Origin of the sequence: Saccharospirillum sp., from assembly GCF_040881935.1 — a bacterium.
GTDB lineage: Bacteria > Pseudomonadota > Gammaproteobacteria > Pseudomonadales > Natronospirillaceae > Saccharospirillum.
In genome coordinates this window covers 1-49,899 of the sequence record NZ_JBBECH010000096.1, presented here as the reverse complement: position 1 = coordinate 49,899, position 49,899 = coordinate 1, and the positions used below count along the sequence as shown (strand labels likewise).

Genomic DNA, 49,899 nt, shown 5'->3' with positions numbered 1-49,899 from the left:
TTATGGGTTAAGCCGCATTGGCTCCAATAGCATCCAAACCGGTTTTGGGCGGGGAATCGATAAATGCCTGCAAACGCTTCAGCGGAATGTGATCGCTGGTATCCCGGCCATACCAACAGTCAGCAATGTGGCCTTTTTCGTTAATCAGAAAGTCAGCGGGTACCAGTTTCACGTTCGGATTTTTGGACGGGTATCCACCGGTTTTAATGCCCATGAAAATGCGGGGTAACTTGAACAACAGTGCCTTAACCAGCGCGAAGCTCGAATGCTCAACGCCGTAACTGTTGTAAATCTCAAGATCCGGATCGGCCACCATCCTGAACGGTCGCGAGTGACGGCCCACAAAATGACGGACCTCCTCGTCCGTAGAACTGAACACCGCAATGACTTCCACATTCTGCTTCTGCCAGGCTTTGTACCGATGGGTCAGCTCATACACCCGAAAGTTACAGAATGGACAGGCTGCATCCCGAAAGAAACACAAGATCACTTTTTTGCCCTTGAGCTGGCTCAGTTGGATGGGATTACCGTAAATGTCGTTCTTGTGGAAGTCGATAATGGCTCTGGGTGCCTGAATTCTCATGGGGGGTCCTCGTGAAATATCTGCACAGACGCTCTACGTATACTCCACTTCCCGGGATATGGATTCACAAACGGCCATATCAAATGAAAAAAACTATATTGAACCATTGACCAGACTTGCCAAATGGCCGGATCACCCAATTGCAAGCGAATGTTCGGCTCTTGTACATCCGGGCTGTTTCGGCCAGGGAAGGCTCTTTACTATCGCCCAATACTCACCGCCATAATAGTCTGGTTATTCCCAAACCGATTCAGTAGTCTGATCACTGGCATTTCCTCAAGGACTCCTCATGTCACTGGATCAGGGCATCGTCTTCGCCGTTCTGCTCGCCACACTTGGGCTCTTTATCTGGAATCGGTGGCGCTATGATTTAGTGGCGCTGGCGGCTTTGTTGACGGTGACGATTGCCGGATTGATTCCGCCAGAAACCGCTTTTTCCGGCCTGGGTCACCCGGCTGTGGTTACCGTGGCAGCCGTGCTGGTGATCAGCCGGGGGTTGCTCAATGCCGGTGTGGTAGATGCCATTGCTCGCAAGTTGACTCAGGTTGGTGACAAACCCTGGGTGCAGGTGGCAACGCTGACCGGAATCGTTGCTCTGTGTTCGGGGTTCATGAATAACGTGGGTGCACTGGCGCTGTTTATGCCGGTGGCCATCTGGATGGCTCGCCAGAATGGACGGTCACCTTCGTACCTATTAATGCCGCTGGCATTCGGTTCGCTGCTTGGCGGCACCCTGACGATGATCGGTACGCCGCCGAATATTATCATCGCCACCTATCGCAGAGAGATCGACGGTAGCGCCTTTGGCATGTTCGATTTTCTGCCGGTTGGGCTCGCGGTCACGGTCGTTGGGGTGCTGTTTATCGCCTTGATTGGCTGGCGGCTGACGCCCAAACGTGAAGAGTCGACCAGTGACGAATTGTTTGAAGTCAGCGCCTACCTGACTGAATTAACCGTGCCAGAGAAGAACGATTTTGTAGGCCGGTCGTTGCACGATTTAATCGAAACCGTCCGGGACGAAGCCGATGTGCTGGTGGTCGGTCTCGTTCGCGATGAGCAACAGACGGAAATGCCCTCCATCTATAAGGTATTGAACGCCGACGACATCTTACTGATCGAGGCTGACTCCGACAGCCTAAAAACACTGATCGACAGCACCGGGCTAGCTCTGGTTAGCGAAACACCCTCTGAAGACAACTCCTCCGATGAAGCCGAGCCGCAAGCGGCCCAAAAAACGGCACCCGCCCTGTCAACATCAGAGGAGGATAACAACAGCTCAACCATCAAAAAGCCAAACAAGCACGGCGAGCTAACGCTCAGCGAAGCGATTGTCACATCGGGCTCACCGCTGAACGGCAAATCAGCGTCGGCGTTGGGGCTGCGTGAACGCCACAGTGTGAATATTCTAGCGGTGGCACGTCAGGGCCAGCGCTTGCGCCAGCGTTTGGGTGAGATCCGGTTCGCGGCTGGGGATATTTTACTGGTTCAGGCTCATGAAAAGGTCATTCAGGGTGCCTTGAATGAGCTAGGGTGCCTGCCTCTCGCCTCTCGCGGTTTGCGTCTGGCTAAACCCAACAAGGTATTAATGGCCAGTGGCCTGTTTGCCATCGCATTGGGGTGCATTGCCTTTGAACTGCTACCTGCAGCCGTCGCCTTGGTGACGGCTGCGCTGGCCATGGTACTGACTCGGCTGGTGCCTCCGGGGGAAATTTACGACAGCATTGATCTGCCCATTATTATATTACTGGCCGCGATGATCCCGATTGGGGAAGCGCTGGATACCACCGGTGGCTCACAGCTGATCGCCGATGGGTTGCTGGTAGTGGGTCAGTCCATGCCAGCGGCCGCCACTCTACTGGTATTGATGCTGGCGGTCATGCTGTTATCAAACATTATCAACAACGCCGCCGCGGCCGTGCTTGCTGCTCCAGTCGCCATCAAGCTCGCCGCAGGCATGAACGTGTCACCCGATCCGATGCTGATGGCTGTCGCAATTGCGGCTTCCTGCGCCTTTCTAACACCCATTGGTCATCAATCCAACATGCTGGTGATGGCACCGGGCGGTTACAAGTTTGGGGATTACTGGCGGCTGGGGCTACCCATGTCGGTGCTGGTAGTCGCTATTTCGATTCCGGTAATTCTGCTGGTGTGGCCATTCTAGACCGGATTCAGCACGCTGCTGGCAACCCGAGCCCGCATTATCACACTGGCTGGAAAATCACCTCGTCGCTGTTTAGCGGTGTGCTTAAGGCTCTGGATGTCCGTCTCCGTTCGAAGACACTTTAACTGACTGATATTTTATAATACCCCCTCAAACTTGTCTGCAATTGGAGACACCCATAACGGTGTTGATCAGGAATGAGTTCGCGCAAAAATTCTGTAACTCCCTGCTTTATATTAATATTAAAATCTGGCACACCCTCTGCCACACCTCTTTTGAACGCGCTGGTACTTGCCAGCGCCGCCGCTGGCCCCATAATAGCGTTAACTTTTTCAGAGGTGTTGTTATGCAGCGCATTATGCTTTTCCTCGGGACGAACCTGGCCATCATCGTGGTACTGGGCGTCTTTATAAACGTTATTCTGCCCGCTTTTGGGGTTCAGCTCGGCAATACAGGCTTCTATCTGGTACTCGCCTTTGCCTTTGGTATGGGTGGCAGCTTTATCTCGCTGATGCTTTCAAAGTGGATGGCCAAGCGTGCTACCGGCGCCCAGGTGATTGAAAAACCGCGCAATGCCGAAGAACAATGGCTGATGGAGACCGTGGCGCGTCTGGCCAAGCAAGCCAACATCGGCATGCCCGAGGTGGCTGTGTTCCCGGCGCCTGAAGCCAATGCCTTTGCCACCGGTGCCAGTAAGAACAACTCGCTGGTGGCTGTATCGGTCGGGTTAATGCGCACCATGAACCGGGATGAAGCCGAAGCCGTGCTGGCGCACGAGATTTCGCACATCGCCAACGGCGATATGGTGACCATGGCGCTGGTTCAGGGCGTGCTGAACACCTTTGTGATTTTCTTTGCGCGCATCGTGGCGCAAATCATCAACAACGCTATCGCCCGGGGCAACGACAATGGCCAGGGCTTGGGGTTCTTCAGCTACTTTGCCGTGGTGATGGTGATGGAAATGGTCTTTGGCGTGCTTGCCAGCATTATCGCTATGTGGTTCTCGCGTCAGAGGGAATACCGGGCCGACGCCGGTTCAGCCTCTCTGGTTGGTGCGCCGAAGATGATTGCGGCGTTGGAGCGGTTGAAAACCGGCCAGGATTCCCAATTGGACGGCCAATTGATAGCTTTCGGCATCAAAGGCAAGCGCAAAGAGCTGTTTGCCTCACACCCCAGCCTGGATGACCGCATCGCGGCCCTGCGCCAGGCTGCCTGATAGTTCGGAGTTCGCCTGGGAGAACTAGCGGCGGGTGGCGGTAACGGAGCCGGGCATCCTTCCGGATAATCTTTTACACTGCCCCTTTCTGCCCAAATCCGGGAATAATGAAAGGGATCGGCTGTGTCTTTTCGCGTTATTGCAGTGTTTATCGTAGCTATTACCGGAAGTATTACTTCGCCGGTTCACGCCAATGATCAGGACCGGCCCGGCCGGGACTGGCAGCAGCTATCAATCACCGGGTTCGACATCGTCTATCCGGATGGCCTTGAAACCGAAGCGCGTTATGTGGCCGACCGGCTAGCCACTTACTGGCCGGCACTTGCTGAATCGATGCCCATGCACCGGCCGCCCCGCCGTATTCCTATTGTGCTCTCCGCTGCAACGCTAACCGCCAACGGTTATGTGCGCAGTGACCCCATTCAATCGGTTTTTTACAATCAACCAGCACCACTGGGCGGTCTGGAATGGCTTGATATGCTGACGGTGCATGAGGGGCGCCATCTGGTGCAGTATGCCCAACCGCTGGATACCACCACCGGACGGGTCGCCCAGATACTGGCGGGTGAGAACGGCCCCATGGCCATCGTGCTGCTGTTCTACCCGAACTGGTTGCTCGAGGGTGATGCCGTCGCCGAGGAAACCCGGCTCACCCAGGGTGGCCGGGGCCGCGTCGCCGCGTTCGATTTATGGCTGCGCACCCACGAACTGACCGGGCAACGTTATTCCTACGACCGGGCGATGCTCGGCACCGGCTTTGAACAATACCCCCGGGTCAGCCCCTACGATTTCGGCTATCTGATGACCAGTTATCTGCGTCGCGAACACGGCTCGCTGATTCTGGACCAGGCACTCGGCGGAGTAGCCGAGCCCGGTGCAGGCTTCACCTTCGATGGTCGCATTCACGCCCTGACCGGGAAAAATCTGAGCCAGACCTATCACACCGTCTGGGATGAACTGCACCAGCGCTGGCAAAGCACCGTCGATGCGCTCGACATCACTCCGGTTACGCCGCTGTGGGAACCAGAGGCAGATCACTGGCAAAGCCTGTATCCGGTCGCCATCGACGAAGACTCGGTACTGGCGGTGGAGATGGATGTGAAAACGGGTAGCCACCTGATGGTTCTGTCGCAGGGTAAAAAATACCGTGTGGCTACGCTGCCCGCAGCCGTCGCAGCGGGCTACACCGGAACTGCCAAACAAAAAACCGTCAGCTATGCCAATCAACGTTTTTGCTGGGCAGAGGGTCGGGAGCATCCGCGCTTTAATCGCGAGGTAACACGTGACCTGTTTTGTTACGACATTGAGCAGCAGAAGCGGTACCCGTTAACCGACCTGGGCGATATCACCTCGGCTGGCCAGGCTAAAACCGGCCACCTGCTCGCGCACCGTTTTAGTATGGACCGCAGCAGTCAGCTGGACTGGCTGAGCCCGGATGGCCAGAGCCTGCGCCAAATCACCCTGCCAAAACGCAGCCTGGCGTTTGATATGTCGGCCAACGACGAGGGTGACTGGGTGTTTGCACTGCTGACTGAGGCTGGCACCCAACTGATGCAGTGGTCCAGTCAGACGGGTCAGTTACGCGCCCTGACCGAGCCGGTTCAGGGTGAAACCTGGCGCTCCCCTGTGCAGGCCAACGACTGGGTACTGTACACCAGCGATCGCGGCGGCATCGACAGCCTCTGGGCCCTGGATCCGAACAGCGGCGCGCGCTATCGCATCAGCCGGCGACCTTTCGGAAACTACTTTATCGTATGGGATGAAGGCCAGCAGCGCTTGCTCAGCACCGATTACCAGGCCAATGGCCACGCGCTAATTGAGCACCCCTGGAGTGGCGATTCACCACCGCAAGCGCACTGGGTTGCCGAAGCTGACGTCGCACCACAGGAACCTGACATCGCCCCACTGGCGCAGCCGGTAGAATCCCTTCAAGTTGACGCAGGCCCAGCCAAACGGTTTCGCCAAGCACCCGGCGACTGGCTGCCTAACAGCTGGCTGCTAAGCGCCGATAACCAGGCCATCTCCCTTAACCTGTACAACACCAACCTGATGAATACCCTGAGCACTACCATCCGCCTGGGCTATAACCGGGAGGCAGACACCCCCACCGGTTCTCTGGCCCTCGACTGGCGTCGCTATTGGCCGGTCGTTTCTTTTTCAGTAAACCAGCAACCCGACAGCGACCTGACCCGGATCGATACCGAAACCCGGCTGGCGCTTTCCATACCGTTACAGCAAACCCGGGGCGTTGCCCGGGTGGGCCTGGAACCAAGCCTGGGCATCACGCACAATTCGAATGCCTCAGCCGAGGCCAGCTTCATTGAAGCCGGGCTCTCAGGCTACTGGACTCACCAGGCGGCACCACGTGATCTGCAGGCTCCCATTGCCATGGCACCGGCCGCTCTGCTCGACACCCAACTGGACACCGGTGGCCACCAGCTCGCTCTGAGCAACTCTGTGCAAATCCCTGGCCTTGCCGACAATCATCACTTCAGCATCTCGGGCCAGTGGCAACGGCGCGACGCAGACTTTACCGGCAGCAGCCGCATACCAGCCTCCATTGTTTTTGACCCAGCCCCGGTAACGCGTGACATGGCCACCAGCCGCGCCAACTACCAGTTTAGTCTCGGGCCTGTGGATGCAGCCCTCGGCCGATTACTCTACCTGCGCAGCCTCACACTGGCGTTCGACGCCCAGGTACAATACCGTGACGAAGAACAGCGAAGCGCCTACGGTGTTCAACTGAGTGCACCTTCCAATGTTCTGCGCAATAGCAGGTTGCGACTGGTGCCAACCGCATCAGTGTACTACCAACCGGAACAAGCCGACTGGGTACCAACCATAAGTCTGACGCTGGGCGGGTAGTGTCACGAATCAGCCGTAATACCCCAACGCAGCAGCGCTGCAAAGCAGATCGCTTCGGACTACACTGGTAATCAAGTCCGACCAAGAACTGACCAAATAAAAACAGAGGTCGTCTGTTCCAGCCAGAACAGGCCGACCTGACAGGCCACTCGACCAGACGACAAGGCAGTGTAATTACTATGATTCAACCCGACCGGGAACTCGTCGACCGTTTACAGCAAGCACTGGAAGCCCGACCCTTCGATCATTTGGGCGTATTGGAAACCGACGCTGGCTGGCTCATCCGGGTATATCAACCCGATGCCGAGCAACTGGAAGCCCGTGATTTGGCAACGGGTAAGTCCCTCGGTCGTTTCAGTCGCTGGCCCGACAGTGATGTCTTTGAACTGACCCTTACGCAAAAAAAACGACCCACCTATCAGTTACATATTCAGGGTAAAGGCGGCCATGAATGGGACGCTATCGACGCTTACCAGTGTGTTGAACGCACCTTTGAAGACATGCCCTGCGATTCAGCGACCCTTTATAAGACCATGGGCGCCCAGTTGTGTTCGACCAAACTGAACGGCACCGAGGTTTCCGGCGTTCGCTTTGCCGTTTATGCCCCCAATGCGCGTAGCGTCAGTGTGATTGGGGGTTTCAACAACTGGGATGGCCGACGCCACCCGATGACCAGCCATCACGATGGCATCTGGCGGTTATTTGTACCGCACATTCAGGCTGGCGATGCCTACAAATTCGAATTAAAAGACGCGCGCGAACACCTGCTTCCGCACAAATGCGACCCTTATGCCTTTGGCATTACCCAATATCCGGATTTTAACTCCATCGTCATCGATCATCGCGCCTACCAATGGCAGGATCAGGCCTGGCAGAAACGACCGGCCAGCGACCCGCGGCATGAGCCAATGAGCATTTATGAACTGCACGCCGGTTCCTGGAAAACCCGGGATGGCCAGCCGCTTAACTACCACGATCTGGCCGACGAGCTGATTCCCTACCTGCTCGACATGGAATTCACTCATCTTGAACTGATGCCGGTCTCCGAATACCCCTACGATGGCAGCTGGGGCTACCAGCCAATCGGGCTGTTTGCACCGACCAGCCGCTTCGGCACCCCGGATGAATTCAAATATCTGATCGACCAGTGCCACCAAAACGGCATTGCCGTCATCGTCGACTGGGTACCAGCCCACTTTCCGGCCGACGAACATGGTCTGGCCCGCTTTGACGGCACGCCGCTCTATGAGTATGCCGACCCCCAGCGCGGCTGGCATCCGGACTGGGATTCCTACATTTACGATTTTGGCCGTTACACCGTCTGTGATTTTCTGGTGTCGTCCGCTCTGATCTGGCTGGAAGAGTTTCACGTCGACGGCCTGCGGGTCGATGCGGTCGCCTCGATGCTGTACCTCGACTATTCACGCGAAGAAGGCGAATGGACCCCTAACGTCGATGGCGGCAACCACAACTACGAAGCCATCGCCTTCGTGCGTCGGTTTAACGAAACCGTCTATGGCCGCTTCCCGAACTGCTACACCATCGCCGAGGAATCCACCGCCTTCGATGGTGTCTCCCGACCGGTGTTTGCTGGCGGTCTGGGCTTTGGGTTCAAATGGAACATGGGCTGGATGCACGACACGCTGAGCTACATGAAACAGGACCCGGTGTATCGCAAATACCACCACGACACCCTAACGTTCTCCGGTGTCTACGCCTTCAACGAAAACTTTGTACTGCCGCTGTCGCACGATGAAGTGGTGCACGGCAAAGGCACAGTGATGACCCGGATGCCGGGTGACGAATGGCAACAAGCCGCCAATCTGCGCGCCTATTACAGCTACATGTTTGCCCACCCCGGCAAAAAGCTGAATTTTATGGGCAACGAATTTGGCCAGACTCTGGAGTGGAACTACCGCGCCCAGCTCGACTGGGGTCTGCTGCAATACCCACGTCACCGTGGCATCCAGGCGCTGTTCCGGGATCTGAACAAGCTCTACCGCACTGAGCCAGCCTTGTATGAAAGCGACTGTGAAGCCGAAGGCTTCGGCTGGATCAACTCCGGCGATGCCGAAGCCAGCGTCCTCAGTCTGTTCCGCAGTTCACTGGATGGTGAAGGCCTGATGCTGATGGTGGTCAACTTCACCCCCATGCCCCGCGAAGACTATGTACTAGGTGCGCCAATACCCGGCACGTACGAAGTAGTGCTGAACAGCGATTCCGAATACTACGGCGGCAGCAACTTCCCGACCGCCACCCGGCTGTCTACCGAACCCGGCCAGGCCGATGGCCAGGCGCAGCACCTGCGGCTGACCGTGCCACCCCTGGGTGCGATGTTTTTGAAACTGAAGTCTGAGTGACACTGAGCCACAAACAGAGACTCTGAGCGAGTGATTTCAGTCTGCGGCCCATTGGCGCATACTCTAGTCGCCCATTCTCCACGAGGTCTTTCATGCCGAGCTCAGAACCCGCAACAGACTTGCGGCTTGAACCCGGGCATCCCCATCCACTGGGTGCCCATTTACGAGACAGCGGCTGTAATTTTGCGGTCTTCAGCCCCCAGGCAAACCGACTGCAGCTGTGCCTCTTTGACGACCGGGATCAGCCGATGGGAGAGGAGTTACTGTTGCATCGCACGGGTGATGTATGGCACGGCTATCTCCCCGCTCTGCCACCACGAACACGCTACGGCTTTCGTGCCGATGGCGATTTCAAACCCAGCCGGGGCGCCCTGTTCAACCCAAATAAACTATTGCTAGACCCTTACGCCGTGGCTCTGTCGAGTCCGTTTGAACCCCACCGCAGCCTCTATGCCCACGATGCCAGCGATCTAACCTGCCTGAAGCCCTGCCCTTTGGACAGCGCCGCGCACGTACCCAAAGGCCTGACACCGATACCAGATGACTTCGACTGGCAAGACAGCCGGGCACCGCAAACGCCCTGGCCAGATACCGTCATCTATGAAGCCCATGTCAAAGGCTTCAGCCAGTTAAATCCGGATGTGCCCGAGAATTTGCGCGGCACCTACCTCGGCTTCGCCCACGAAGCAAGCGTGGCACACCTGCAATCGCTGGGCGTAACTGCGGTGCAACTGATGCCCTGTTTCGCCTTTATGAGCGAGCCACGCCTACCCAACCTGGGGCTGACCAATTATTGGGGCTACAACCCGGTGTCTTTTTTCGCACCCGACCCGCGCTACGCCATCGACGATGCCGTCATCGAATTCAAAACGCTGGTGCGTGCGCTGCACCAGGCTGGTATCGAAGTAATTATGGATGTGGTGTACAACCACACTGCCGAGTCCGATTTGCTTGGCCCCTGTCTTAGCCAAAAAGGACTCCACGGCCCCTGGTTTTACCGGCATAAACACGAAGATTTCAGTCATTTCATCGACAACACCGGCTGCGGCAACAGCGTCAATCTGCACGAAGAAATCACCCTGCAACTGGTGATGGACAGTCTGCGCCACTGGTTGCAAACCTACCGGGTTGACGGCTTCCGCTTTGATCTGGCGGCGGCGCTCGGCCGTGAGGAATGGGATTTCTCCAGCCGGGCGGCGTTTTTTATGGCCTGCAATCAGGACCCGGTAATTCGCCATTCGAAACTGATTGCCGAACCCTGGGACATCGGCCGGGGGGGTTATCAATTAGGCCAGTTCCCTAACAACTGGTACGAATGCAACGATCGCTTTCGCGACACCCTGAGACGCTTCTGGCGTGCGGACATGGGTGTTATGCCGGAACTGGCCAATGTTCTGATGGGTTCGCGTGACGTGCTCAACAAAAGCACTCACTCAAGCTCGACCAGTTTGAACTATGTGACCTACCACGATGGTTTCACCCTGCACGACCTGGTGTCCTACAACGATCGACACAACGCAGCCAACCAGGAACGCAACCTCGACGGTCATGGTAACAACCTGAGCTTTAACTGGGGCAAAGAAGGCGAAACCGGAGACGACAACATTGCCCGTCATCGCCAACAGATCAAGCGCAATATGCTGGCGACACTGCTGTTATCACAGGGCGCTGTGCATCTGCTCGGCGGTGACGAACTGAACCGCACCCAGCAGGGAAACAATAACGCCTACTGCCAGGACAACGACATCAGCTGGGTTCACTGGGATCAAAAAGACGGACCTTTTCAGCGCTTTATTGCCCAGTGCATCGACATTCGACGGTCGAGCACTCTGTTTCGCAACCTGGTGTTTGATGCGCCAGCGCATTCCGATGCTCCCGTTACCACCGACGCCGTCCACTGGTACCGCAACGATGGCTACGCCATGGAAATTCGCGACTGGCAGAACCCCCACACCCGTTGCCTGGGCATCCTGTTGTCGACCGACATACGCAATCCGGCAATCAACCTGCATCAGTGTGAAGAATACTATCTGGTGATGCTGAACAGCGGTGGCCACGCCTGCACCTTTACGCTACCGGCCAACCCGCACTCGGGCTGGAAGGTAGAGTTCGATACCGCGCAAAACGACGGCTTAAGACCGGAACAAACTGAACGCATCAAACGCGACTATGAGCTGAAACCCCACTCGCTGGTGCTGCTCAGCCGCTGCGATCCATACACTTAACAGACCAGCGCGGGCAACCCGTGAACCAGACAAAAAAAGGGCCCCTTAGAGGGCCAAATGTCGAGGAGTACTCAGAGAACCAGACGGGTTCTCCGTCACCCAATCCATCGAACAGTCGGATGCCTTACCGGTGATGACCTCCACCGGCGAGAGGACTGGGAGAAATGCCTCAGGCGGGTTATTACATCAGGGAGCGAGACGTTCCGGATTTCGGCCGGGACGAGGCATCGTGATCACGTCGATCGTAAGCCTGGTCAAACCATTGCGCTTGCTGTTCAGACAAGGGCATCCACTCGGCATCGGGCCAGCGAATCCGGTAATACGACAGATCGGGCACATAGCTGGCATCCTCATCACTCACTGCGCCCCAGCACAGAACCGTTTGCTGAGCCTGTTGCGAAACAATAACACCCATGTTCGCTCGATACCCAGGGTGCGTATTAATGTATTCAAAGACGGTAGAAATGGCAGAATGCGTCACAGTGAATCCCTCCCTGCTCTAACCTTTTGCTGTTGTTTTACTTCTTGGCTAACAGCCGTATGTCGGCTGACGGGAGCCACTATAAGCCGATAAACCGGGAGGAAAAGCACAACCTTCAAAGTAGCCATCCGCGCTACCCTCGGTGTCATATAGCGCGACTATTGGGGCAAGGATGGCCTGTGGTTTCTTTCGATTATGAGCCAAGAGTCCGTTTCGGCCACCGGGTGAGTCTATCCGGGGTCGGCGTAGACCCGTCCATGGGGCCTAGACCACAGCATCCATGCTGTGGACTTCCCCGGATAGACTCACCCGGCAGCCTACACTTACGCCGCCAAACTTAAGTCAAACCCCTTTGAGCGTCACACAATGTTCAATTGACCCATCAGGGAGCTTACACTTAAAGAATTGGGCACAGGCTACATGCTGAGTGGTGGCTGCCGGGCAGCACGAACGACAAGCACCCAACTCAGAGCAACCACAGTCCACTGGCAGGCTATTAAACCTCCCAGAACTACCCTCTGGCCTGATAATCCCGATAAGCCTCCAGGGATTCCGGATTTGCCAGAGCGGTCAGATTGGCGGGCTCTTCGCCGCGCAGTATCTGGGTGACGGCGAGTTCGACTTTTTTGCCGGAACGGGTGTAGGGGATGGCTGGCACCTGGACGATGTCGGCAGGAACGTGACGCGGGGTGGTGTTCTCGCGAATGCGCTGGCGAATGCGGCCGGTCAGTGCCTTGTCCAGTTGCTGACCTTCAGGCAATTGCACGAACAGAATGACCTTGACGTCACCGTCGACGGCCTGCCCGACCACCAGAGAGTCTGCTATTTCCGTCAGTGTCTCAACCTGACGATAGATTTCTGCCGTGCCAATACGTACCCCACCGGGGTTCAGAGTGGTGTCGCTGCGCCCGTGAATCACCGCCTGGTCAGCGTCGTCAAATTCGATAAAATCACCGTGCGCCCAGACACCATCAAAGCGTTCAAAGTACGCAGCGCGGTATCGCGCGTCGTCGGGGTCATTCCAAAAACCTATGGGCATGCACGGCGCGGGCTGAGCACACACCAGCTCGCCCCGCTGATTAATGACCCTCTCCCCCGCCTCGTTCCAGGCCTGTACATCCATGCCCAGGTTTGCACCCTGGATCTTACCGCGCACGACCGGCGACCAGGGGTTCCCGCCAACGAAGCAGGACACGATATCGGTACCGCCTGAGATGGACTGCAACATCACATCCGGTTTCAACGCTGAATAAACCCAGTCGTAGTCTTCCGGGGCCAGCGGTGATCCGGTCGAAAAGACCGTCGTCAGGGGGCTCAGGTTGTGGGTTTTGCCGGGTTCCAGGCTTTGTTTTCGACAGGCAGACAGGTACTTGGCACTGGTGCCAAAGTGGGTAATGCCCAACTTATCCGCCAGCTGCCACAGTACATCGGACCGGGGATACATGGGGTTGCCGTCGAACAGCACCAGAGTCGCGCCGGTTAACAGACCCGAAGCGAGCCAGTTCCACATCATCCAGCCGGTAGTGGTGAAGTAGAAAAACACTGAGTCCTGCGAAATATCGCCATGCAGCCGCAGCTCTTTGGCATGTTGCAATAGCGTGCCTCCGGCCCCGTGTACAATGCACTTGGGCTTGCCGGTGGTCCCCGAGGAATAGAGTATATACAGGGGATGATCAAATGGCAGTTCCAGCGCCGGTGCCTCAGGCCAATCACGACTGACCAGATCTGCCCACTGCCAGGCGCCGTCGATAATGTCCGCACTGGGCAGCGTATCTACCTGGATCCACTGTTTTACCGTTGGCAGAGCCGTCTGCAGGCTTTTGACGACACACGTACGCTCAACGGCCTTGCCGCCATAGCCATAACCGTTTCCGGCGATCACCACCTTGGGTTCGACCTGACCAAAGCGGTCAAGTACGCCCTCATAACCAAAGTCGGGCGACGCCGAGGTCCAGACTGCGCCAATACGGCTCGCAGCCAGCATCCCAATAATCGCTTCTGGGGTATTACCGAGGTAAGCCGCCACCCGGTCACCAGGTTCTACGCCGCACTCATGTTTCAGAAAACCAGCCATACGGGTCACAACCTGGCGCAATTCGGCATAGCTATAACGGTGCTCTGGACGGGATTCAGAGACCGCGACCAGGGCGGTATCCGCATCGCGGCCGGCATGCAGCAGATTTGTGCTGAAATTCAGACGGGCCTCGGGAAACCAGCGCGCGCCAGGCATTTTCGGCAGATCGAGTACAGTCTTCCCCAGAGTCCCCTGCACACCGGTAAAATCCCACAGTTCGCGCCAGAACGTGGTCAGGTTCTGTACCGACCACTGCTGCAACGCCTGGTAGTCATCGAATTCTATCGCGTATTTGCGTTTTAGCTGGGCGGCAAAGGCCCCCATTTGAGATTGGGACTTTTGTTTGGCCGAAGGCGTAAATAGCACAGTCATAGCTTGGCTCTGTCTGTTGTTTTAATAAGCCATGAGCCTACCGTTTTTACTACCTTTGGCAATGCTCACGGAGAACAGCCCGGATCGGTGTGCTGTTCTGCTGGGCTTCCACCTGGATTTACAGCGGACTCATGACACTCCACCGATGCTGACCCTACCGTCCACGCACAAAAAAACCGCCCGAGGGCGGTTTTTGGGGTCTTTTCCGTGGTTTACAGCGGGGCTTAGGAAGCCTCGTCGACCACTTCGCCGTCTACTGGACGGTCTACCAGTTCAACAATCGCCATAGGCGCGTTATCACCGGCACGGAAGCCACATTTCAGCACACGCAGGTAACCACCCGGGCGAGCCTGATAGCGAGGACCCAATTCATTAAATAACTTACCTACAGCAACCGGAGAGCGCGTACGATCAAACGCCAGACGACGGTTGGCCACGGAGTCTTCCTTGGCCAGTGTAATCAGGGGCTCTGCGAAACGACGCAGCTCTTTTGCCTTCGGCAAGGTCGTTTTGATCACTTCGTGCTCAAACAAAGAATTGCACATGTTTTGGAACATGGCCTTGCGGTGAGCACTGGTACGGTTAAAGTGACGACCAATTTTACGATGACGCATTGTTACATTCCTTACCAGCCGGACATAAGGTTACGAAAGAACCTTATCGTCATTCTTCAAACTTGCAGGTGGCCAGTTCTCGAGGACCATGCCCAGAGAAAGACCCTTGGATGCCAGAACGTCTTTGATTTCAGTCAAAGATTTCTTGCCGAGGTTCGGTGTCTTCAGCAGTTCTACTTCAGTGCGCTGGATCAGGTCACCGATGTAGTAAATGTTCTCTGCTTTCAAACAGTTAGCCGAACGCACTGTCAGTTCCAGATCGTCGACCGGACGCAGCAGGATAGGATCGATTTTGTCTTCTTCCTTTTCCGGCTCGCTTTCAGCGTGGTGATCCAGGTCTACAAAGGCCGCTACCTGCTGTTGCAGAATAGTGGCTGCACGACGGATCGCTTCTTCAGGATCCAGAGTGCCTTTTGTTTCCAGTTCAATCACCAGCTTATCCAGGTCTGTACGCTGCTCTACACGCGCCGCATCGACGTTGTAGGCAACCCGAACGACCGGGCTGTAGGTAGCATCCAACTGCAGTCTACCGATGGGTTTACTCTCGTCTTCACCACTGCTGCGGGATTCCGCAGGGACATAACCACGGCCAGTGGTTACACGCAGCGTCATGCTCACATCCGCATTGCTGCCCATATGGGCAATGATGTGATCCGGATTGGCGACTTCAACGCCGTGATCCAACTGAATATCGCCCGCAGTCAGGTTACCCGCGCCTTTCTTCTTCAGCGTCAGGGTCACTTCTTCGCGGTCGAACAGTTTGACAGCGACGTCTTTCAGGTTGAGCAGGATTTCCTGTACGTCTTCCTGCACGCCCTCGATGGTGCTGTACTCATGCAATACACCGTCGATTTCAACGTCGGTGATTGCGGCGCCAGGCATGGACGACAGCAGGATACGACGCAGCGCGTTGCCCAGAGTGTGACCAAAACCACGCTCAAGCGGCTCGAGCGTGATCTTGGCCCGATTGGCGCTGATTTCCTGCACATCGATATGACGTGGCGTCAAAAAGTCGTTGGCTGAACGCTGCATAGATGCCCCTATTTGCAGTGAGATTACTTGGAGTACAATTCCACGATCAGGTTTTCGTTGATTTCCTGACTCAGGTCAGCACGTTCGGGTTTGGACACGAACTTGCCTTCCATCTTCTTGGCATCAACTTCAACCCAGGAGACGGGCGAACGCTGAGCAGAGATATCCAGCGAGCTTTGAATGCGCAGCTGGGTCTTGCTCTTTTCGCGAATCGCCACGACGTCACCCGGCTGTACCTGGTAGGACGCAATGTTGACGGTTTCACCGTTAACCAGAATGGCTTTGTGAGCGACCAGTTGACGGGATTCGGAGCGAGTTGCGCCAAAGCCCATGCGGTACACTACGTTATCCAGACGGGTTTCAAGAAGTTGCAGCAGGTTTTCACCGGTTGCACCCTTCAGACGGGCAGCCGCTTTGTAGTAGTTACGGAACTGCTTTTCCAGAACACCATACATGCGACGGACTTTCTGCTTCTCGCGCAGCTGTACGCCATAATCTGACAAACGACCGCGACGTGCACCGTGTACACCAGGAATTGTTTCTGCTTTGCACTTGGAGTCGAGTGAACGAACTCCGCTCTTCAGGAACAGATCTGTGCCTTCACGACGAGACAGCTTACACTTAGGACCAATATAACGTGCCATTAAACTCTGTCTCCTTTATTACACGCGGCGCTTCTTGGGCGGGCGGCAACCGTTGTGAGGGATGGGTGTCACATCGGTAATGTTGCTGATTCGATAGCCACACGCGTTCAATGCTCGTACCGCAGATTCGCGACCTGGACCGGGGCCTTTCACCTCGACATCCAAGTTCTTCAGACCATATTCCTGTGCTGCAACACCGGCTCGCTCAGCGGCGACCTGGGCTGCAAAAGGAGTGCTCTTACGAGATCCACGGAAACCGGAGCCACCGGAAGTTGCCCAGCTCAGGGCGTTTCCTTGGCGGTCCGTAATGGTCACAATGGTGTTGTTAAAGGACGCGTGGATGTGCGCAATGCCATCAGCGACCTGCTTTTTCACCTTTTTGCGCGACCGGTTCGTACCTGGCTTTGCCATCTTCGATTTCCTATGCAAAAACTGTTATCAATACTCTGGTCAAAAGACCTGATTCAAGCGACCTTCAAACGATGTTAGCGTCTAATAGGCTTCTTCGGACCTTTACGAGTGCGGGCGTTCGTCTTCGTACGCTGGCCACGCAAAGGCAGGTTACGACGGTGGCGGATACCACGGTAGCAACCCAGATCCATCAACCGCTTGATGTTCATCTGAATTTCACGACGCAAGTCACCTTCTACAGTGTACTTGCCGACTTCTGTACGGATCTCATCCAGCTTCTCGTCAGACAAATCCTTCACTTTAGCCGTAGGTTCAACCCCAACCGATGTACAGATGGCATAAGCAGTGGTGCGACCAATACCATAGATATAGGTCAGCGAGATCACCGCATGCTTGTTGTCAGGAATATTGACGCCTGCTATACGGGCCATTCAACTTACTCCGTTATCAAACGTTTAATAGAGCCGGTGTGGCTCTATTAATGAACCCCCAATTTAGGGGCGCGAGATGATAGCGCCTGGGCTTTACAAAATCAACCTGTATTACCCGGGCACTAACCAACCGATTGCAATTAACCCTGGCGCTGCTTGTGCTTGGGATCCGTGCAGATCACACGAACAGCACCGTTACGGCGGATAATCTTGCAGTTACGGCACATTTTCTTGACTGACGCACGTACTTTCATGCTTCACTCCAATAACTGGTAATCACTCAGTCTCTTCAGTTGTTGCCAATCGACTTCAGATTGGCTTTTTTCATCACTGAGGAATACTGGTGGGACATCAAGTGACTTTGCACCTGAGCCATAAAGTCCATCACAACCACCACCACGATCAACAGCGACGTGCCACCAAAGTAAAACGGTACGTTGGCAGCTATCACCAGGGCCTGGGGCAGCAAGGACACAGCGGTAATGTACATCGCACCAAAGAAGGTCAGCCGTGCAGAGACCCCGTCAATATAACGGGAGGTCTGCTCACCTGGGCGTATCCCCGGTATAAAGGCACCGGAACGCTTCAGGTTTTCAGCCACATCCTTCGGATTGAAGGTTACTGCTGTGTAGAAATAGCAGAAGAAGACGACTGCGAATGCGAACAGCAGAATGTACAGCGGCTGGCCCGGGCTGAGCAGCAGAGCAATATCCTGCATCCAACCCATACCGTCGCCACTGCCAAACCAGTTACCCAGCGAAGCCGGGAACAGCAAGAGACTGGACGCAAAGATGGGCGGAATCACACCGGCCATGTTGATCTTCAGTGGCAAATGACTGCTTTGTGCCTGGAACACCTTACGACCTTGCTGACGCTTGGCGTAATTGATGGTGATCCGGCGCTGGCCTCGCTCAATAAAGACAATGAACGCGACCACAGCCACCGCTACCAGACCGATCAACAACAGAGCAATAATGCTGAGTTCACCCTGACGGGCACTCTCAAAGCTCTGGCCGATTGCACCGGGCAAGCCCGCTACAATACCCGCGAAAATCAGCATGGAGATACCATTACCAATACCGCGTTCGGTGATCTGTTCACCCAGCCACATCATGAACATAGTGCCGCAAGTCAGTGTGACTACAGCAACAAAGTAAAATGACGGACCAGTATCGAACGCTATGTTCTGGCTGGCCAGACCCGCCGAGAGGGCGAAAGACTGGATAATAGCCAGCACCAGCGTGCCGTATCGGGTGTACTGGCTCATCTTGCGACGACCAGCTTCACCTTCCTTCTTGAGCTGTTCCAGATGGGGACTCACGACCGTCAGGAGCTGCATGATAATCGACGCGGAAATATACGGCATAATGCCAAGTGCGAAGATACTCATACGTTCCAGTGCGCCACCGGAGAACATGTTAAACATGCTCAGGATGGTGTCACGGTTACGCTCGAACAATGCAGACAGACTGTCCGGGTTAATACCCGGAACTGGAATGTGTGCACCGATACGGTAGACCAGGAGCGCTAACAGGAGGAAGCGAAGGCGAGTCCAAAGCTCGCCCAGCCCCCCTTGCGACCCGGCCGGTAGTCCTTGTCTGGTCATGGAGAATTATTCCTCTACCTTTCCGCCCGCAGCTTCAATGGCTGCCTTTGCACCCTTGGTGACCTTCAGACCCTTGACCGTAACGGCCTGACTGATTTCACCGGACAGGATGACACGCGCCCGCTTGATTTTTTCACCGATGATATCGGCTTTTTTCAAGGCGGCGAGATCTACTACCTCGACACCGGCCTTAACAAGTTCGTGCAGACGAATCTCAGCGACAAATGGTGCCTGACGAGAGGTAAAACCAAATTTCGGCAAGCGACGCTGCAAAGGCATCTGGCCGCCTTCGAAACCTGGCTTGACAGAACCGCCTGAACGAGACTTCTGACCCTTGTGACCCCGGCCACCGGTCTTACCCAGACCAGAGCCGATACCACGGCCAACCCGCTTGGGAGCGGTGGTAGAACCCTCTGCAGGGCTCAATGTATTAAGAAACATATTACTCACCCTCAACTACGCGAACCATATAGTTCACTTTGTTGATCATGCCGCGAACGGACGCTGTATCTTCCAGTTCACGGACCTGGCCCACCTTCTTCAAACCCAGACCCTGAACGCACAACTTGTGCTTGGGCTGAGTCGCGATGGGGCTGCGGAACAGCTGAACCTTAAGTGTCTTAGCTTTAGCCATGTCCGTTACTCCGTAATGTATTCGACGGACTTGCCACGCTTGGCAGCCACATCTTCAGGAGAACGCATCTTGGCCAAACCGTTAACGGTTGCACGTACGACGTTAACCGGGTTGGTTGAGCCGTAGCACTTGGCCAATACGTTTTGTACACCGGCGACTTCCAGAACAGCACGCATCGCGCCGCCTGCAATCACACCGGTACCGTCTGAAGCAGGCTGCATGTATACCTTGGAAGCGCCGTGACGGGCGTTTACCGGATACTGCAGCGTACCTTCAGTCAACTGGACCTGGATCATGTTACGGCGAGCCGCGTCCATCGCCTTCTGGATCGCGACAGGCACTTCACGCGCCTTGCCACGGCCAAAGCCGACTTTGCCATTGCCATCGCCAACAACTGTCAGAGCAGTAAAACCGAAAATCCGGCCACCTTTCACCACTTTGGCTACTCGGTTTACCTGAACCAATTTTTCCTGCAGATCGCCGCCAGCTTGAGCTTGATCGTTATTTGCCATCATTCGCACCTTAGAATTTCAGGCCACCTTCACGGGCAGCGTCTGCCAAAGCCTTAACGCGGCCATGGTATTTAAAACCAGACCGGTCAAAAGCCACCTGTTCGATACCGGCTGCCTTGGCCCGCTCTGCGATCAGAGCGCCTACCTTGACGGCGGCATCTACGTTACTCGTCGCGTCTTTACGCAGCGATTCGTCCAGCGTAGACGCTGATGCAACCACTACGCTGCCATTTGGAGCGATGACTTGCGCGTATATATGCTGGTTCGACCGGTTTACACACAGACGGTGCACGCCTAATTCGCGGATCTTGATGCGGCTGCGGCGAGCACGGCGTAAACGTGATACTTTCTTTTCGTTCATGACCTATGCCCTTATTTTTTCTTGGCTTCTTTACGACGGACGTGTTCATCCGCGTACCGAACACCTTTGCCTTTGTACGGTTCCGGCGGACGGAACGCACGGATCTCTGCGGCGACCTGACCCAGCTGCTGCTTATCGGCGCTTTTTAGCACGATTTCAGTATTGCTCGGGGTCTCGGCCGACACACCTGCAGGCAGGGTGTAATCGATCGGATGGGAGAAGCCCAGTGTCAAATTGACGGAACTGCCGGATGCTTTCGCACGATAACCGACACCGTTCAGCTGCAGGCGCTTTTCAAAACCGGTGGTGACACCGACTACCATGTTATTAACCAGTGCACGCATGGTGCCTGACATGGCGTGCGCGATCTTGCCACCATCACGGGGGGCAAAGGTCAGCGTATTGCCGTCCTGCTTTATTTCTACAGAACCGTGCAGATTGGTTTCAAGAGCCGCATTGGCGCCCTTGACAGAAATCTTGTCGCTAGCGAGCTTGACTTCCACACCTGTCGGAACCGTAATAGGAGCGTTAGCTATTCGAGACATCGTTCAACTCCTTTAGAAGACTTCGCAGATGATTTCGCCGCCCACACCCGCAGCACGGGCCGCGCGGTCGGTCATAACGCCTTTGGATGTTGAAACGATGGCGATACCCAGCCCACCCGATACCTTGGGCAGCTCGTCGCAGGCGCGGTATTGACGCAACCCTGGACGTGAAACGCGCTTGATCGATTCAATCACCGGCTTGCCTTCAAAGTAACGCAAGGTGATGTGCATTACCTTTTTACCTTCGCCCTCAACAGCGAAGTCATCCACGAACCCTTCGTTCTTCAGCACGGTCGCAACAGCGATTTTTTGCTTTGAAGACGGCAGGGTAACAATGGCGTGACTGGACTGCTGAGCATTGCGGATACGTGTAAACATATCCGCAAGTGTGTCTTGCATGCTCATTCAATATTACCTCTAAGTGTACAGCGAGTGCGGTAACCGGGGCGACACGCCCCGGTCCGGACCACTTTGCTTACCAACTTGACTTTTTCAAACCCGGAACATTACCCAACATGACTTGTTCACGCAGCTTGATACGTGACAGACCGAACTTGCGGTAAACCGCATGTGGACGGCCGGTCAACTGACAGCGGCGCTGCAGTCTAACAGGACTTGCGTCTCTTGGCAGCTTTTGCAGCGATTGCTGTGCTTCCCAAACCTGCTCATCAGTACTGCCGGAGTCTTTGATGATAGCTTTGAGCTTGGCACGCTTCTCAGCATACTTGGCGATGGTCTTGATGCGCTTGGCTTCACGCGCTTTCATACTTACTTTAGCCATGACCTTTCCCCTTAACCTTTGAATGGGAAGGCCAGCGCCTTCAGCAATGCGCGACCTTCGTCATTGGTGCGAGCGGTTGTGGTCACCGTAATGTCCATACCGCGCAGCTTATCGACCTTATCGTATTCGATCTCAGGGAAGATAATCTGCTCTTTCACACCCATGCTGTAGTTGCCACGGCCGTCGAATGACTTGGGGTTGATACCCCGAAAGTCACGCATACGCGGCAGTGAAATGTCGATCAGACGATCCATAAATTCCCACATACGCTCACCGCGCAGTGTAACTTTACAGCCAATCGGCCAGTCTTCACGAACTTTGAAACCCGCGATGGACTTGCGCGCCTTGGTGACCATGACCTTCTGGCCAGCGATCGCTTCAAGGTTTGCAACAGCGTTATCCATCTGCTTTTTGTCGCCGATGGCTTCGCCCACGCCCATGTTCAAGGTGATCTTGGTGACGCGCGGGATTTCCATGACGTTCTTGTACCCGAACTCTTCTTGGAGTGCAGGGACAGCGTCAGTTTTGTAGAGCTCTTTGAGTCTAGACATGTCGTATCCCGCCCTTATACACCAATTTCTTTCTTCGTGGACTTGAAGATGCGGACCTTGGCACCGTCTTCTTTGATCAAAAAGCCAACACGGTCGCCCTTGTTGGTTTCTGAATTGAAGATCGCTACGTTGGACGCCGCTATCGGAGCCTCTTTCTCAACGACCCCGCCCTGGACACCCAGGTTCGGGTTCGGCTTCTGGTGCTTCTTCATCAGATTCACACCAGAGACCACAAAACGCGGGCCTTTCTTGGCGTCGCTGATCACCTTGGTGATCTTGCCGCGCTTGCCTTTGTCCTTCCCGGCAATTACGACAACGTCGTCGCCACTTTTAAACTTGTTCATTCGCTACTCCACTTCCTGCTACCGTCCAGTTACGTAAGCCCGAAGGCTTACAGAACTTCCGGCGCCAGGGAAATGATCTTCATAAATTTCTCAGTGCGCAGTTCACGGGTCACCGGACCAAAGATCCGGGTGCCGATCGGGGCGTGCTGAGTGTTAAGTAACACCGCAGAGTTGGTGTCAAAACGGATCACTGATCCATCCGGGCGACGTACGCCCTTGCGCGTGCGCACAACAACAGCGTTCATTACCTGACCTTTTTTGACCTTGCCGCGAGGAATTGCTTCCTTCACGGAGACCTTGATCAAGTCACCAATGCCGGCATAGCGGCGGTGTGACCCGCCCAATACCTTGATGCACTGGACGCGCTTGGCACCGCTGTTATCCGCAACGTCTAAAACGGTTTCTGTTTGAATCATCTCTCAAACTCCCAGGCGCTGTTAAACGGTAGTTGCACGTTCTTCAACGCGAACCAGACGCCAAGCCTTAGACTTGGACAAAGGACGGCATTCTTCGATGGTAACGAAGTCGCCGATCTGGCACTCATTGCTTTCATCGTGCGCATGTATCTTGGTAGAGCGTTTTACGATTTTCCCGTAAATCGGGTGAGTAACCGTACGCTCTATCTTTACGGTAACGGTCTTTTCAGCTTTGTTGCTGACGACCTGACCGGTAACGGTACGGGCTGTTTGTTCAGACATATCAAGCACCTGCTTTCTGAGTCAATACTGTTTTGACACGAGCGATGTCCTTGCGGACTTGCTTCAGCAGATGCGTCTGAGTCAACTGACCCGTCGCTTTTTGCATGCGATATTTGAACTGATCGCGAAGCAACTCCAACAGGGTGTTATTCAGCTCGTCTACGGACTTTTCACGAAGATCACTAGCGTTCATTACATCACCTGCCGTTTAACAACAATGGTTGGAATCGGCAATTTTGCGGCTGCAAGGCGGAATGCCTCCAAAGCCACATCCTCACTAACACCTTCCATTTCGTACAAGACTTTACCGGGTTGGATCTGAGCTACCCAGTACTCTACGTTACCCTTACCTTTACCCATCCGAACTTCCAACGGTTTCTTGGAAATGGGCTTGTCCGGGAAAACGCGGATCCAGATCTTGCCGCCACGTTTAATATGACGAGTCATTGCGCGACGTGCAGCTTCGATTTGACGAGCTGTAATGCGTCCGCGACCTGTTGCCTTCAGCGCGTACTCGCCGAAGCTCACTTTGCTACCGCGCAATGCCAGACCGCGGTTACGGCCCTTCTGCATTTTGCGGAACTTTGTACGTTTAGGTTGCAGCATCTACGTACTCCTTACCGTGAAGCCTTTTTCTTGGGCGCCTTGGCTTGAGCACGAACTTGCTCGATACCACCCAGGATTTCGCCTTTGAAAATCCACACTTTGATACCGATCACACCATAAGTGGTGTGTGCCTCGGCCGTAGCGTAGTCGATGTCAGCACGCAGCGTGTGCAAGGGAACGCGACCTTCAAGATACCACTCGGTCCGCGCAATCTCAGCACCACCCAAACGGCCACTGACCTGAATCCGAACACCTTTTGCGCCGTTACGCATCGCATTCTGCATCACACGCTTCATAGCGCGGCGGAACATGACACGACGCTCTAGCTGACCAGCAACAGACTGGGCAACCAGTTTGGAGTCGAGATCAGGCTTGCGGATCTCTTCGATGTTAATGTGCACCGGAATCCCCATCATGGCGGATACTTCCTGACGCAGCACTTCTACATCTTCACCTTTCTTGCCGATGACAATGCCAGGGCGAGCGGTGTGGATGGTGATCTTAGCGTTCTGTGCAGGACGCTCAATCACGATTTTACTTACTGACGCTTTTTCCAGTTTCTTCTCCAGGTAGCTGCGAACTTTAATATCGTTCAGCAGCTTCTTGGAGTAATCCTTGGAGTCGGCATACCAGACCGAACTATGGTCTTTAGTGATGCCGAGCCGGATCCCGGTGGGATGTACTTTCTGGCCCATCTGTCATTCTCCCCTTATTTCTCGGCAACCTTGACCGTAATGTGGCTCGTACGCTTAAAGATACGATCAGCACGGCCTTTAGCACGCGGACGGATACGCTTCATGGTCATACCTTCATCTACAAAGATGGAGGCGACTGAAAGCTCATCTACGTCTGCACCGTCATTGTGTTCTGCATTCGCAATGGCCGATTCCAGAACCTTCTTGACGATTGCAGCACCTTTTTGAGGGCTGAATGTCAGCAGATCCAGGGCTTCCGCCACTGACTTTCCGCGAATCATGTCTGCTACAAGACGACCTTTCTGAGCAGACAAGCGAGCACCGCGTAATACAGCTTGTGTTTCCATCATGTCTACCCTCTATTACCGCTTAGCCTTCTTGTCCGCAACATGACCCTTATAGGTACGAGTCAGCGCGAATTCACCCAACTTATGACCCACCATGTCCTCTGTGACATAAACAGGTACATGTTGACGGCCATTATGGACTGCAAAGGTCAACCCGACGAATTCCGGGAAGATTGTGGAGCGACGCGACCAGGTTTTCAGGGGCCGTTTGTCACCGTTTTCCAGTGCAGCCTCTACCTTCTTCATCAAGTGAAGGTCGACGAATGGACCCTTCTTAAGTGAACGTGGCACAGCCTTTTCCTCTTATTTCAGTTACTTCGAAGAACGACGACGAACGATGTACTTGTCCGTGCGCTTGTTCTTACGAGTTTTGTATCCCTTGGTGGGAACACCCCAAGGCGTGACCGGATGACGTCCACCCGAGGTTTTACCTTCACCACCACCGTGCGGGTGATCGACCGGGTTCATGACAACACCACGAACCGTCGGACGGACACCACGCCAGCGAGTAGCACCGGCTTTACCCAATACACGCAGGCTATGTTCAGAGTTGCTCACTTCACCCAGGGTGGCGCGGCAATCTGACAGAACTTTACGCATTTCACCGGAGCGCAGACGCAAGGTAGCATAAGTGCCTTCGCGCGCGACCAGCTGAGCTGAGTTACCTGCAGAGCGGACCATCTGGCCACCCTTGCCGGGCTTCATCTCAATGTTGTGAATAGTCGAACCCAGAGGAATACTGCGCAGTGGCATGGTGTTGCCCACTTTAATTGGCGCGTGTTCTCCGGATACGATCTGATCACCTGCCGTCAAACCGGCCGGCGCCAGAATGTAACGACGTTCACCGTCTGCGTACAGAACCAGAGCGATGTTCGCAGTCCGGTTCGGATCGTACTCCAAACGCTCAACTTTGGCATTGATGCCATCTTTGTTGCGTTTGAAATCGACCTTGCGGTAATGCGACTTGTGACCACCACCAATATGACGCGTAGTGATACGACCCATATTGTTACGGCCACCGCTCTTGGACTGCTTCTCAACCAGGGGCGCGTAAGGCGCACCGGTATGCAGTTCGGCGTTGAAAGTCTTGATAACATGACGACGTCCAGCTGACGTCGGCTTTGCTTTAACAATAGCCATTGTTCGCAACCCCTACCTTATTCTGCCGCCAGGAAATCAATTTCTTGGCCTTCAGCCAGACGAACATAGGCTTTTTTAACGTCGTTACGCTTACCAACGCCGCGCTGAGTGCGCTTAACCTTGCCCTTCTGGATCAGAGTGTGAACAGACTGAACTTTTACTTCGAACAGTTGTTCAACGGCCTTCTTGATTTCCGGCTTAGTTGCATCCTTGGCCACACGAAATACGTATTGGCCAGTGCCTTCCGCTACGATGGTCGCTTTCTCGGAGATATGCGGACCGTAAACGACCTGATAGATGCGTTCCTGGTTCATGCCAAAACCTCCTCAAGCTTCTTGAGCGCGGCAACAGTAATGACCACTTTTTCGTAGGCCACCAGGCTTACCGGATTGATGCCAGCAACATCACTGACTTCAACGTGCGGTACGTTGCGAGCAGACAAGTACAGGTTTGAATCAACGTCGTCAGACACGATCAAAGCATTGCTCACATCCAGCTCTTTCATTTTGGACAGGAATGCTTTGGTCTTTGGCTGTTCAATGCCCAGACCTTCAACCACGATCAGACGGTCCTGACGAACCAGTTCTGACAGGATTGATTTCATCGCACCACGGTACATTTTACGGTTTACTTTCTGCGACCAGTCCTGCGGACGGGCTGCGAAGGTCTTACCGCCGCCAACCCAAATGGGTGAGCGAATGGTACCGGCACGAGCACGGCCTGTGCCTTTTTGACGCCAGGGCTTTTTACCACCACCAGCTACATCAGAGCGGCTCTTCTGAGCGCGGCTGCCTTGACGGCCACCGGCTAGGAAGGCATTAACGACCTGATGAACCAGAGCTTCATTGAATTCTTTACCGAACGTCGCGTCGGAAACTTCAACCTTGGCGCTGGCTTGTCCTGCAATATTAATATCCATTGCTTACCTCTTAGCCTTTAACCGCGGGTTGAACAACAACGTGAGAACCTGTTGCACCGGGCAATGCACCCTTGATCAACAACAAGTTACGCTCTGCGTCGACGCGAACGATCTCAAGTGACTGCACAGTAGAGCGCTCAGCACCCATGTGGCCAGACATCTTCTTGCCTTTCCACACACGACCTGGCGTCTGGCACTGGCCGATAGAGCCCGGTGCGCGGTGAGACAGTGAGTTACCGTGAGTTGCGTCTTGCATGCTGAAGTTGTGGCGCTTGATCGCACCAGCGAAGCCTTTACCCTTGGAGGTTCCGGTCACATCCACACGCTGGCCTGCTTCGAACAGGACAACGGTCAATTCTTCGCCAGCCTTCAATTCGACTGCTTCTTTCAGAGTGAATTCACGAGTGAACACACCGGCTTCAACACTGGCTTTCGCGAAGTGTCCTGCCTGAGACTTGGTGACGCGATTAGCACGACGAGTACCAGCGGTAAGCTGGACTGCATAGTAGCCATCGGTTTCCACGCTCTTTACTTGCGAGACCCGGTTGGGCTCGACTTCTACGACGGTCACTGGAATGGAAACGCCGTCTTCTGTGAAGACACGAGTCATGCCAGTCTTACGACCAATCAGACCAATTGACATTTCTTTCTTTCCTCTATGTACGGGGCTAAAACCCGCTATGGCCGCCCAGTTACTGCGCCTGTAACCACGTTAGGATTAACTGCAGCTTGGGCTGTTACATTAGAGACTCAGCGATTAGCCGAGGCTAATCTGTACGTCCACACCTGCCGCCAAGTCCAACTTCATCAACGCATCTACAGTCTTTTCAGTTGGCTCAACGATATCCAGCATGCGCTTATGAGTACGAATTTCGTACTGATCGCGCGCATCCTTGTTCACGTGCGGAGAGACCAGCACGGTGTAGCGTTCTCTGCGAGTCGGCAGCGGGATCGGGCCCCGTACCTGTGCGCCAGTGCGCTTAGCCGTATCGACGATCTCCTGAGTCGAAGCATCGATCAGGCGATGATCGAACGCTTTCAAGCGTATTCTGATCTTTTGGTTCTGCATGTGACCAAAGCTCCAAGATTGTTAAACAGCAATATACCCCCGGAAAATCAGGGGAGGCGTATTGTATGTATCTTGAGCAGGGCTGTCAACGACGATTAGGAAAGGAGTTCTAGGCGTGGATTTTCATTAAAAATCAGGGAGTTAAAGCAAAAGAGGCGCCCTTGGGCGCCTCTTTTTTAGCTGCTAGCTATAAGCTGCGAGCGATGAGCCGTTACTAACAGCTCACAACTCTCAGCTCAAAGCTCGTCTTTACTTGATGATCTTCGCTACAACACCCGCACCAACGGTACGGCCGCCTTCACGAATCGCGAAACGCAGACCTTCGTCCATCGCGATCGGGGCGATCAGAGTGACGTCCATCTTGACGTTATCGCCTGGCATCACCATCTCTACGCCTTCCGGCAGTTCACAGGCACCGGTTACGTCGGTGGTGCGGAAGTAGAACTGCGGACGGTAGCCCTTGAAGAACGGCGTGTGACGACCACCTTCGTCTTTGCTCAGAACATACACTTCGGCTTCGAAGGTGGTGTGCGGCGTGATTGAACCCGGCTTGGCCAGTACCTGACCACGCTCAATGTCGTCACGCTTGGTGCCACGCAGCAGCGCGCCAATGTTCTCACCGGCACGACCTTCGTCGAGCAGCTTGCGGAACATTTCAACACCGGTCACAACCGTCTTGGTGGTGTCGTGAATACCAATCACTTCCACTTCTTCACCTGACTTGACGATGCCACGCTCAACACGACCGGTTACAACGGTACCGCGGCCGGAGATTGAGAACACGTCTTCGATCGGCATCAGGAACGGCTGGTCAATCGCACGCTCCGGCTCCGGAATGTAGCTATCCAGCGCCTCAACCAGCTTCTTAACAGCGGTTGTGCCCATCTCGTTGTCGTCTTTGCCTTCCAGCGCCATCAGCGCAGAGCCGGTGATGATCGGCGTGTCGTCGCCCGGGAAGTCATACATGGACAGCAAATCACGCACTTCCATCTCAACCAGTTCCAGCAACTCTTCGTCGTCGACCATATCGGCCTTGTTCAGGAACACAACGATGAAGGGTACGCCAACCTGACGCGACAGCAGGATGTGCTCACGCGTTTGCGGCATCGGGCCGTCAGCGGCTGAACACACCAGAATAGCGCCGTCCATCTGAGCCGCACCGGTGATCATGTTCTTCACATAGTCAGCGTGGCCCGGGCAGTCTACGTGTGCATAGTGGCGTGCCGGTGAATCGTATTCAACGTGAGAGGTGGCGATGGTGATACCACGCTCGCGCTCTTCCGGAGCGTTGTCGATGCCGTCAAACGCGACAGAGGCGCCTGTGCCCCACACTTCGTGACAGACGCGCGTCAGCGCCGCAGTCAAAGTAGTTTTACCGTGGTCAACGTGACCGATGGTGCCGACGTTTACGTGCGGCTTGGTACGTTCAAAAGTAGCCTTAGACATGGTGTCTTTCCTCTAAGTTAAGCTCAAAAAGATCAAGACTTCTTGATAATTTCTTCAACGATGTTCATCGGGGCTTCTTTGTAGCCTGAGAATTCCATCACGTAAGAGGCACGGCCCTGAGACATGGAACGCAGGTCCGTAGCGTATCCGAACATTTCGGACAGTGGCACCTCAGCATTGATGATCTTGCCCGACGGGCTGTCTTCCATGCCTGAAACTGTGCCGCGACGACGGTTAAGGTCGCCCATAACGTCACCCATGTAGTCTTCCGGCGTTACCACCTCAACACTCATCATGGGCTCAAGCAAGGCGGGGCTCGCTTTTTCCTTCAACTTCTTGACCGCCATTGAGGCAGCCACTTTAAAGGCCATCTCGTTGGAGTCAACGTCGTGGTAGGAACCGTCATGCAGAGTGGCCTTCATGCCGAGCAGTGGGTAGCCCGCCAGAATGCCGTTCTTCATCTGTTCCTGGATACCCTTCTCAACCGCGGGAATGTATTCCTTCGGAACGGAACCACCGACGATTTCGTTAACGAAAACCAGCTTCTCGGCGTTCTCGTCGTCAGCCGGTTCAAACTTGATCACAACGTGACCATATTGACCGCGACCACCCGACTGCTTGGCAAACTTGGAGTCGATATCACAAGCGTTACGAATGCGCTCACGATAGGCAACCTGAGGTGCACCCACGTTTGCTTCGACTTTAAATTCACGCTTCATCCGGTCAACCAGAACGTCCAGGTGCAACTCACCCTGACCGCCAATAATGGTCTGGCCGGTTTCTTCGTCAGTACGAACGGTAAATGAAGGATCTTCCTGAGCCAGTTTGCCCAGAGCGATACCCATTTTTTCCTGGTCGGCTTTCGACTTCGGCTCAACGGCGACGTGAATCACCGGATCCGGGAAGTCCATGCGCTCCAGGGTAATCGGGTTGGCCGGGTCACACAGAGTGTCACCAGTGGTCACATCCTTCATACCGATCAGGGCGCCAATGTCGCCAGCCAGCAGCTCTTTAATCTCTTCACGGTTGTTGGCGTGCATCTGCACCATCCGGCCTACGCGTTCGCGCTTGCCCTTAACCGCGTTCAATACCTGATCACCGCTCTTGACCACGCCGCCGTATACACGAATAAACGTTAGCGTACCAACGAACGGGTCTGTGGCGATCTTAAACGCCAGAGCGTTGAACGGCGCATCGTCATCAACCTTAACCGCCTTCATGGTCTCGCCGTCATCAAGCCTACCTTCGATGGCACGAACCTGAGTCGGCGATGGCATGTATTCGATAACGCTGTCCAGTACCGCCTGAACGCCTTTGTTTTTAAAGGCAGAACCGCAGTGAGTCAGAACGATTTCACCTGCCAGTGTGCGCAGTCGCAGACCGGTCTTGATGTCGTCTTCCTCTAGAGTCTCAGACTCCATGTACTTTTCCATCAGCTCATCGTTGGCTTCAGCGGCAGCCTCAACCATCTGAACGCGGAACTCTTCGGCTTTTTCCTGCAGATTCGCCGGAATGTCTTCCAGCTCGAAAGTCATGCCCTGGTCTTCTTCATTCCAGATAATGGCCTTCATCTTGATCAGGTCAATCACGCCAGCGAAGTCGTCTTCAGCACCGATCGGAATCTGGATCGGCACCGGGTTAGCACCCAGACGCTCTTTCAACTGTTTGACAACGCGATAGAAATCAGCGCCGGCACGGTCCATCTTGTTGACGAACACCATGCGCGGAACTTCGTAACGGTTGGCCTGACGCCAAACGGTCTCAGTCTGCGGCTGTACGCCTGAAGAACCACACAGTACGACGACAGCGCCGTCGAGTACCCGCAATGAACGCTCAACTTCAATGGTGAAGTCAACGTGTCCCGGGGTGTCGATGATGTTGATGCGGTGCTCATCGAACTGCTTGGCCATGCCTTGCCAGAAACAGGTGGTAGCGGCAGAGGTAATGGTAATACCTCGCTCTTGCTCCTGCTCCATCCAGTCCATGGTGGCGGCGCCATCATGAACTTCACCGAGCTTGTGCGACAAGCCGGTGTAGAAAAGTACGCGCTCTGTAGTCGTCGTTTTACCGGCGTCTACGTGCGCGACGATACCAATATTACGGTACCGGTTAAGCGGAGTTTTACGAGCCACAACTCTTTCTCCTTAACAGAAAATGTTTGCTCTAAAGCTTAGAAACGGTAATGAGAGAATGCTTTGTTAGCTTCGGCCATACGGTGCACATCTTCACGCTTCTTGATCGCAGCACCTTTACCTTCGGACGCATCCATCAACTCACCGGCCAGGCGCTGACCCATGGATTTCTCACCACGTTTACGGGCAGCATCAACCAACCAGCGCATAGCCAAGGCTTCACGGCGAGACGGACGCACTTCGACGGGCACCTGATACGTGGCACCACCGACACGGCGGGATTTCACTTCGACCATCGGCGCAATAGAATCCAGAGCCGTTTCGAACATGGCGATGGGATCCTGATCGGACTTCTTCTCTTTGACGATGTCCAGGGCACCATAGACGATACGCTCGGCAACAGACTTCTTGCCGTCGTACATGACATGGTTCATAAATTTGGCCAGTTGCGTGTTCCCAAATTTGGGATCTGGCAGTACTTCACGCTTTGCAGCAACGCGTCTTCTTGGCATTGATAAGCCCTCAAATAGGTCTTCAGGCAATTCTGGGATGAGCAGTCGTCCGACTCTTTCGATGACGCTTCGACAACAGCACCCAGCCTTACTCTTATCCTGAGACTGAATGAATCAAATGAAATTAGCCCTTAGGCCGCTTGGTACCGTACTTGGAACGAGCCTGCTTACGGTTGGCAACGCCGGAGGTATCCAGTGAGCCACGAACGGTGTGGTAACGAACACCTGGCAAGTCTTTAACACGACCGCCACGGATCAGTACAACCGAGTGCTCTTGCAGGTTGTGACCTTCACCGCCGATGTAGGATGACACCTCGAAACCGTTAGTCAGTCGTACACGACAGACTTTACGCAGAGCCGAGTTCGGCTTCTTCGGGGTAGTTGTGTACACACGGGTGCATACACCACGACGTTGCGGGCAGCCTTCCAGGGCCCGAACATCGCTTGCGACCGCTTTGCGCTTACGCGGCTTACGGACGAGCTGGTTAATTGTAGCCATTAAAGCCTCTCTAAAAGTTCACTTCTCATTACACGACAGCACCCGGATGGCGAGCCAACCGGGTCCTGTAGGGAGCGCGCATTTTAGTGATCGCGCAATTCTTAGTCAACGTAAGCGTATGCTTACTTGTTGAGCGCCTGACTGAGCGCCGCTTCGACGTCGGATGCACTGATCGATGGTTTCTCACCGGTGCGTTCCAGACGTTTGCGGCGACGTTCGGCGTGATAGGCCAAGCCTGTGCCTGCCGGAATCAGTCGACCAACGACCACATTTTCCTTCAGACCGCGCAAATAATCACGCTTGCCAGTGACCGCACCTTCGGTCAGCACCCGGGTGGTTTCCTGGAAGGACGCCGCCGAGATAAAGGATTCTGTCGCCAGAGAAGCCTTGGTGATGCCCAGCAAGACACGCTCGAAACGAGCCACTTCCTGGTCAGCAGTGCCAGCTTTCTCATTCGCCTCAAGCAACTGGTTGTATTCAACCTGGTCGCCCTTGATGAAGTGTGTGTCACCGTTATCCAGCACCATGGCCTTGCGCAGCATCTGACGAACAATCACTTCGATGTGCTTGTCGTTAATGGTTACGCCCTGCAAACGGTATACTTCCTGGATTTCGTCAACGATGTAACGCGCCAGCGCCTCGACACCCCGGACCCGCAGAATATCGTGCGGGTTCATCGGTCCGTCGGAGATCACTTCACCCTTTTCAACCTGCTCACCTTCGAAGACGTTCAACTGGCGCCACTTGGGAATCAGCTCTTCGTAGCCATCCGAGCCGTCAGTTGGGGTGATCACCAAACGCTTCTTGCCCTTGGTTTCCTTGCCAAAGCCGACGGTACCTGAAATTTCAGCCAGAATAGCGGCTTCTTTCGGTTTGCGGGCTTCGAACAAGTCGGCCACACGCGGCAGACCCCCGGTGATGTCGCGGTTACCCGAAGTTTCCTGCGGAATACGGGCAATAACGTCACCGACCTTGATCACATCACCATCCGACAGGCTCAGGAAGGAGCCGTCCGGCAGGAAGTACTGCACCGGCTGATTGGTGTTACCAATCATGATCTCATTGCCTTCCGGATCCAGCAGTTTGACCAGCGGGCGAATTTCCTTACCGGCCGCATTACGCTGGCCCTGAGGAATAACCTCGATGGTGCCGACACCGGTCAATTCATCAATCTTACGATTGGTGGTGATGCCTTCGTCCATACCGATAAAGGCAATTTTACCGTTCGACTCACCGATGATCGGGTGAGTGTGCGGATCCCACTTCGCCACGATCTGGCCAGCTTCAACGGCAGCACCGTCATCAACGCTGATCACAGCACCGTAAGGCAGCTTGTACTTCTCGCGCTCACGGCCGTGTTCGTCGGACACCGCCAGTACACCGGACCGGCTTACAGCGACCAGGTCGCCATCGGCACGGGTAACGGTCTTCAGGTTGCGTAACGATACCTTGCCACCGTGCTTGACCTGAACGCTGTCAGCCGCAGTGGCACGGGATGCCGCACCACCGATGTGGAAAGTCCGCATCGTCAGCTGGGTACCCGGCTCACCGATCGACTGGGCAGCAATAATGCCGACCGCTTCACCGATGTTGACCCGGTGTCCACGTGCCAGGTCACGCCCGTAGCACTGGGCACAGAGACCATAGCGGGTGCTACAACTGATCGCCGAACGGATCTTGATCTGGTCAACACCCCATTCGTCCAACTTTTTAACCCAGGCTTCGTCCAGCATGGTACCGGCTGGTACCCAGGTTTCCTGGCTGACCGGATCGATCACGTCGGTAGCAACCACACGGCCCAGCACCTGCTGACCCAGACCCAGAACGACATCGCCGCCTTCAATGATCGGCTCAACGATAACGCCTTCCTGCGTGCCGCAATCTTCTTCAGTGATTACAACATCCTGCGCCACGTCAACCAGACGACGCGTCAGGTAACCGGAGTTTGCTGTCTTCAATGCGGTATCGGCCAGGCCTTTACGCGCACCGTGGGTCGAGATGAAGTATTCACCGACCGACAAGCCTTCACGGAAGTTGGCCTTAATCGGGTTTTCGATGATCGAGCCATCCGGCTTCGCCATCAGACCACGCATACCGGCCAGCTGACGAATTTGGGCCGGGCTACCCCGGGCACCGGAGTCGGCCATGATATAAACTGAATTGAACGATTCCTGCTCAACCTCGTTACCATCACGATCGGTCACCATCTCCTTGGAGATGCCTTCCATCATCGCGCGGGCGATCTGATCGTTGGCACGAGACCAGATGTCGACCACCTTGTTGTACTTCTCGCCCTGGGTCACCAGACCCGCAGCGAATTGCTCTTCAATGTCCTGAACTTCGGCCTCGGCCTTGCCCAGAATCTCGAGCTTGGCTTTCGGAATAACAAAGTCATTCACGCCAATGGACGAGCCGGAACGGGTAGCGTAGCTGAAGCCCATGTACATGATCTGGTCAGCAAAAATCACCGTGTCCTTCAGACCGACACGACGATAGCACTCGTTCAACAAGCCACTGATCGCTTTTTTCTTCATCGCCTGGTTGACCAGCTCGTAGGGCAGGCCATCGGGGACAATTGAAAACAGAATCGAGCGGCCAACGGTGGTATCGACAATGGAGGTGGAGTCGATCGCTTCACCTTCACTGTTTTCATACACCTGGCGCAAACGCACCTTGACCTTCGCCTGCAACGCGACTTCACCGGCACCGTAGGCACGCTGAACTTCGGCGATGTTTGAGAACACCATGCCTTCGCCCTTGGCGTTAACACGTTCACGGGTCATGTAATACAGACCCAGAACCACGTCTTGTGACGGCACGATGATCGGTTCGCCACTGGCTGGCGACAGCACGTTATTGGTCGACATCATCAGCGCACGCGCTTCAAGCTGGGCTTCCAGCGTCAGCGGCACGTGAACGGCCATCTGGTCACCGTCGAAGTCGGCGTTATAAGCCGCACACACCAGGGGATGCAGTTGAATGGCCTTGCCTTCGATCAGCACCGGTTCAAACGCCTGAATACCCAGACGGTGAAGTGTCGGTGCCCGGTTCAACATCACCGGATGCTCGCGAATTACCTCGTCCAGGATGTCCCAGACCACGGCTTCTTCACGCTCAACCATCTTCTTGGCGGCCTTGATGGTGGTCGCCAGGCCACGGTGCTCCAGCTTGCTGAAAATAAACGGCTTGAACAGTTCCAGCGCCATTTTCTTCGGCAGACCACACTGGTGCAGGCGCAGTGTAGGACCAACCACGATCACCGAACGACCGGAGTAGTCTACGCGCTTACCGAGCAGGTTCTGACGGAAACGACCTTGCTTGCCCTTGATCATATCGGCCAGCGATTTCAGCGGACGACGGTTCGAGCCAGTAATGGCGCGACCGCGACGGCCGTTGTCGAGCAGGGCATCAACCGATTCCTGCAGCATGCGCTTTTCGTTGCGCACAATGATATCCGGTGCCGCCAGCTCAAGCAGACGCTTGAGACGGTTATTCCGGTTGATCACCCGGCGATACAGATCGTTCAGGTCCGAAGTGGCAAAACGGCCACCATCAAGCGGTACCAGCGGACGCAGATCCGGTGGCAGCACTGGCAGTACCGTCATCACCATCCACTCAGGCTTATTGCCTGATTTTTCAAAGGCTTCAAGCAGCTTCAGGCGCTTCGACAGCTTCTTGATTTTGGTTTCAGAATTGGTCGCCGGGATCTCTTCGCGCAGTTGCGCGGTCTCACCCACCAGGTCAATTCCGTCCAGCAGTCGCTGAATGGCTTCGGCACCCATGCGGGCATCGAAATCATCACCAAATTCTTCGATCGCTTCGTAGTATTCTTCGTCGGTCAGCAACTGACCTTTTTCCAGACTGGTAAGGCCCGGATCGATGACGACAAAGCTCTCGTAATAGAGGATGCGTTCGATATCACGCAACGTCATATCCAGCATCAAACCGATGCGAGACGGCAGTGACTTCAGGAACCAGATGTGGGCAACGGGCGCAGCCAGCTCGATATGGCCCATGCGCTCACGACGCACTTTGGCTTGAGTGACTTCCACACCGCACTTTTCACAAATCACGCCACGGTGCTTAAGGCGCTTGTACTTGCCACACAGGCACTCGTAATCCTTGATAGGACCAAAGATACGGGCACAGAACAGGCCATCACGTTCCGGCTTGAAAGTCCGGTAGTTGATGGTCTCAGGCTTCTTCACCTCGCCAAAAGACCAAGACCGGATCATGTCCGGTGAGGCCAGGCCAATGCGGATCGAGTCAAACTCTTCCGACTGGCCCTGAGATTTCAACAGATTCAGCAAATCTTTCATCATTCAGCTCCGAAAGGAGTGGCTTTAGGCGGCCAACGGCCGCCCAACCGTCGTCAGGCACGTGCCGGTTGCCCGGCCCGCCCGACCTTACTCTTCGTTTTCCAGTTCCATATCGATGCCCAGCGAGCGGATCTCTTTAACCAGTACGTTAAAGGATTCCGGCATGCCCGGTTCCATCCGATGGTCGCCGTCCACGATGTTCTTGTACATCTTGGTCCGACCAGCCACATCGTCCGATTTCACCGTCAGCATTTCCTGCAGGGTATAGGCGGCGCCGTACGCCTCCAGGGCCCACACTTCCATCTCACCGAAGCGCTGACCACCGAACTGCGCCTTACCACCCAGCGGCTGCTGGGTAACCAGGCTATAGGAACCAGTCGAACGGGCGTGCATCTTGTCATCGACCAGGTGGTTCAACTTCAACATGTACATGTAACCGACGGTGGTCCTGTTTTCAAAAGCCTCACCGGTACGACCGTCCCAGAGTTGAATCTGGCCGCTGTCATCCAAACCTGCCAGACGCAGCAACTCTTTGATTTCTTCCTCTTTGGCACCGTCGAACACGGGCGTCGCGATAGGTACGCCGCCGCTGACATTTTTCGCCAGTTCGAGGATTTCCGTATCGGAGAAGTCCTCCAGGGTTTCCTTGCGGATACCCCGGCCGGACTTATTGTAGACCTCATCCAGGAAGCCGCGAATCTCGCTGACGGCTTTCTGGTCACGAACCATATCGTTGATGCGCTTGCCCAGACCCTTGGCGGCCGCACCCATGTGCGTTTCCAGAATCTGACCTACGTTCATCCGCGACGGTACGCCCAAGGGGTTTAGCACCACATCAATCGGCTCGCCCTGATCGTCAAACGGCATGTCTTCCACCGGCATGATCACAGAGATCACACCCTTGTTACCGTGCCGACCGGCCATCTTGTCACCGGGCTGGATCTTGCGCTTGACCGCGACGTAGCATTTGACGACTTTCAGCACGCCCGGCTGCAGATCGTCTCCGCTCTGCAACTTACGCTTCTTGTCTTCAAAACGTGCATCCTGGTCGTCTTTGCGTTCTTTCAGCTGGGCTTCGGCTTTCTCCAGCATTTCTGCCAGGGCCTCGTCCTGCAGACGCAGTTTGAACCAGTCTTCACGCGGCAGCTCGGCCAGGTAAGCTTCAGTCAGGGTATCCCCTTTCTTCAGCGACGGACCACCGGCAACGGTCTGACCTACCAGGTTGGCCTGCATCCGTTCAAAGACAGTGTCTTCGACGATGCGGTACTCGGCGTTCAAGTCCTTGCGGAACTCGGCCAGTGCCATCCGCTCGATGTCTTTGGAACGCTGATCGCGCTCGACACCGTCACGGGTGAACACCTGTACGTCGATAACGGTACCGACCATGCCGCCTTTAACGCGCAGCGAGGTGTCTTTTACATCCGATGCTTTTTCGCCAAAGATGGCGCGCAACAGTTTTTCTTCCGGCGTCAGCTGGGTCTCGCTCTTCGGCGTGACCTTACCCACCAGAATGTCACCCGGGCCAACTTCGGCACCGATGTACACCACACCGGACTCATCCAGCTTGTTCAAAGCAGACTCGCCCACGTTCGGGATGTCGGCGGTGATCTCTTCAGCACCCAACTTGGTATCGCGGGCGATACAGGTCAGTTCCTGAATGTGGATGGTGGTAAAACGATCTTCCTGAACCACCTTCTCCGACACCAGAATGGAGTCTTCGAAGTTGTAACCGTTCCAGGGCATAAAGGCGATGCGCATGTTCTGGCCCAATGCCAGCTCACCCATATCGACGGAAGGACCGTCGGCCAGAACATCACCGCGCGCTATCGACTCGCCCTGATGGACAATGGAGCGCTGGTTGATACAGGTGTTCTGGTTGGAACGCGTGTACTTGGTCAGGTTGTAGATATCCACGCCGGCATCGCCGCCCTGGATTTCATCTTCAGTAACCTTGATCACGATGCGCGATGCGTCGACGTACTCAACATAACCGCCACGCTTGGCCGTTACACAGACGCCGGAGTCGATCGCCACGCTGCGCTCAATTCCCGTACCTACCAGCGGCTTGTCAGCTCGCAGGGTCGGCACCGCCTGACGCATCATGTTGGAACCCATCAACGCGCGGTTGGCGTCATCGTGCTCCAGGAACGGCACCAGTGCTGCCGCCGCCGAGACCACCTGACGCGGTGATACATCCATCATGTCGACATTGGCCAGTGGCGCCATGGTGAATTCGTTCTGGTGACGCACCTGAACGAACTCGCCGACGATGTTGTCGTTATCGTCCAGCGGAACGTTGGCCTGGGCAATAGTGTGCTTGGCCTCGTCAATCGCCGACAAATAAACGATATCACTGGATACCTTGCCGTTTGCAACGCGGCGGTAAGGTGTTTCCAGGAAACCGTAGCTGTTGGTGCGGGCATAGGTCGACAGCGAGTTGATCAGACCAATGTTCGGACCTTCCGGCGTCTCAATCGGGCATACCCGGCCGTAATGCGTCGGGTGTACGTCGCGCACTTCGAAGCCAGCGCGTTCACGGGTCAAACCACCTGGGCCCAATGCCGATACACGACGCTTGTTGGTAATACCCGACAGCGGATTGTTCTGATCCATAAACTGGGACAGCTGGCTGGAACCAAAGAATTCTTTGATCGCGGCCGCTACCGGCTTGGCATTGACCAGGTCCTGCGGCATCAGGCCTTCGCTTTCAGCCATAGACAATCGCTCGCGCACAGCGCGCTCTACACGGACCAAACCTACACGGAACTGGTTCTCGGCCATCTCACCAACAGACCGGACGCGACGGTTACCCAGGTGGTCAATGTCATCCACCGTGCCAAAACCGTTGCGAATTTCGATCAGAGTGCGCAGTACGTCAACAATATCTTCGTTGCTCAGCGTACCTTCGCCTTCTTCACCTTCACGCCCCAGGCGACGGTTAAACTTCATCCGCCCAACGCCGCTCAGGTCATAGCGCTCGCCGCTAAAGAACAGGTTCTGGAACAAGGTTTCGGCCGACTCTTTCGTCGGTGGCTCGCCAGGACGCATCATGCGGTAGATTTCTACCAGCGCTTCAAGCGGCGTGCTGGTCGGATCGTTACGCAAGGTGTCTGAAATATAGGGACCGCAATCCAGATCGTTGGTGTACAACAGATCCACTTGCTTCAATTTCAGTTCGCGAACTTTCTCGATGATCTCAAGGCTGATTTCATCGTTGCAGTTAGCGAATATCTCGCCACTGGTCGGGTCGACCAGATCGGTCGCCAGTGCCTTGCCCAGCAGGTACTCATCAGGCACAACCACGGTGTTGATGCCAGACTTCTCCAACTGACGAATGTGGCGCGCAGTGATGCGTCGACCGTCTTCGATGAGCACGGTACCGTCTTTGTCCTTAATTTCAAACGCAGCCGTTTCGCCACGCAGGCGCTCGGACACGATCTTCATCTCGAACTTATCACCCTTCAGCTTGAACTCGGACCGCTCAAAAAACATGTCCAGAATTTGCTGGTTGGTGTATTCCAGGGCACGCAGCAGAATCGTCGCCGGCAACTTGCGGCGGCGGTCGATACGTACAAACACCTGATCTTTTGGATCAAACTCGAAGTCGAGCCAGGAACCACGGTAAGGAATCACCCGGGCTGAATAGAGCAGCTTGCCGGACGAGTGGGTCTTACCCTTGTCATGGTCAAAAAAGACACCCGGTGAACGATGCAGCTGGGACACAACAACGCGCTCGGTACCGTTTACAATAAAGGTACCGTTTTCAGTCATCAGGGGCATCTCGCCCATGTAGACTTCCTGCTCTTTGATGTCCTTGATGGCCTTGCTCGGCGACTCTTTATCGTAAATAATCAGCCGGACTTTGACCCGCAGCGGTGCTGCATAGGTCACCCCACGCAGTTGGCATTCTTTTACGTCGAAGGCCGGGATGCCCAGCTTGTAACTGACGTACTCTAAAGCGGCATTGCCAGAATAACTGACAATTGGAAATACGGACTTGAAAGCTGCATGCAGCCCACTGTCCTGTCGTTCGGCCGCATCGGTATCGGCCTGTAAAAAGTTACGGTAGGAATCCAGTTGTATTGCCAGCAGGTATGGGATGTCCATCACCGGCTTCAATTTGCTGAAATCCTTACGGATACGCTTTTTCTCGGTGTAAGAGTATGCCATCAGCAATCCCCAGCTTGTTCACCAACGGTGGGTCTGAGCGGTTGACGGTCAGGGTCGGTGATGACCGCTGTCCGCCATTCGGTAATGCGATGATTGCCAGACGTCAACAATCATCCCGAAATCTGTCGCTTCCTGCGCTCCTCCTCTTTATCGGAGGCCCCTGGCGTTTGCCATCGTCCTGACGGATCGATGCGGTCAATCCGCCTTACTTAATCGGGGTGCTCAGAAACTTTTGCTTCTGAGACACGAAAAGGCCGACGGCCAATGGCCGCCAGCCAATTCGACTGAATTGCCTAATCGCAATCCAGAACCATCGAAGTTACTTAACTTCCACGGTTGCGCCAGCTTCTTCCAGCTTGGCTTTGATCTGCTCAACTTCGTCTTTGCTGGCAGCTTCTTTAACTGCAGCAGGAGCGCCGTCGACCAGACCTTTGGCTTCTTTCAGGCCAAGACCGGTAATTTCACGAACAACCTTGATCACGTTTACTTTCTTCTCACCAGCAGAAGTCAGAATCACGTCGAATTCAGTTTGTTCTTCAGCGACTTCACCCGCAGCAGCCGGACCGGCAGCAACAGCAACAGCAGCCTGGGCAGAAACGCCAAACTTCTCTTCCATTGCTTCAACCAGAGCCACAACGTCCATTACAGACATGTCAGCAATGGCGTTCAAGATATCTTCGTTGGACAGTGCCATGTTACTAATCTCCAAAAATTCTCAAAAATGTTCAAACAAGTTGCGTAACGATTACGCAGCTTCTTTTTTCTTGTCGGCAACAGCCGCCATAACACGGGTGATAGAGGATGGTACCTCGTTGAGCGTACGCGCCAGCTTGGTAACCGGTGCCAACGTAACGTTGGCCAGCATTCCCAGAGCTTCGTGACGCGTCGGCAAGTTCGCCAGACGATCAATTTGGTCCGCACCCATCAGTTCACCACCAACGGCCAGCGATTTCACTTCGAACTTTTCAACATTTTTCGCAAAATCTTTGAAAAGACGAGCGGCAGCACCCGGGTCTTCCATCGAGAAGGCCAGCAGAGTCGGACCGACCAAAGCGGAATGAGCCGCTTCGAATTCAGTACCTTCAAACGCACGTTTGGCCAGAGAGTTCTTGACCACACGTACGAAGATTTTCTGCTCACGGGCCTGCTTACGCAGGTTGTCCATATCTGAAACGGTTACACCGCGGGCATCCGCGATCACCAGAGACAGAGCGTTGGCAGCAACTGCATTCACCTCGGTGACAATGGCTTTCTTGTCTTCGAGATTCAGCGCCACAATCTTTCTCCTACTATTTTCTGGCTTAGCCAGACTCAAATGAGCCTGTCACCATCGAAGGTCCGAAGACCCTGTGTTTTGACCCCTCTCGGGATCAACGGTGGTAGGATCCAGCCCAATAAAAACCGAATCGGGGTCCACCGTCTGCGTAGGACATTAAGGGAACCGGGCGTCAACGATTCATAAAACCTCAACCCCGAACCCACCTACGGTCTTTGACAATTCCCGCGAGTAACACCCGCGAGAACCCCAAAGTCCTGTTGCGCCGCCCCTCTATCTAAAGGCAGCGACTTAAATCAGATCACCAGTGAGCTCTGATCGATCGCAATGCCAGGACCCATGGTCGATGACACAGAAATCTTCTTCAGATACACACCTTTGGCAGAAGACGGCTTCAACCTTTTCAGGTCAGCAATAATGGCTTCTGCGTTTTCTTTAATCGCGTTCGGCTCAAACGCCACCTTGCCGATGCAAGCGTGGATGATGCCGTTTTTGTCAGTACGGAACCGTGCCTGACCCGCTTTGGCGTTCTTGACCGCAGTCGCGACGTCTGGCGTTACCGTACCCACTTTCGGGTTTGGCATCAGACCGCGAGGACCCAGCACCTGACCCAGCTGACCAACAACACGCATCGCATCCGGAGAGGCGATTACAACACCAAAGTTCAGATCGCCGCCCTTGATTTGCTCGGCCAGATCTTCCATACCGACGACATCGGCACCGGCTTCCTTGGCTGCTTCAGCGTTGGCGCCCTGGGCAAATACCGCGATACGCACGTCTTTACCGGTGCCGTTTGGCAGTACGGTAGAGCCACGAACGTTCTGGTCCGATTTACGAGCGTCAATGCCGAGGTTAACAGACAGATCGACAGACTCTGCGAATTTAACGGTTGACAGTTCTTTCAACAGAGCAACAGCGTCTTCGATGCTGTATACCTTGGTTGCGTCAACTTTTTCGCGCGCGACTTTGGCGCGCTTGCTCAGCTTAGCCATTACTCAACACCCTCTACATTCAGACCCATGCTACGGGCAGAACCCGCAATCGTACGAACCGCTGCATCCATATCGGCTGCTGTCAGGTCGGGATCCTTGGTGGTGGCAATCTCTTCCAGCTGAGCACGGGTAACAGTACCGACTTTCTCAGTGTTGGGACGACCTGAACCGCTCTTGATGCCAGCTGCTTTTTTCAGCAGAACCGCAGCAGGCGGAGTCTTGGTGACAAAGGTGAAGCTGCGGTCACTGTATACGGTAATAACAACAGGGATCGGCAGACCTGGCTCAACGCTCTGGGTCTCGGCGTTGAACGCCTTACAGAATTCCATGATGTTCACGCCATGCTGACCCAGAGCCGGACCTACCGGGGGACTCGGGTTGGCTTGACCTGCCTTTACTTGCAGCTTGATATAAGCATTAACTTTCTTGGCCATGATAACCTCTCATTTGGGTGGTAACGCCGCTAGGCTCCCCGTCAAACAATACAGACAACAAAGCCCCGAAGCCGCTTCGACCCCAGGGCATGCAGCCTGCCTGCATATCAGGTCATTTTTTCGATCTGGGTAAACTCCAGCTCGACCGGGGTTGCCCGACCGAAAATCGATACCGAGACCTGCACCCGGTTTTTCTCGTAATTCACTTTCTCGACAGTGCCGTTGAAATCTGCAAACGGACCATCGTTGACCCGGACCACTTCGCCCGGTTCGTATATGGTTTTCTGAGTCGGTTTATCGACCCCTTCCTTAACCCGCTGCAGAATACCATCGGCTTCGCGACTGGTCAGCGGAGCTGGCTTCTCAGGCGTACCGCCGATAAAGCCCATCACCCGGGGAATCTCTTTCACCAGGTGCCAGGTATCGTCGTCCATTTCCATCTCGACCAGGACGTAACCCGGGTAAAACTTGCGCTCACTCTTGCGCTTCTTGCCATCGCGCATTTCAACGACGGACTCGGTCGGCACCAGAATTTCACCAAACTTATCCTGCATGCCTTTTAATTCAACCTGCTCCTGCAAGGAGGCAGCAACGCGCTTTTCATAACCTGAGTACGCGTGAACAACAAACCAGCGTTTGGCCATACCGATCTCCTTAACCAATAATCCGGGACACAACCAATCCCAGTAGAGAATCGACACCCCAAAGAATCAGAGCAACTACCAGCACGACACCGATCACAACCAGACTGGTCTGAGTCGTTTCCTGCCGGGTCGGCCAGACTACCTTGCGCACTTCCACCCAGGCTTCTTTGCGCAACCGGTTAATGTACTTGCCACGCGCGGTTGTCAGCGCGATTCCGATGGCGATCAGGGATACAAACACAACCGCCAACGCGCGAACCAGCATGGACTGGTCGCCAAAATAGAAATTACCACCGATAACCGCAATCATAAGCAGTGCGACGACGATCCACTTGATCCAATCTAGGGCGGTATTATTCGACTCAACCTGAGCGTTCATGCGGTGGACACCTTAACTCTGGATAAATTCAGTGCTGCATCTGCCCAGCACTGCAACTGTGAATCTTGGGCGCTTTAATGGCAGGCCAGGAGGGACTCGAACCCACAACCCCCGGTTTTGGAGACCGGTGCTCTACCAATTGAACTACTGGCCTGTAAAGCAACTGGGCGGCGGATTCTATGCTAACTACCGCGCAGTTTCAAGCACTTAGGTGGCTTTTTTCAAGAAACGAACGAACCCTGAGGCACCGCTTCCATCCGACCAGCCCCGACACACCTCCAACAGCGATCGAAACTACCCAAACTCCCTAAACACACCGACCCACCATAATGGCAAAGCGGATTTATTGCCGGAAACAGAGCTCCGGCGGCAGGACTTGCAAGGCGCCAGGGGCGCCTTGCAGCTGTTAGCGATGAGCCGTTACTAACAGCTCACAACTCTCAGCTCAAAGCTCGTCTTTACTTGATGATCTTCGCTACAACACCCGCACCAACGGTACGGCCGCCTTCACGAATCGCGAAACGCAGACCTTCGTCCATCGCGATCGGGGCGATCAGAGTGACGTCCATCTTGACGTTATCGCCTGGCATCACCATCTCTACGCCTTCCGGCAGTTCACAGGCACCGGTTACGTCGGTGGTGCGGAAGTAGAACTGCGGACGGTAGCCCTTGAAGAACGGCGTGTGACGACCACCTTCGTCTTTGCTCAGAACATACACTTCGGCTTCGAAGGTGGTGTGCGGCGTGATTGAACCCGGCTTGGCCAGTACCTGACCACGCTCAATGTCGTCACGCTTGGTGCCACGCAGCAGCGCGCCAATGTTCTCACCGGCACGACCTTCGTCGAGCAGCTTGCGGAACATTTCAACACCGGTCACAACCGTCTTGGTGGTGTCGTGAATACCAATCACTTCCACTTCTTCACCTGACTTGACGATGCCACGCTCAACACGACCGGTTACAACGGTACCGCGGCCGGAGATTGAGAACACGTCTTCGATCGGCATCAGGAACGGCTGGTCAATCGCACGCTCCGGCTCCGGAATGTAGCTATCCAGCGCCTCAACCAGCTTCTTAACAGCGGTTGTGCCCATCTCGTTGTCGTCTTTGCCTTCCAGCGCCATCAGCGCAGAGCCGGTGATGATCGGCGTGTCGTCGCCCGGGAAGTCATACATGGACAGCAAATCACGCACTTCCATCTCAACCAGTTCCAGCAACTCTTCGTCGTCGACCATATCGGCCTTGTTCAGGAACACAACGATGAAGGGTACGCCAACCTGACGCGACAGCAGGATGTGCTCACGCGTTTGCGGCATCGGGCCGTCAGCGGCTGAACACACCAGAATAGCGCCGTCCATCTGAGCCGCACCGGTGATCATGTTCTTCACATAGTCAGCGTGGCCCGGGCAGTCTACGTGTGCATAGTGGCGTGCCGGTGAATCGTATTCAACGTGAGAGGTGGCGATGGTGATACCACGCTCGCGCTCTTCCGGAGCGTTGTCGATGCCGTCAAACGCGACAGAGGCGCCTGTGCCCCACACTTCGTGACAGACGCGCGTCAGCGCCGCAGTCAAAGTAGTTTTACCGTGGTCAACGTGACCGATGGTGCCGACGTTTACGTGCGGCTTGGTACGTTCAAAAGTAGCTTTAGACATAGTCCCAGCCTCTCACCTGGATTCACATAAGCAAAAGGCAGCCACTGTTAAGTGCCTGCCTTCCGATTCACTCAGCCAGCCAAAACGCCGGCTACAAATATGGTGCTCACGATGAGATTTGAACTCATGACCTCTCCATTACCAATGGAGTGCTCTACCACTGAGCTACGCGAGCGAACGCATCAGACAGAGCAGAAGATAAAACCCAAAGGCTCACCTTCAACAACACTATCTGGAGCGGGTAGCGGGAATCGAACCCGCATCATCAGCTTGGAAGGCTGAGGTTCTACCGTTGAACCATACCCGCACAGCCTCCGGAAGGAGGAAAATGGTGGAGGGGGACGGATTCGAACCATCGAAGCATAAAGCGGCAGATTTACAGTCTGCTCCCTTTGGCCACTCGGGAACCCCTCCAAACCGGGCGAAAGTTTGCATGAAGCATACCAAGGTGTCAACTCTGATCGCTAAATTTTTCTCAATCAGAACAAGCACTTAGACAACATGAAACCGGATAAAACCCGCCTTGCCTAACAAGGAGGCGCGCATAATATTGATTATGCGCATGAAATGCAACTGTTCGTCAGGCGTTTTGCACCACCGTTTGATGTCAAAGTGCTTGGCGCAGGCCTGTTAGCACCGGAAGCGTTGAAACGAAGCCCCTTCAAATGCAGCAACAATCGACTCCAGCGCTGAATTGGAAATCAGCCGGGCTGACTCCGCCGCCACCGTCAACACCCACACCAGACGGGTCCGGTCGACCCGCTCGACGCGCGCGCCTATATTCTGCCTGGCTAATTCGGCCACGCGTGTCCTGGCGTTATTGTCCGACGAGAACAGCCCCAGCGAAATACCACCCGCCAGACGACCCTGGTTAATCAAAAAGCTCTCTACATCGTCTGCCTGCAACTGCGTCAGCCGATTGCGGCCTTGCTGGTCGGTATCAAAGGGACCGATAACAACCCAGTAATCGGAACGGAGAACCTCTTCCTGTGTAGTTTTCGCAGAATCGACCTCCAGCGCCCGCAGTCGGGACTGGATGATATCGGCCTGATCTTCAGCCGCAATACCACTAATGCGGACGCATTGCAGCGGTTCAACCACCGGTTCAGCGACCTCGGTTCGCTCCAGCTCCGCCAGCCGGGTCCGAGTCGCTTCGTTAATGGCCAGATTATTCATCTGTGCAACCGAGGGCTCAGGCTCCTGAACATGAGGCTGAGTCGTCTGCCAATACTGATACCCACCCAGAGCCAGATTCAGCAGCAGCAGCGTTAAAATAATCCACTTCATCCCAGTGATTCCATGTAAGCCGCGTCTTTATAAAGTTGTTTCATGCCGGCGATGACCAGATCTGACATCTGCTCCCCGGGAGGATGAGTGAGACTGGCCAGTACGGGCGCATCACCTCCGGTCCAGACCAGGCGGCAAGGTGTCAGTCCAAACTCGGTGACGGCAGCCGTCACCGCCGCACTGAGTGTCAGCACCGCGCCGTTGGCAATGGCATCGACGGTATTGTGCCCCGGCGCCTTACTCTGGCTCGCCGCTACATCCGGCAGCGAGAATGTATCATTTACCAGGGCACGGCGCATCAGCGCCAGCCCGGGCACGATATAGCCGCCGCCATGATGCCCTGCGGCATCCAGCGCATCTATGGTCAAAGCAGTACCGGCATCCACAATCACCACGTTCTGCTGCCAGCTGCGCACCGCGATCAGTGTTAGCCAGCGATCAATGCCATAGCAGGCCGGATCCGGGTAGGCGATCTGAACGCCATGCCAGCCGTTGCGCACCGCCATCATGCTGACTTTATGTCGACCTTTGGCCTCCAGTGCCGACTGCAACCGGGCGCCGAACGCGGAAACCGTAGCGATCAACACCTGAGCCGGTTGCCATTGGTCAATGGCCGCCAATGCCGTTTCGAGGTCCAGCCAGAATCCCGACTGCTCGCCTAGCCGGTACTTGCACCGGCTGTTTCCGCAATCAAGGAACAGGACGTCCGCTTCAGGGAATGCTGGGTTAGCACTGGGCATAGTGATCGCCCCTCTGCAGCGGCCCAGGCCTTGCTTCTGCTGTATGCCCCACCCTTGTTTCAAGCCCTACCATAGTACCGACACCTCACCGCCGTTGACGGTGCGTCGCTGTCCCAGCTCGTCATCAACCATTAACTGACCCTGTGCATCTATACCCCGGGCGACCACCGCTTCACGCTGACCGCCTTGCACCAACGTTACCGGGCGGTTAAGCAAACAATCGTGACCAGACCACGCCTGCAGCAGCGTTGCCAGGCCTGCCGGACGGCTTAGGTCGGCCAAAACGTCCTGCAGTTCATTTAATAGCGCGGCCAGCAACTCATTCCGGTCAATAAAATGGCCGGCGATTTGCCGCAGGCATCCGACCTCACGGTCCAGCCCCGGCGGTGCTGCGTTCACATTCAAACCAATACCGATAACCAGCACTGGCTGATCCAGGAGGTTGCCCTGAAGTTCACACAACACACCACCGAGCTTGCGCCCCTCATAGTAGATATCGTTAGGCCATTTTAGCGCAACCGACAATGTCGTTACCTGACGAATCGCCCGCACTACGGCCACGCCCACCACCAGGCTGGCCGCGTAGAGCGAATCGCCGGTCAGTGATTCCCGCACGGCTGCCGAGACCATCACACTGCTGGCAGGGGGGCTCTGCCAGGCACGACCCCGCCGACCCCGACCCTGATGCTGATAGTCAGCCGTGCAGACCGACCAGCGCCCCGGTGCAGGCGGCTGTGCCAGCACCCAGGCATTGGTGGAATCAACATCGGTGCGGATATCGAGTACCGACAGGCGTCGCGTGACCTCCGGGGACAGGAGCGACAGTATTCGCTCCCGGTCCAGCAGACTCACCGGTTCCGCCAAACGATAGCCGCGTCCCTTAACCGAATACACATCCACACCTTGCGCCACCAGCTCAGCCACCCAGTTGGACACCGTCGGCCGCGTTACACCAAGCTCGATGGCCAGCATCTGACCGGAGGTGAAATGCTGGTGGGACAATAACGGCAATAGTCGGTACAGGCTTTTCATGCAGTCAGGGCAACCTTGGCGATAACGGGACGGGTAACGGGCAGGCCTTGCCCGGTCAGTGCACATCATAGGGAAATTTAAGGCCACGGCCCAGAGCGAACCGCA

General features: G+C 55.1%; 52 protein-coding genes and 4 tRNA genes. 5 read left to right on the top strand and 51 right to left on the bottom strand.

The features are described from left to right. Positions 1 to 7: 7 nt before the first annotated feature. The gene (locus tag WEB54_RS17885; protein ID WP_368056864.1) at positions 8 to 583 is read right to left on the bottom strand and encodes a peroxiredoxin family protein; all 576 of its coding nucleotides are present in this window, start codon (positions 581 to 583) and stop codon (positions 8 to 10) included. 289 nt (positions 584 to 872) lie between these two features. Between WEB54_RS17885 and WEB54_RS17880 the strand changes: the two genes are divergently transcribed. From WEB54_RS17880 to glgX, 5 genes are all read left to right on the top strand, one after another. Further along, positions 873 to 2,744 carry an SLC13 family permease gene (locus tag WEB54_RS17880; RefSeq protein ID WP_368056863.1) on the top strand — a complete coding sequence of 624 codons (1,872 nt, stop codon included), beginning with the start codon at positions 873 to 875 and terminating at the stop codon, positions 2,742 to 2,744. 346 nt (positions 2,745 to 3,090) lie between these two features. Continuing rightward, the gene (gene htpX, locus WEB54_RS17875; RefSeq protein ID WP_368056862.1) at positions 3,091 to 3,960 is read left to right on the top strand and encodes a protease HtpX; all 870 of its coding nucleotides are present in this window, start codon (positions 3,091 to 3,093) and stop codon (positions 3,958 to 3,960) included. A gap of 123 nt (positions 3,961 to 4,083) precedes the next feature. Continuing rightward, on the top strand, positions 4,084 to 6,825 hold the full coding sequence (locus tag WEB54_RS17870) for a TolB family protein (protein WP_368056861.1): 2,742 nt from the start codon (positions 4,084 to 4,086) through the stop codon (positions 6,823 to 6,825). 179 nt (positions 6,826 to 7,004) lie between these two features. Then, positions 7,005 to 9,185 carry a 1,4-alpha-glucan branching protein GlgB gene (gene glgB, locus WEB54_RS17865; protein WP_368056528.1) on the top strand — a complete coding sequence of 727 codons (2,181 nt, stop codon included), beginning with the start codon at positions 7,005 to 7,007 and terminating at the stop codon, positions 9,183 to 9,185. A gap of 92 nt (positions 9,186 to 9,277) precedes the next feature. Continuing rightward, positions 9,278 to 11,410, top strand: a complete 2,133-nt coding sequence (gene glgX / locus WEB54_RS17860; protein WP_368056530.1) for a glycogen debranching protein GlgX — start codon at positions 9,278 to 9,280, stop codon at positions 11,408 to 11,410. Positions 11,411 to 11,591: 181 nt separating this feature from the next. Here glgX and WEB54_RS17855 read toward each other — a convergent pair whose 3' ends face one another. The 50 genes from WEB54_RS17855 to WEB54_RS17610 form a co-directional block, all read right to left on the bottom strand. Further along, complete coding sequence (locus WEB54_RS17855) at positions 11,592 to 11,891, bottom strand: hypothetical protein (RefSeq protein WP_368056532.1); 300 nt, start codon at positions 11,889 to 11,891, stop codon at positions 11,592 to 11,594. 511 nt (positions 11,892 to 12,402) lie between these two features. Further along, positions 12,403 to 14,337 carry an acetoacetate--CoA ligase gene (locus WEB54_RS17850; RefSeq protein WP_368056534.1) on the bottom strand — a complete coding sequence of 645 codons (1,935 nt, stop codon included), beginning with the start codon at positions 14,335 to 14,337 and terminating at the stop codon, positions 12,403 to 12,405. A 224-nt stretch (positions 14,338 to 14,561) separates the two neighbouring features. Beyond that, positions 14,562 to 14,951, bottom strand: coding sequence for a 50S ribosomal protein L17 (gene rplQ / locus WEB54_RS17845; protein WP_368056536.1), 390 nt, complete (start codon positions 14,949 to 14,951; stop codon positions 14,562 to 14,564). 30 nt (positions 14,952 to 14,981) lie between these two features. Further along, the gene (gene rpoA / locus WEB54_RS17840) at positions 14,982 to 15,983 is read right to left on the bottom strand and encodes a DNA-directed RNA polymerase subunit alpha (RefSeq protein WP_368056538.1); all 1,002 of its coding nucleotides are present in this window, start codon (positions 15,981 to 15,983) and stop codon (positions 14,982 to 14,984) included. A gap of 23 nt (positions 15,984 to 16,006) precedes the next feature. Continuing rightward, positions 16,007 to 16,627, bottom strand: a complete 621-nt coding sequence (rpsD, locus tag WEB54_RS17835; RefSeq protein ID WP_368056539.1) for a 30S ribosomal protein S4 — start codon at positions 16,625 to 16,627, stop codon at positions 16,007 to 16,009. Positions 16,628 to 16,645: 18 nt separating this feature from the next. Then, positions 16,646 to 17,038, bottom strand: a complete 393-nt coding sequence (gene rpsK / locus WEB54_RS17830) for a 30S ribosomal protein S11 (protein WP_028671273.1) — start codon at positions 17,036 to 17,038, stop codon at positions 16,646 to 16,648. Positions 17,039 to 17,112: 74 nt separating this feature from the next. Beyond that, on the bottom strand, positions 17,113 to 17,469 hold the full coding sequence (gene rpsM / locus WEB54_RS17825; RefSeq protein ID WP_368056542.1) for a 30S ribosomal protein S13: 357 nt from the start codon (positions 17,467 to 17,469) through the stop codon (positions 17,113 to 17,115). 140 nt (positions 17,470 to 17,609) lie between these two features. Then, complete coding sequence (rpmJ, locus tag WEB54_RS17820) at positions 17,610 to 17,723, bottom strand: 50S ribosomal protein L36 (protein WP_348474137.1); 114 nt, start codon at positions 17,721 to 17,723, stop codon at positions 17,610 to 17,612. A gap of 35 nt (positions 17,724 to 17,758) precedes the next feature. Next, positions 17,759 to 19,075 (bottom strand): preprotein translocase subunit SecY, encoded by a 1,317-nt coding sequence (secY, locus tag WEB54_RS17815; protein ID WP_028671275.1) that lies wholly within the window; start codon positions 19,073 to 19,075, stop codon positions 17,759 to 17,761. 6 nt (positions 19,076 to 19,081) lie between these two features. Then, on the bottom strand, positions 19,082 to 19,516 hold the full coding sequence (rplO, locus tag WEB54_RS17810; protein ID WP_028671276.1) for a 50S ribosomal protein L15: 435 nt from the start codon (positions 19,514 to 19,516) through the stop codon (positions 19,082 to 19,084). 1 nt (position 19,517) lies between these two features. Next, complete coding sequence (gene rpmD / locus WEB54_RS17805; protein ID WP_368056543.1) at positions 19,518 to 19,709, bottom strand: 50S ribosomal protein L30; 192 nt, start codon at positions 19,707 to 19,709, stop codon at positions 19,518 to 19,520. A gap of 5 nt (positions 19,710 to 19,714) precedes the next feature. Then, complete coding sequence (gene rpsE, locus WEB54_RS17800; RefSeq protein ID WP_028671278.1) at positions 19,715 to 20,221, bottom strand: 30S ribosomal protein S5; 507 nt, start codon at positions 20,219 to 20,221, stop codon at positions 19,715 to 19,717. Positions 20,222 to 20,231: 10 nt separating this feature from the next. After that, on the bottom strand, positions 20,232 to 20,582 hold the full coding sequence (rplR, locus tag WEB54_RS17795; RefSeq protein ID WP_127559602.1) for a 50S ribosomal protein L18: 351 nt from the start codon (positions 20,580 to 20,582) through the stop codon (positions 20,232 to 20,234). A gap of 11 nt (positions 20,583 to 20,593) precedes the next feature. Then, positions 20,594 to 21,127, bottom strand: a complete 534-nt coding sequence (gene rplF / locus WEB54_RS17790) for a 50S ribosomal protein L6 (RefSeq protein WP_368056546.1) — start codon at positions 21,125 to 21,127, stop codon at positions 20,594 to 20,596. A gap of 12 nt (positions 21,128 to 21,139) precedes the next feature. Beyond that, positions 21,140 to 21,532 carry a 30S ribosomal protein S8 gene (rpsH, locus tag WEB54_RS17785; RefSeq protein WP_368056547.1) on the bottom strand — a complete coding sequence of 131 codons (393 nt, stop codon included), beginning with the start codon at positions 21,530 to 21,532 and terminating at the stop codon, positions 21,140 to 21,142. A gap of 70 nt (positions 21,533 to 21,602) precedes the next feature. Further along, positions 21,603 to 21,908, bottom strand: a complete 306-nt coding sequence (rpsN, locus tag WEB54_RS17780) for a 30S ribosomal protein S14 (RefSeq protein WP_368056860.1) — start codon at positions 21,906 to 21,908, stop codon at positions 21,603 to 21,605. Positions 21,909 to 21,919: 11 nt separating this feature from the next. Continuing rightward, positions 21,920 to 22,459, bottom strand: coding sequence for a 50S ribosomal protein L5 (gene rplE, locus WEB54_RS17775; RefSeq protein ID WP_368056549.1), 540 nt, complete (start codon positions 22,457 to 22,459; stop codon positions 21,920 to 21,922). 14 nt (positions 22,460 to 22,473) lie between these two features. After that, positions 22,474 to 22,803, bottom strand: coding sequence for a 50S ribosomal protein L24 (gene rplX, locus WEB54_RS17770; protein ID WP_368056551.1), 330 nt, complete (start codon positions 22,801 to 22,803; stop codon positions 22,474 to 22,476). A 47-nt stretch (positions 22,804 to 22,850) separates the two neighbouring features. Next, positions 22,851 to 23,219 (bottom strand): 50S ribosomal protein L14, encoded by a 369-nt coding sequence (gene rplN / locus WEB54_RS17765; protein ID WP_127559591.1) that lies wholly within the window; start codon positions 23,217 to 23,219, stop codon positions 22,851 to 22,853. Between the two features lie 21 nt (positions 23,220 to 23,240). Beyond that, positions 23,241 to 23,501 (bottom strand): 30S ribosomal protein S17, encoded by a 261-nt coding sequence (gene rpsQ, locus WEB54_RS17760; RefSeq protein ID WP_368056553.1) that lies wholly within the window; start codon positions 23,499 to 23,501, stop codon positions 23,241 to 23,243. 1 nt (position 23,502) lies between these two features. Further along, positions 23,503 to 23,694, bottom strand: a complete 192-nt coding sequence (gene rpmC, locus WEB54_RS17755) for a 50S ribosomal protein L29 (RefSeq protein WP_028671287.1) — start codon at positions 23,692 to 23,694, stop codon at positions 23,503 to 23,505. After that, positions 23,694 to 24,107 carry a 50S ribosomal protein L16 gene (gene rplP / locus WEB54_RS17750; protein WP_368056555.1) on the bottom strand — a complete coding sequence of 138 codons (414 nt, stop codon included), beginning with the start codon at positions 24,105 to 24,107 and terminating at the stop codon, positions 23,694 to 23,696. The genes rpmC and rplP overlap by 1 nt, the downstream gene beginning before the upstream one ends. 11 nt (positions 24,108 to 24,118) lie before the next feature. Next, complete coding sequence (gene rpsC / locus WEB54_RS17745) at positions 24,119 to 24,802, bottom strand: 30S ribosomal protein S3 (RefSeq protein WP_213676710.1); 684 nt, start codon at positions 24,800 to 24,802, stop codon at positions 24,119 to 24,121. A gap of 14 nt (positions 24,803 to 24,816) precedes the next feature. Continuing rightward, complete coding sequence (gene rplV, locus WEB54_RS17740) at positions 24,817 to 25,149, bottom strand: 50S ribosomal protein L22 (protein WP_028671290.1); 333 nt, start codon at positions 25,147 to 25,149, stop codon at positions 24,817 to 24,819. A gap of 15 nt (positions 25,150 to 25,164) precedes the next feature. Beyond that, positions 25,165 to 25,440: a 30S ribosomal protein S19 gene (gene rpsS, locus WEB54_RS17735; RefSeq protein WP_028671291.1), complete on the bottom strand. Its 276-nt coding sequence runs from the start codon at positions 25,438 to 25,440 to the stop codon at positions 25,165 to 25,167. A 21-nt stretch (positions 25,441 to 25,461) separates the two neighbouring features. Then, positions 25,462 to 26,289: a 50S ribosomal protein L2 gene (gene rplB, locus WEB54_RS17730; protein ID WP_368056557.1), complete on the bottom strand. Its 828-nt coding sequence runs from the start codon at positions 26,287 to 26,289 to the stop codon at positions 25,462 to 25,464. Positions 26,290 to 26,306: 17 nt separating this feature from the next. After that, positions 26,307 to 26,603, bottom strand: coding sequence for a 50S ribosomal protein L23 (gene rplW / locus WEB54_RS17725; RefSeq protein ID WP_028671293.1), 297 nt, complete (start codon positions 26,601 to 26,603; stop codon positions 26,307 to 26,309). Then, the gene (gene rplD, locus WEB54_RS17720) at positions 26,600 to 27,208 is read right to left on the bottom strand and encodes a 50S ribosomal protein L4 (RefSeq protein WP_213676709.1); all 609 of its coding nucleotides are present in this window, start codon (positions 27,206 to 27,208) and stop codon (positions 26,600 to 26,602) included. The genes rplW and rplD overlap by 4 nt, the downstream gene beginning before the upstream one ends. Before the next feature lie 10 nt (positions 27,209 to 27,218). Next, entirely contained in the window at positions 27,219 to 27,851 is a 633-nt protein-coding gene (rplC, locus tag WEB54_RS17715) for a 50S ribosomal protein L3 (RefSeq protein WP_368056559.1), read from the bottom strand. A 114-nt stretch (positions 27,852 to 27,965) separates the two neighbouring features. Continuing rightward, on the bottom strand, positions 27,966 to 28,277 hold the full coding sequence (rpsJ, locus tag WEB54_RS17710; protein ID WP_028671296.1) for a 30S ribosomal protein S10: 312 nt from the start codon (positions 28,275 to 28,277) through the stop codon (positions 27,966 to 27,968). 249 nt (positions 28,278 to 28,526) lie between these two features. Further along, positions 28,527 to 29,723 carry an elongation factor Tu gene (gene tuf, locus WEB54_RS17705; protein ID WP_368056561.1) on the bottom strand — a complete coding sequence of 399 codons (1,197 nt, stop codon included), beginning with the start codon at positions 29,721 to 29,723 and terminating at the stop codon, positions 28,527 to 28,529. A gap of 32 nt (positions 29,724 to 29,755) precedes the next feature. Further along, complete coding sequence (gene fusA, locus WEB54_RS17700) at positions 29,756 to 31,855, bottom strand: elongation factor G (RefSeq protein WP_368056563.1); 2,100 nt, start codon at positions 31,853 to 31,855, stop codon at positions 29,756 to 29,758. A gap of 38 nt (positions 31,856 to 31,893) precedes the next feature. Continuing rightward, positions 31,894 to 32,367, bottom strand: coding sequence for a 30S ribosomal protein S7 (rpsG, locus tag WEB54_RS17695; protein ID WP_368056565.1), 474 nt, complete (start codon positions 32,365 to 32,367; stop codon positions 31,894 to 31,896). A gap of 124 nt (positions 32,368 to 32,491) precedes the next feature. Next, positions 32,492 to 32,866, bottom strand: a complete 375-nt coding sequence (rpsL, locus tag WEB54_RS17690) for a 30S ribosomal protein S12 (RefSeq protein WP_028671300.1) — start codon at positions 32,864 to 32,866, stop codon at positions 32,492 to 32,494. Positions 32,867 to 32,988: 122 nt separating this feature from the next. Next, entirely contained in the window at positions 32,989 to 37,185 is a 4,197-nt protein-coding gene (gene rpoC, locus WEB54_RS17685) for a DNA-directed RNA polymerase subunit beta' (protein WP_368056865.1), read from the bottom strand. An 87-nt stretch (positions 37,186 to 37,272) separates the two neighbouring features. Next, positions 37,273 to 41,355: a DNA-directed RNA polymerase subunit beta gene (rpoB, locus tag WEB54_RS17680; RefSeq protein WP_368056859.1), complete on the bottom strand. Its 4,083-nt coding sequence runs from the start codon at positions 41,353 to 41,355 to the stop codon at positions 37,273 to 37,275. A 319-nt stretch (positions 41,356 to 41,674) separates the two neighbouring features. Beyond that, positions 41,675 to 42,049: a 50S ribosomal protein L7/L12 gene (gene rplL / locus WEB54_RS17675; RefSeq protein ID WP_368056567.1), complete on the bottom strand. Its 375-nt coding sequence runs from the start codon at positions 42,047 to 42,049 to the stop codon at positions 41,675 to 41,677. A gap of 51 nt (positions 42,050 to 42,100) precedes the next feature. Then, on the bottom strand, positions 42,101 to 42,631 hold the full coding sequence (gene rplJ / locus WEB54_RS17670) for a 50S ribosomal protein L10 (protein WP_368056568.1): 531 nt from the start codon (positions 42,629 to 42,631) through the stop codon (positions 42,101 to 42,103). A gap of 296 nt (positions 42,632 to 42,927) precedes the next feature. Then, the gene (gene rplA / locus WEB54_RS17665) at positions 42,928 to 43,623 is read right to left on the bottom strand and encodes a 50S ribosomal protein L1 (protein WP_028671305.1); all 696 of its coding nucleotides are present in this window, start codon (positions 43,621 to 43,623) and stop codon (positions 42,928 to 42,930) included. Then, positions 43,623 to 44,057, bottom strand: coding sequence for a 50S ribosomal protein L11 (gene rplK, locus WEB54_RS17660; protein ID WP_368056570.1), 435 nt, complete (start codon positions 44,055 to 44,057; stop codon positions 43,623 to 43,625). Before rplK ends, rplA begins: the two co-directional genes overlap by 1 nt. Before the next feature lie 107 nt (positions 44,058 to 44,164). Then, positions 44,165 to 44,701 carry a transcription termination/antitermination protein NusG gene (gene nusG, locus WEB54_RS17655; protein ID WP_368056572.1) on the bottom strand — a complete coding sequence of 179 codons (537 nt, stop codon included), beginning with the start codon at positions 44,699 to 44,701 and terminating at the stop codon, positions 44,165 to 44,167. 10 nt (positions 44,702 to 44,711) lie between these two features. Continuing rightward, on the bottom strand, positions 44,712 to 45,080 hold the full coding sequence (secE, locus tag WEB54_RS17650; RefSeq protein WP_368056574.1) for a preprotein translocase subunit SecE: 369 nt from the start codon (positions 45,078 to 45,080) through the stop codon (positions 44,712 to 44,714). A 78-nt stretch (positions 45,081 to 45,158) separates the two neighbouring features. Then, a tRNA-Trp gene (locus WEB54_RS17645) sits at positions 45,159 to 45,234 on the bottom strand. Between the two features lie 304 nt (positions 45,235 to 45,538). Then, positions 45,539 to 46,735: an elongation factor Tu gene (tuf, locus tag WEB54_RS17640; protein WP_368056561.1), complete on the bottom strand. Its 1,197-nt coding sequence runs from the start codon at positions 46,733 to 46,735 to the stop codon at positions 45,539 to 45,541. 100 nt (positions 46,736 to 46,835) lie between these two features. After that, positions 46,836 to 46,910 (bottom strand) — tRNA-Thr (locus WEB54_RS17635). Between the two features lie 58 nt (positions 46,911 to 46,968). Beyond that, positions 46,969 to 47,042: transfer RNA gene (locus WEB54_RS17630), tRNA-Gly, on the bottom strand. A 22-nt stretch (positions 47,043 to 47,064) separates the two neighbouring features. Continuing rightward, a tRNA-Tyr gene (locus WEB54_RS17625) sits at positions 47,065 to 47,149 on the bottom strand. A gap of 216 nt (positions 47,150 to 47,365) precedes the next feature. Beyond that, complete coding sequence (locus WEB54_RS17620; RefSeq protein WP_368056575.1) at positions 47,366 to 48,022, bottom strand: hypothetical protein; 657 nt, start codon at positions 48,020 to 48,022, stop codon at positions 47,366 to 47,368. Continuing rightward, positions 48,019 to 48,762, bottom strand: coding sequence for a type III pantothenate kinase (locus tag WEB54_RS17615; protein WP_368056576.1), 744 nt, complete (start codon positions 48,760 to 48,762; stop codon positions 48,019 to 48,021). Before WEB54_RS17615 ends, WEB54_RS17620 begins: the two co-directional genes overlap by 4 nt. A gap of 66 nt (positions 48,763 to 48,828) precedes the next feature. Beyond that, positions 48,829 to 49,794, bottom strand: coding sequence for a biotin--[acetyl-CoA-carboxylase] ligase (locus WEB54_RS17610; protein ID WP_368056578.1), 966 nt, complete (start codon positions 49,792 to 49,794; stop codon positions 48,829 to 48,831). Between the last annotated feature and the right edge of the window lie 105 nt (positions 49,795 to 49,899).

Excerpts from the sequence above, each read along its gene's own strand:
- glgB (WP_368056528.1), top strand. The coding sequence starts at position 7,005 with ATGATTCAACCCGACCGGGAACTCGTCGACCGTTTACAGCAAGCACTG.
- rpoA (WP_368056538.1), bottom strand. The coding sequence starts at position 15,983 with ATGCAGCGTTCAGCCAACGACTTTTTGACGCCACGTCATATCGATGTG.
- rplX (WP_368056551.1), bottom strand. The coding sequence starts at position 22,803 with ATGAACAAGTTTAAAAGTGGCGACGACGTTGTCGTAATTGCCGGGAAG.
- rpsC (WP_213676710.1), bottom strand. The coding sequence starts at position 24,802 with ATGGGCCAGAAAGTACATCCCACCGGGATCCGGCTCGGCATCACTAAA.
- WEB54_RS17880 (WP_368056863.1), top strand. The coding sequence starts at position 873 with ATGTCACTGGATCAGGGCATCGTCTTCGCCGTTCTGCTCGCCACACTT.
- rpsK (WP_028671273.1), bottom strand. The coding sequence starts at position 17,038 with ATGGCAAAGCCAGGTACGAACCGGTCGCGCAAAAAGGTGAAAAAGCAG.
- rplC (WP_368056559.1), bottom strand. The coding sequence starts at position 27,851 with ATGTCAATTGGTCTGATTGGTCGTAAGACTGGCATGACTCGTGTCTTC.
- rpoB (WP_368056859.1), bottom strand. The coding sequence starts at position 41,355 with ATGGCATACTCTTACACCGAGAAAAAGCGTATCCGTAAGGATTTCAGC.
- rplA (WP_028671305.1), bottom strand. The coding sequence starts at position 43,623 with ATGGCTAAGCTGAGCAAGCGCGCCAAAGTCGCGCGCGAAAAAGTTGAC.
- rpoC (WP_368056865.1), bottom strand. The coding sequence starts at position 37,185 with ATGAAAGATTTGCTGAATCTGTTGAAATCTCAGGGCCAGTCGGAAGAG.
- rpsQ (WP_368056553.1), bottom strand. The coding sequence starts at position 23,501 with ATGTCTGAACAAACAGCCCGTACCGTTACCGGTCAGGTCGTCAGCAAC.
- WEB54_RS17620 (WP_368056575.1), bottom strand. The coding sequence starts at position 48,022 with ATGAAGTGGATTATTTTAACGCTGCTGCTGCTGAATCTGGCTCTGGGT.
- WEB54_RS17615 (WP_368056576.1), bottom strand. The coding sequence starts at position 48,762 with ATGCCCAGTGCTAACCCAGCATTCCCTGAAGCGGACGTCCTGTTCCTT.
- WEB54_RS17850 (WP_368056534.1), bottom strand. The coding sequence starts at position 14,337 with ATGACTGTGCTATTTACGCCTTCGGCCAAACAAAAGTCCCAATCTCAA.
- rplQ (WP_368056536.1), bottom strand. The coding sequence starts at position 14,951 with ATGCGTCATCGTAAAATTGGTCGTCACTTTAACCGTACCAGTGCTCAC.
- rpmJ (WP_348474137.1), bottom strand. The coding sequence starts at position 17,723 with ATGAAAGTACGTGCGTCAGTCAAGAAAATGTGCCGTAACTGCAAGATT.
- rplP (WP_368056555.1), bottom strand. The coding sequence starts at position 24,107 with ATGCTGCAACCTAAACGTACAAAGTTCCGCAAAATGCAGAAGGGCCGT.
- rpmD (WP_368056543.1), bottom strand. The coding sequence starts at position 19,709 with ATGGCTAAAGCTAAGACACTTAAGGTTCAGCTGTTCCGCAGCCCCATC.
- tuf (WP_368056561.1), bottom strand. The coding sequence starts at position 29,723 with ATGTCTAAGGCTACTTTTGAACGTACCAAGCCGCACGTAAACGTCGGC.
- htpX (WP_368056862.1), top strand. The coding sequence starts at position 3,091 with ATGCAGCGCATTATGCTTTTCCTCGGGACGAACCTGGCCATCATCGTG.
- rplD (WP_213676709.1), bottom strand. The coding sequence starts at position 27,208 with ATGGATATTAATATTGCAGGACAAGCCAGCGCCAAGGTTGAAGTTTCC.
- glgX (WP_368056530.1), top strand. The coding sequence starts at position 9,278 with ATGCCGAGCTCAGAACCCGCAACAGACTTGCGGCTTGAACCCGGGCAT.
- rpsJ (WP_028671296.1), bottom strand. The coding sequence starts at position 28,277 with ATGCAGAACCAAAAGATCAGAATACGCTTGAAAGCGTTCGATCATCGC.
- rplV (WP_028671290.1), bottom strand. The coding sequence starts at position 25,149 with ATGGAAACACAAGCTGTATTACGCGGTGCTCGCTTGTCTGCTCAGAAA.
- nusG (WP_368056572.1), bottom strand. The coding sequence starts at position 44,701 with ATGGCCAAACGCTGGTTTGTTGTTCACGCGTACTCAGGTTATGAAAAG.
- tuf (WP_368056561.1), bottom strand. The coding sequence starts at position 46,735 with ATGTCTAAAGCTACTTTTGAACGTACCAAGCCGCACGTAAACGTCGGC.
- rplO (WP_028671276.1), bottom strand. The coding sequence starts at position 19,516 with ATGTTTCTTAATACATTGAGCCCTGCAGAGGGTTCTACCACCGCTCCC.
- secE (WP_368056574.1), bottom strand. The coding sequence starts at position 45,080 with ATGAACGCTCAGGTTGAGTCGAATAATACCGCCCTAGATTGGATCAAG.
- rplK (WP_368056570.1), bottom strand. The coding sequence starts at position 44,057 with ATGGCCAAGAAAGTTAATGCTTATATCAAGCTGCAAGTAAAGGCAGGT.
- rplR (WP_127559602.1), bottom strand. The coding sequence starts at position 20,582 with ATGAACGAAAAGAAAGTATCACGTTTACGCCGTGCTCGCCGCAGCCGC.
- rpsH (WP_368056547.1), bottom strand. The coding sequence starts at position 21,532 with ATGAGCATGCAAGACACACTTGCGGATATGTTTACACGTATCCGCAAT.
- rplW (WP_028671293.1), bottom strand. The coding sequence starts at position 26,603 with ATGAACCAGGAACGCATCTATCAGGTCGTTTACGGTCCGCATATCTCC.
- rpsN (WP_368056860.1), bottom strand. The coding sequence starts at position 21,908 with ATGGCTAAAGTAAGTATGAAAGCGCGTGAAGCCAAGCGCATCAAGACC.
- rpsG (WP_368056565.1), bottom strand. The coding sequence starts at position 32,367 with ATGCCAAGAAGACGCGTTGCTGCAAAGCGTGAAGTACTGCCAGATCCC.
- rplL (WP_368056567.1), bottom strand. The coding sequence starts at position 42,049 with ATGGCACTGTCCAACGAAGATATCTTGAACGCCATTGCTGACATGTCT.
- rpsM (WP_368056542.1), bottom strand. The coding sequence starts at position 17,469 with ATGGCCCGTATAGCAGGCGTCAATATTCCTGACAACAAGCATGCGGTG.
- rplF (WP_368056546.1), bottom strand. The coding sequence starts at position 21,127 with ATGTCTCGAATAGCTAACGCTCCTATTACGGTTCCGACAGGTGTGGAA.
- rpsE (WP_028671278.1), bottom strand. The coding sequence starts at position 20,221 with ATGGCAAATAACGATCAAGCTCAAGCTGGCGGCGATCTGCAGGAAAAA.
- rplN (WP_127559591.1), bottom strand. The coding sequence starts at position 23,219 with ATGATTCAAACAGAAACCGTTTTAGACGTTGCGGATAACAGCGGTGCC.
- rpsL (WP_028671300.1), bottom strand. The coding sequence starts at position 32,866 with ATGGCTACAATTAACCAGCTCGTCCGTAAGCCGCGTAAGCGCAAAGCG.
- rplE (WP_368056549.1), bottom strand. The coding sequence starts at position 22,459 with ATGTCTAGACTCAAAGAGCTCTACAAAACTGACGCTGTCCCTGCACTC.
- rpmC (WP_028671287.1), bottom strand. The coding sequence starts at position 23,694 with ATGAACGCTAGTGATCTTCGTGAAAAGTCCGTAGACGAGCTGAATAAC.
- rplB (WP_368056557.1), bottom strand. The coding sequence starts at position 26,289 with ATGGCTATTGTTAAAGCAAAGCCGACGTCAGCTGGACGTCGTCATGTT.
- secY (WP_028671275.1), bottom strand. The coding sequence starts at position 19,075 with ATGACCAGACAAGGACTACCGGCCGGGTCGCAAGGGGGGCTGGGCGAG.
- rpsD (WP_368056539.1), bottom strand. The coding sequence starts at position 16,627 with ATGGCACGTTATATTGGTCCTAAGTGTAAGCTGTCTCGTCGTGAAGGC.
- WEB54_RS17610 (WP_368056578.1), bottom strand. The coding sequence starts at position 49,794 with ATGAAAAGCCTGTACCGACTATTGCCGTTATTGTCCCACCAGCATTTC.
- WEB54_RS17885 (WP_368056864.1), bottom strand. The coding sequence starts at position 583 with ATGAGAATTCAGGCACCCAGAGCCATTATCGACTTCCACAAGAACGAC.